The 56,986-nt window shown below is 36.6% G+C and carries 66 protein-coding genes (1 of these 66 cut by a window edge); 56 read left to right on the forward strand and 10 right to left on the reverse strand.

Annotated features, from left to right (window positions below; genetic code table 11):
• The first annotated feature begins 133 nt into the window (after window positions 1–133).
• The 22 genes from AC27IF_RS08720 (at window position 134) to AC27IF_RS08825 (ending at window position 16,084) form a co-directional block, all read left to right on the forward strand.
• On the forward strand, window positions 134–754 hold the full coding sequence (locus AC27IF_RS08720; protein WP_487053708.1) for a hypothetical protein: 621 nt from the start codon (window positions 134–136) through the stop codon (window positions 752–754).
• Between the two features lie 130 nt (window positions 755–884).
• Window positions 885–1,100: a hypothetical protein gene (locus AC27IF_RS08725; RefSeq protein WP_487053710.1), complete on the forward strand. Its 216-nt coding sequence runs from the start codon at window positions 885–887 to the stop codon at window positions 1,098–1,100.
• Between the two features lie 274 nt (window positions 1,101–1,374).
• Window positions 1,375–2,520, forward strand: a complete 1,146-nt coding sequence (locus AC27IF_RS08730; RefSeq protein ID WP_487053711.1) for a tyrosine-type recombinase/integrase — start codon at window positions 1,375–1,377, stop codon at window positions 2,518–2,520.
• A gap of 264 nt (window positions 2,521–2,784) precedes the next feature.
• Window positions 2,785–3,465 carry a hypothetical protein gene (locus tag AC27IF_RS08735; RefSeq protein WP_487053712.1) on the forward strand — a complete coding sequence of 227 codons (681 nt, stop codon included), beginning with the start codon at window positions 2,785–2,787 and terminating at the stop codon, window positions 3,463–3,465.
• A gap of 883 nt (window positions 3,466–4,348) precedes the next feature.
• Entirely contained in the window at window positions 4,349–4,585 is a 237-nt protein-coding gene (locus AC27IF_RS08740; RefSeq protein WP_487053714.1) for a helix-turn-helix transcriptional regulator, read from the forward strand.
• A gap of 1 nt (window position 4,586) precedes the next feature.
• Window positions 4,587–4,865 (forward strand): hypothetical protein, encoded by a 279-nt coding sequence (locus AC27IF_RS08745; protein WP_487053716.1) that lies wholly within the window; start codon window positions 4,587–4,589, stop codon window positions 4,863–4,865.
• Window positions 4,849–6,597 (forward strand): replication endonuclease, encoded by a 1,749-nt coding sequence (locus AC27IF_RS08750; protein WP_487053718.1) that lies wholly within the window; start codon window positions 4,849–4,851, stop codon window positions 6,595–6,597. The genes AC27IF_RS08745 and AC27IF_RS08750 overlap by 17 nt, the downstream gene beginning before the upstream one ends.
• A 136-nt stretch (window positions 6,598–6,733) precedes the next feature.
• Complete coding sequence (locus AC27IF_RS08755; protein ID WP_487053720.1) at window positions 6,734–9,454, forward strand: BspA family leucine-rich repeat surface protein; 2,721 nt, start codon at window positions 6,734–6,736, stop codon at window positions 9,452–9,454.
• 261 nt (window positions 9,455–9,715) lie between these two features.
• Complete coding sequence (locus AC27IF_RS08760) at window positions 9,716–9,973, forward strand: type II toxin-antitoxin system Phd/YefM family antitoxin (RefSeq protein ID WP_487053722.1); 258 nt, start codon at window positions 9,716–9,718, stop codon at window positions 9,971–9,973.
• A complete protein-coding gene (locus AC27IF_RS08765; protein ID WP_487053723.1) occupies window positions 9,961–10,260 on the forward strand; it encodes a type II toxin-antitoxin system RelE/ParE family toxin in 300 nt (99 codons plus the stop codon). The genes AC27IF_RS08760 and AC27IF_RS08765 overlap by 13 nt, the downstream gene beginning before the upstream one ends.
• Before the next feature lie 116 nt (window positions 10,261–10,376).
• Complete coding sequence (locus AC27IF_RS08770) at window positions 10,377–10,778, forward strand: DUF4267 domain-containing protein (protein WP_487053724.1); 402 nt, start codon at window positions 10,377–10,379, stop codon at window positions 10,776–10,778.
• Between the two features lie 136 nt (window positions 10,779–10,914).
• Window positions 10,915–11,133, forward strand: coding sequence for a DUF6500 family protein (locus AC27IF_RS08775; RefSeq protein ID WP_487053725.1), 219 nt, complete (start codon window positions 10,915–10,917; stop codon window positions 11,131–11,133).
• Window positions 11,134–11,274: 141 nt separating this feature from the next.
• The gene (locus AC27IF_RS08780; RefSeq protein WP_487053726.1) at window positions 11,275–11,586 is read left to right on the forward strand and encodes a DUF2834 domain-containing protein; all 312 of its coding nucleotides are present in this window, start codon (window positions 11,275–11,277) and stop codon (window positions 11,584–11,586) included.
• A 93-nt stretch (window positions 11,587–11,679) separates the two neighbouring features.
• Entirely contained in the window at window positions 11,680–12,570 is an 891-nt protein-coding gene (locus AC27IF_RS08785) for a redoxin domain-containing protein (RefSeq protein WP_487053727.1), read from the forward strand.
• Between the two features lie 79 nt (window positions 12,571–12,649).
• Window positions 12,650–13,036 carry a tautomerase family protein gene (locus tag AC27IF_RS08790; RefSeq protein ID WP_487053729.1) on the forward strand — a complete coding sequence of 129 codons (387 nt, stop codon included), beginning with the start codon at window positions 12,650–12,652 and terminating at the stop codon, window positions 13,034–13,036.
• A gap of 107 nt (window positions 13,037–13,143) precedes the next feature.
• Complete coding sequence (locus tag AC27IF_RS08795; protein ID WP_487053731.1) at window positions 13,144–13,485, forward strand: hypothetical protein; 342 nt, start codon at window positions 13,144–13,146, stop codon at window positions 13,483–13,485.
• Window positions 13,486–13,600: 115 nt separating this feature from the next.
• Window positions 13,601–13,771 (forward strand): DUF7010 family protein, encoded by a 171-nt coding sequence (locus AC27IF_RS08800; protein WP_487053733.1) that lies wholly within the window; start codon window positions 13,601–13,603, stop codon window positions 13,769–13,771.
• Between the two features lie 85 nt (window positions 13,772–13,856).
• On the forward strand, window positions 13,857–14,144 hold the full coding sequence (locus tag AC27IF_RS08805; protein WP_487054017.1) for a DUF7010 family protein: 288 nt from the start codon (window positions 13,857–13,859) through the stop codon (window positions 14,142–14,144).
• Window positions 14,145–14,253: 109 nt separating this feature from the next.
• The gene (locus tag AC27IF_RS08810; RefSeq protein WP_487053735.1) at window positions 14,254–14,598 is read left to right on the forward strand and encodes a 5-carboxymethyl-2-hydroxymuconate Delta-isomerase; all 345 of its coding nucleotides are present in this window, start codon (window positions 14,254–14,256) and stop codon (window positions 14,596–14,598) included.
• A gap of 173 nt (window positions 14,599–14,771) precedes the next feature.
• Window positions 14,772–15,191, forward strand: coding sequence for a hypothetical protein (locus AC27IF_RS08815; RefSeq protein WP_487053737.1), 420 nt, complete (start codon window positions 14,772–14,774; stop codon window positions 15,189–15,191).
• 38 nt (window positions 15,192–15,229) lie between these two features.
• A complete protein-coding gene (locus AC27IF_RS08820) occupies window positions 15,230–15,643 on the forward strand; it encodes a hypothetical protein (RefSeq protein ID WP_487053739.1) in 414 nt (137 codons plus the stop codon).
• A gap of 42 nt (window positions 15,644–15,685) precedes the next feature.
• A complete protein-coding gene (locus tag AC27IF_RS08825; protein WP_487053741.1) occupies window positions 15,686–16,084 on the forward strand; it encodes a hypothetical protein in 399 nt (132 codons plus the stop codon).
• Between the two features lie 91 nt (window positions 16,085–16,175).
• Here AC27IF_RS08825 and AC27IF_RS08830 read toward each other — a convergent pair whose 3' ends face one another.
• Complete coding sequence (locus tag AC27IF_RS08830) at window positions 16,176–16,415, reverse strand: RNA recognition motif domain-containing protein (RefSeq protein WP_487053743.1); 240 nt, start codon at window positions 16,413–16,415, stop codon at window positions 16,176–16,178.
• A 417-nt stretch (window positions 16,416–16,832) separates the two neighbouring features.
• Between AC27IF_RS08830 and AC27IF_RS08835 the strand changes: the two genes are divergently transcribed.
• From AC27IF_RS08835 to AC27IF_RS08905, 15 genes are all read left to right on the forward strand, one after another.
• Window positions 16,833–17,261, forward strand: a complete 429-nt coding sequence (locus tag AC27IF_RS08835; RefSeq protein ID WP_487053744.1) for an SH3 domain-containing protein — start codon at window positions 16,833–16,835, stop codon at window positions 17,259–17,261.
• Window positions 17,258–17,761 carry a GNAT family N-acetyltransferase gene (locus tag AC27IF_RS08840; protein ID WP_487053746.1) on the forward strand — a complete coding sequence of 168 codons (504 nt, stop codon included), beginning with the start codon at window positions 17,258–17,260 and terminating at the stop codon, window positions 17,759–17,761. Before AC27IF_RS08835 ends, AC27IF_RS08840 begins: the two co-directional genes overlap by 4 nt.
• A gap of 138 nt (window positions 17,762–17,899) precedes the next feature.
• Entirely contained in the window at window positions 17,900–18,502 is a 603-nt protein-coding gene (locus AC27IF_RS08845; RefSeq protein WP_487053747.1) for a 3'-5' exonuclease, read from the forward strand.
• Window positions 18,503–18,528: 26 nt separating this feature from the next.
• On the forward strand, window positions 18,529–19,059 hold the full coding sequence (locus AC27IF_RS08850) for an SEL1-like repeat protein (RefSeq protein ID WP_487053749.1): 531 nt from the start codon (window positions 18,529–18,531) through the stop codon (window positions 19,057–19,059).
• Window positions 19,060–19,111: 52 nt separating this feature from the next.
• Window positions 19,112–19,393, forward strand: coding sequence for a putative quinol monooxygenase (locus AC27IF_RS08855; protein ID WP_487053750.1), 282 nt, complete (start codon window positions 19,112–19,114; stop codon window positions 19,391–19,393).
• Window positions 19,394–19,418: 25 nt separating this feature from the next.
• Entirely contained in the window at window positions 19,419–20,012 is a 594-nt protein-coding gene (locus AC27IF_RS08860; RefSeq protein WP_487053751.1) for a patatin-like phospholipase family protein, read from the forward strand.
• Window positions 20,013–20,087: 75 nt separating this feature from the next.
• Window positions 20,088–20,558 (forward strand): GNAT family N-acetyltransferase, encoded by a 471-nt coding sequence (locus tag AC27IF_RS08865; protein WP_487053753.1) that lies wholly within the window; start codon window positions 20,088–20,090, stop codon window positions 20,556–20,558.
• A gap of 138 nt (window positions 20,559–20,696) precedes the next feature.
• The gene (locus AC27IF_RS08870; protein WP_487053755.1) at window positions 20,697–21,101 is read left to right on the forward strand and encodes a hypothetical protein; all 405 of its coding nucleotides are present in this window, start codon (window positions 20,697–20,699) and stop codon (window positions 21,099–21,101) included.
• Between the two features lie 130 nt (window positions 21,102–21,231).
• Window positions 21,232–21,426: a DUF1289 domain-containing protein gene (locus tag AC27IF_RS08875; protein WP_487053756.1), complete on the forward strand. Its 195-nt coding sequence runs from the start codon at window positions 21,232–21,234 to the stop codon at window positions 21,424–21,426.
• A 54-nt stretch (window positions 21,427–21,480) separates the two neighbouring features.
• Window positions 21,481–21,930 carry a GyrI-like domain-containing protein gene (locus AC27IF_RS08880; protein ID WP_487053758.1) on the forward strand — a complete coding sequence of 150 codons (450 nt, stop codon included), beginning with the start codon at window positions 21,481–21,483 and terminating at the stop codon, window positions 21,928–21,930.
• Between the two features lie 200 nt (window positions 21,931–22,130).
• Complete coding sequence (locus AC27IF_RS08885; RefSeq protein ID WP_487053760.1) at window positions 22,131–22,340, forward strand: DUF3565 domain-containing protein; 210 nt, start codon at window positions 22,131–22,133, stop codon at window positions 22,338–22,340.
• 57 nt (window positions 22,341–22,397) lie between these two features.
• Complete coding sequence (locus AC27IF_RS08890) at window positions 22,398–22,679, forward strand: hypothetical protein (RefSeq protein WP_487053761.1); 282 nt, start codon at window positions 22,398–22,400, stop codon at window positions 22,677–22,679.
• 38 nt (window positions 22,680–22,717) lie between these two features.
• A complete protein-coding gene (locus tag AC27IF_RS08895) occupies window positions 22,718–22,951 on the forward strand; it encodes a hypothetical protein (RefSeq protein WP_487053763.1) in 234 nt (77 codons plus the stop codon).
• A 43-nt stretch (window positions 22,952–22,994) separates the two neighbouring features.
• Entirely contained in the window at window positions 22,995–23,546 is a 552-nt protein-coding gene (locus AC27IF_RS08900; RefSeq protein ID WP_487053765.1) for a pyridoxamine 5'-phosphate oxidase family protein, read from the forward strand.
• 79 nt (window positions 23,547–23,625) lie between these two features.
• Window positions 23,626–23,769 (forward strand): hypothetical protein, encoded by a 144-nt coding sequence (locus AC27IF_RS08905; RefSeq protein ID WP_487053766.1) that lies wholly within the window; start codon window positions 23,626–23,628, stop codon window positions 23,767–23,769.
• Between the two features lie 114 nt (window positions 23,770–23,883).
• On the opposite strand, the gene lipA is transcribed toward AC27IF_RS08905, so the two are convergent.
• The 4 genes from lipA to AC27IF_RS08925 form a co-directional block, all read right to left on the reverse strand.
• The gene (gene lipA / locus AC27IF_RS08910) at window positions 23,884–24,864 is read right to left on the reverse strand and encodes a lipoyl synthase (RefSeq protein WP_487053768.1); all 981 of its coding nucleotides are present in this window, start codon (window positions 24,862–24,864) and stop codon (window positions 23,884–23,886) included.
• 38 nt (window positions 24,865–24,902) lie between these two features.
• Window positions 24,903–25,580 carry a lipoyl(octanoyl) transferase LipB gene (gene lipB, locus AC27IF_RS08915; protein ID WP_487053770.1) on the reverse strand — a complete coding sequence of 226 codons (678 nt, stop codon included), beginning with the start codon at window positions 25,578–25,580 and terminating at the stop codon, window positions 24,903–24,905.
• 44 nt (window positions 25,581–25,624) lie between these two features.
• Window positions 25,625–25,888 carry a DUF493 family protein YbeD gene (ybeD, locus tag AC27IF_RS08920; protein ID WP_487053771.1) on the reverse strand — a complete coding sequence of 88 codons (264 nt, stop codon included), beginning with the start codon at window positions 25,886–25,888 and terminating at the stop codon, window positions 25,625–25,627.
• 160 nt (window positions 25,889–26,048) lie between these two features.
• Entirely contained in the window at window positions 26,049–26,264 is a 216-nt protein-coding gene (locus AC27IF_RS08925) for a dodecin (RefSeq protein ID WP_487053773.1), read from the reverse strand.
• Window positions 26,265–26,428: 164 nt separating this feature from the next.
• Between AC27IF_RS08925 and AC27IF_RS08930 the strand changes: the two genes are divergently transcribed.
• A complete protein-coding gene (locus AC27IF_RS08930) occupies window positions 26,429–27,733 on the forward strand; it encodes a DNA recombination protein RmuC (protein ID WP_487053775.1) in 1,305 nt (434 codons plus the stop codon).
• On the opposite strand, the gene AC27IF_RS08935 is transcribed toward AC27IF_RS08930, so the two are convergent.
• The 3 genes from AC27IF_RS08935 to AC27IF_RS08945 form a co-directional block, all read right to left on the reverse strand.
• Window positions 27,723–28,802: a GGDEF domain-containing protein gene (locus AC27IF_RS08935; RefSeq protein ID WP_487053777.1), complete on the reverse strand. Its 1,080-nt coding sequence runs from the start codon at window positions 28,800–28,802 to the stop codon at window positions 27,723–27,725. The two genes, AC27IF_RS08930 and AC27IF_RS08935, sit on opposite strands and share 11 nt — an antisense overlap.
• A gap of 21 nt (window positions 28,803–28,823) precedes the next feature.
• Window positions 28,824–30,158 carry a sodium-dependent transporter gene (locus AC27IF_RS08940; RefSeq protein WP_487053779.1) on the reverse strand — a complete coding sequence of 445 codons (1,335 nt, stop codon included), beginning with the start codon at window positions 30,156–30,158 and terminating at the stop codon, window positions 28,824–28,826.
• 102 nt (window positions 30,159–30,260) lie between these two features.
• Entirely contained in the window at window positions 30,261–31,640 is a 1,380-nt protein-coding gene (locus AC27IF_RS08945) for a diguanylate cyclase domain-containing protein (protein ID WP_487053781.1), read from the reverse strand.
• A gap of 231 nt (window positions 31,641–31,871) precedes the next feature.
• Here AC27IF_RS08945 and AC27IF_RS08950 point away from each other — a divergent pair, with 231 nt between their 5' ends.
• From AC27IF_RS08950 to AC27IF_RS08985, 8 genes are read left to right on the forward strand one after another with little or no spacing between them, the layout of a single operon-like run.
• The gene (locus AC27IF_RS08950; RefSeq protein ID WP_487053782.1) at window positions 31,872–32,537 is read left to right on the forward strand and encodes an MBL fold metallo-hydrolase; all 666 of its coding nucleotides are present in this window, start codon (window positions 31,872–31,874) and stop codon (window positions 32,535–32,537) included.
• A gap of 10 nt (window positions 32,538–32,547) precedes the next feature.
• Window positions 32,548–33,279, forward strand: coding sequence for an ion transporter (locus AC27IF_RS08955; protein WP_487053783.1), 732 nt, complete (start codon window positions 32,548–32,550; stop codon window positions 33,277–33,279).
• Window positions 33,209–34,291 carry a tyrosine-type recombinase/integrase gene (locus AC27IF_RS08960; RefSeq protein WP_487053785.1) on the forward strand — a complete coding sequence of 361 codons (1,083 nt, stop codon included), beginning with the start codon at window positions 33,209–33,211 and terminating at the stop codon, window positions 34,289–34,291. The genes AC27IF_RS08955 and AC27IF_RS08960 overlap by 71 nt, the downstream gene beginning before the upstream one ends.
• A gap of 10 nt (window positions 34,292–34,301) precedes the next feature.
• On the forward strand, window positions 34,302–36,521 hold the full coding sequence (locus AC27IF_RS08965) for a hypothetical protein (RefSeq protein ID WP_487053787.1): 2,220 nt from the start codon (window positions 34,302–34,304) through the stop codon (window positions 36,519–36,521).
• The gene (locus AC27IF_RS08970; protein WP_487053788.1) at window positions 36,493–38,361 is read left to right on the forward strand and encodes a hypothetical protein; all 1,869 of its coding nucleotides are present in this window, start codon (window positions 36,493–36,495) and stop codon (window positions 38,359–38,361) included. The genes AC27IF_RS08965 and AC27IF_RS08970 overlap by 29 nt, the downstream gene beginning before the upstream one ends.
• Window positions 38,354–38,971, forward strand: coding sequence for a hypothetical protein (locus AC27IF_RS08975; protein WP_487053790.1), 618 nt, complete (start codon window positions 38,354–38,356; stop codon window positions 38,969–38,971). Before AC27IF_RS08970 ends, AC27IF_RS08975 begins: the two co-directional genes overlap by 8 nt.
• Before the next feature lie 11 nt (window positions 38,972–38,982).
• Entirely contained in the window at window positions 38,983–39,420 is a 438-nt protein-coding gene (locus tag AC27IF_RS08980) for a VPA1267 family protein (protein ID WP_487053791.1), read from the forward strand.
• Complete coding sequence (locus AC27IF_RS08985) at window positions 39,417–41,579, forward strand: AAA family ATPase (protein WP_487053793.1); 2,163 nt, start codon at window positions 39,417–39,419, stop codon at window positions 41,577–41,579. The genes AC27IF_RS08980 and AC27IF_RS08985 overlap by 4 nt, the downstream gene beginning before the upstream one ends.
• 28 nt (window positions 41,580–41,607) lie before the next feature.
• Here the strand turns inward: AC27IF_RS08985 and AC27IF_RS08990 are convergent, their stop codons facing one another.
• Both AC27IF_RS08990 and AC27IF_RS08995 read right to left on the reverse strand, forming a co-directional pair.
• Window positions 41,608–42,312 (reverse strand): hypothetical protein, encoded by a 705-nt coding sequence (locus AC27IF_RS08990; protein WP_487053795.1) that lies wholly within the window; start codon window positions 42,310–42,312, stop codon window positions 41,608–41,610.
• Window positions 42,313–42,325: 13 nt separating this feature from the next.
• Window positions 42,326–42,580, reverse strand: a complete 255-nt coding sequence (locus AC27IF_RS08995) for an antitoxin Xre/MbcA/ParS toxin-binding domain-containing protein (RefSeq protein WP_487053796.1) — start codon at window positions 42,578–42,580, stop codon at window positions 42,326–42,328.
• Window positions 42,581–42,709: 129 nt separating this feature from the next.
• Here AC27IF_RS08995 and AC27IF_RS09000 point away from each other — a divergent pair, with 129 nt between their 5' ends.
• From AC27IF_RS09000 to ptuB, 10 genes are all read left to right on the forward strand, one after another.
• Complete coding sequence (locus AC27IF_RS09000; protein ID WP_487053798.1) at window positions 42,710–43,576, forward strand: WYL domain-containing protein; 867 nt, start codon at window positions 42,710–42,712, stop codon at window positions 43,574–43,576.
• A 16-nt stretch (window positions 43,577–43,592) separates the two neighbouring features.
• Window positions 43,593–45,224 (forward strand): hypothetical protein, encoded by a 1,632-nt coding sequence (locus AC27IF_RS09005; RefSeq protein WP_487053799.1) that lies wholly within the window; start codon window positions 43,593–43,595, stop codon window positions 45,222–45,224.
• Between the two features lie 11 nt (window positions 45,225–45,235).
• Entirely contained in the window at window positions 45,236–46,018 is a 783-nt protein-coding gene (locus AC27IF_RS09010; RefSeq protein WP_487053800.1) for an OmpA/MotB family protein, read from the forward strand.
• A complete protein-coding gene (locus AC27IF_RS09015) occupies window positions 46,018–47,418 on the forward strand; it encodes an EH signature domain-containing protein (protein ID WP_487053802.1) in 1,401 nt (466 codons plus the stop codon). Before AC27IF_RS09010 ends, AC27IF_RS09015 begins: the two co-directional genes overlap by 1 nt.
• Entirely contained in the window at window positions 47,411–50,257 is a 2,847-nt protein-coding gene (locus AC27IF_RS09020; RefSeq protein ID WP_487053803.1) for a DEAD/DEAH box helicase, read from the forward strand. The genes AC27IF_RS09015 and AC27IF_RS09020 overlap by 8 nt, the downstream gene beginning before the upstream one ends.
• Window positions 50,258–50,274: 17 nt before the next feature.
• A complete protein-coding gene (locus tag AC27IF_RS09025) occupies window positions 50,275–52,743 on the forward strand; it encodes an N-6 DNA methylase (RefSeq protein WP_487053804.1) in 2,469 nt (822 codons plus the stop codon).
• Between the two features lie 2 nt (window positions 52,744–52,745).
• Window positions 52,746–54,062, forward strand: a complete 1,317-nt coding sequence (locus AC27IF_RS09030) for a restriction endonuclease subunit S (RefSeq protein ID WP_487053805.1) — start codon at window positions 52,746–52,748, stop codon at window positions 54,060–54,062.
• A gap of 232 nt (window positions 54,063–54,294) precedes the next feature.
• On the forward strand, window positions 54,295–55,227 hold the full coding sequence (locus AC27IF_RS09035) for a retron St85 family RNA-directed DNA polymerase (protein ID WP_487053807.1): 933 nt from the start codon (window positions 54,295–54,297) through the stop codon (window positions 55,225–55,227).
• Entirely contained in the window at window positions 55,220–56,851 is a 1,632-nt protein-coding gene (gene ptuA, locus AC27IF_RS09040; protein ID WP_487053808.1) for a retron Ec78 anti-phage system effector ATPase PtuA, read from the forward strand. The genes AC27IF_RS09035 and ptuA overlap by 8 nt, the downstream gene beginning before the upstream one ends.
• 3 nt (window positions 56,852–56,854) lie before the next feature.
• On the forward strand, window positions 56,855–56,986 hold the start of the coding sequence (gene ptuB, locus AC27IF_RS09045; RefSeq protein ID WP_487053810.1) for a retron Ec78 anti-phage system effector HNH endonuclease PtuB. It continues 537 nt past the right edge of the window; the window shows 132 of its 669 coding nt (coding positions 1–132); it begins with the start codon at window positions 56,855–56,857; its stop codon lies beyond the right edge, outside the window.

Consider the following 56,986-nt stretch of genomic DNA (forward strand, 5'->3'; position numbering starts at 1 on the left):
GCAAAACGCTTGGCTTGTGCTCCTTCGTCGCTTATTTTAGCCAAGCATTTATGCGCCCATTAGTAAGGCGTTATATTTTAAGGTCGTAATGAATTTCTACAAAAATTTTTCAATTATCTTATTGTCGTTTCTCATGTTCATTTTTGGAATGATAATACCTCCTAATTTCTCGCTCAAACTTAGTGTTGATGAACCTACCTTTAATGCTATAAACAGTATGTCTCCATTGGTAAGTTCAATAGCCACAATAATTGCGGCATCATGTGCCTTGAGGGCTCTCTACATATGGAAAAAAGAACATATATGGAAGCGCTCAGAAGTTTATAAGCATGAATTTCTGCTCTCCATATCTCAATATACTAATGCAGTTCTTTTAAATTCACATATGAGCTTGAACTTTTGTATTGAAAAATTAAATGGCAATAAAGAACATAATGCCGAACTCTTTGATGAATCATTGGAAAAGCATAAAAAAAATATGGATGTTCAATTGGATAACTTATATGCAACAAGCGGAAAAATTTATTTCATAGCTAATAATAATGACATCAACAATGACATCTTAAACCTAAATATTAAAGCTATGGGGATGTTGCATGAATTGGGTTTAAAGTTATTTATAAATGCGGAAACTAAAACATATAGCAAGGAAGATATTGTCGAAACTGAAGAAATAGGAAAAGAACTTATCAATGAATTCTTATTATATAGCAAAAATATTCGTGAGAAATTGGATTCTGAAATAAAAATATAACAAGTCAATCAAGTCGGACGCCTAACAGTTGGCTACGTTTCGCTTCGCTACACAATTTTAGCCAACCATTACTTAGCCTGTTATTTAAGCGTTAGCTGTCTTTCTAGTATAAGTAATTCAAGGAGTGAATTTGAACAAATTATGGTTTTTTATTTTGGGTGCTTTTTTCTTTGTACTCGGTATTCTAGATTTGGATTCAGGTTCTACAAATGCCTTTGGAGCAGGTAATATGTCTACGACTCAAATTACGCCTGATACTAGGCCAATCGAATTTTATTTATCTGTTACTTTTAAAATCATAGTCGGTTTATTTCTCATTAGGTATGCTCTTTCAAATAAAAAGTAGGATATCTAGTCAGCTATAAGCCATTTAACAGGGACAAAATTATAGTTGGCTGTTTTCGTTCCTCAACATTTTAGCCAACAATTTTTTGCCCATTATTAGGGTGTTTTTATCATGTTAACCCATAAACCTCAATGTACAGTTATGAACGTATTTGTTATTTAACTTGTTGAAAATGTTTGTTTATATTTTTGTGGTGTTTGTTTTGTATTGTTCTTGGTTGTTCATTGTAGCATAATGGCGAAGCTACAAATGTGCTACACTATTCGGGAATGCAATGACTATAAAAACTAAAATAACGATAAGCAGTATCAAGAATCTTAAGATTGAAGATAAACGGTTAAATGACTCTGAAATTTCAGGTTTCCATGCCCGAATAACAGCGAAAGGATTAATTACTTATTATCTCTTTTATCGGCTCAATGGAAAACAAGCCAATTATCGCTTAGGAATAGATGGTCAATTGTCTCCTGCACAAGCCCGAGATTTAGCTAAAAACAAAATAGCTGAAGTGACTCAAGGTGTAGACATTCAATCACAGCGAAAAAACGAACGCATTAAAACCAAACATTCTAAATACTCTACGCTGCAATCTTTCTTAGAAGAAAAGTACACCCCTTGGTTAAAATCACGCAACCCAAAAACAGTCGATAAAACAATAAAAGCGTTTAAATCTTCTTTTCCTAAGTTCATGGATTTTCAGTTATCAGACATAAACGCATGGGAAATTGAAAAATGGCGCAATAAGCGATTAGCGGAAGGTGTTAAACCTGCAACCACCAATCGGCAAATAAACACCATTAAAGGCTGTTTAAGCCGTGCTGTTGAGTGGGAAGTCATTGATAGTCATGATTTACGTAAAGTTAAAAACCTGCAAGTAGATAACTCCAAAGTAAGATACCTCAGTACAGACGAAGAAATAAGACTTAGAGCCAGCTTAAAAAAGTGCACTATCAACTTTTTAGAGCCTATTGTGTTACTTGCCATAAATACAGGTATGAGAAAAGGAGAGTTATTGTCACTTGAATGGTCACACATCAATATAGAAAATAAAATGCTGACGGTTGATTTTCTCAATGCTAAATCAGGAAACACGCGCCATATCCCCTTAAATACAGAAGCATTCAATACCCTTAAAAAATGGCAAAACATAACAGACGCCACAGGCTTTGTGTTTAAAGATAAAAACAATCAACCATTAAAAGACTTTCCGTCAATTTGGCGCGATATGCTAGATGAAGCCAAGATAACCAATTTTAGGTTTCACGATTTAAGGCACCACTTTGCTAGCAAGCTAGTCATGGCGAGTGTGGATTTAAATACAGTTAGAGAGTTACTAGGTCATAGCGATTTAAAAATGACTTTACGGTATGCTCATTTAGCACCTGAACACAAAGCGGCTGCAGTCAATTTGATTGGTTAAGGATCTCAGCGTGTTTCAAAGTACACTCTGTTACCACCTAAAGTGACGTGATCTATGAATGTTAACTAGTACCACAAACCTGACCCTTTTCATCAACAAAAATCATAATTTCTAAGGTTAGCTTCTAGTAGGGGGGACTAGAATTCACCGCTATAATATCGGCTTAAATTGCACTAGTGCCAAATACCTTAATATCTAAAAGGCTATTAAATTGGAATATTTAGGGGCATACTCTTTTGGAGTGATATATTAAAAGGATATTAAATGAGTGACTTATATAAGTTCTTAAAGCGGGAACATTTAGACCTACTGCTGGAAAAAGATATAATTCGTATTGGTACAGGAACATATTATGCGGCTGATGAGCATGGTTCTAAAGTTAAAGATACAGAGGAAAGGCAGGTTAAATATCACGGGAAAATTAAAAAATTACAATCCGGTAACTTAGCAAATTACCCTGCTCTTAGGGGGCTTATTGCTCCTTTGGGTAATAGTGAGAATTATCATATTGGTAATGTGTTTATCGAAGAGGGAGGGCTGACCATCACAGAGCCCGATTTTTATAATTTCTCTTTGGCAAAAGGTTATAAAATCAGCACCCATGAAGAATGGTATAGGGAAGAAGGCTATAATTCTTGTTATCGGGTTACCAACTTTGCAATGTTTTCGACCGAGATAAATAATGCCTTATCATTAAAGATTGCCCCTTGTAATGGAGGTCATGGATTAGTTCATTATTATAAGGATGACTCAGGATTAAACGTCGCAGATAAGGCTGGAGCTCTTCCTACCTGTTTTTTAAAAGGAGAGAAAAGTTACGGGGGACAAAGTGAATATAGATTAATTTGGTCTCCCGTTATCAGTAATGGAGATTTGGATTGCATCGACATTCAAGTAAAAGGTTTACACAAATATATCGAACCTTTAAAAGATATAGGTGATTAAAAGTCTAAATATCTGCTACCAAACAACCTTGTGAACGCACTTTTTCATATACTTCCTATATCCTAATATACACAACAAAAGCCACCTACATAGCCAGTAAGCCTTATCAAAACTTGGATAGGCTTTAAAATATTTATGTCTGCTGATGTTTCGAGAGTACCCTTAATATTGTGTGATTTCAGGGAATAGATTTAGACCGTTTTGTGGTAGTCGTTAGCCTTTCAAATTCAGGAAAAAATGTCAGCTTTTGGCTATCAGTTGACCTAAAGAAAAACTAGTAGCTTACGTCAGCAAATCGCACAAAGTGTGAATATTGAGTTTTATAACGAAAAGTTGCTTTATATAACTCAAACAAAGCTAGCTATTTTGAAGTTAACCAGTAAGTACGTGGTCTTCAGAGGATTTACAACATCAAATCATTTGAAGTTATAAAGTAGACCAACTTCAAACAAAACCAGTAAACACATAGTGTTGAGCGTGATTAACTGTTTTTACTATGATTTCAAACCTAAAATATCGGCACACTGAATTTTGAAGTTAACCAGTCAGGACTTGGTTTACAGCGAATTTACAACATCAAATCATTTGATGTTGTAAAGTAGGTCAACTTCAAACAAAACCAGTAAAACCGTAGTGTTGAGCGCGATTAACTGTTTTTACTATAATTTCGAACCTAAAATATCGGCACACTGAATTTTGAAGTTAACCAATAAGGACGTGGTTTCCAGCCATTTTCAACATCAAGTGAACTTCAAATAACTTTAAATCAACTTCAAATTTCACTTGAATCCATTTCAAATCTATTGCTATAACGTAAAAAGCGTTGAGATAGCTGTGAAGCTACATCAACAAAACATACGCTTCTTAAAAACAGGAATTACCCATGAACAATTCAATGACCGTTGTGAAACGTGCATTAACCGAAATAGAGACTGCCAAGTATATTGGCATGAGTCGCTCTTTTCTTCGTCAATCAAGAATGGAGGGCAATCGAGATAATAGAACCCCTGCACCTAAGTTCATCAAAATTGGCCGCTCGGTCAGATACCTCATTGAAGATTTAGATAATTGGCTCGACAGTTTTGCTAAGCAATCTCACTTAATGGAAGTGGGGTTTTAATATGAGTGATTTATCTTCAAATTTAGCCTTTAGCCTAAGATGGTTTTCAATGGGGCACTACATTGATGTTTGTAACGATATCTGTAATCAAGAAGGCAGACTTTTTCCTTCTGAAGCCTCAGGTATCATTATTAAAAAAGGTAAGATTCAATCATTACTTGTGAGAGGTTTTTTACAAAAAGAGCTGACAGAGATACACAGAACAAGTTACTGGCGTGTTCGTATTACCGAGCTAGGCAAAAAAGCTTTTGAGGAGTATAAACATGACTGCTCAAAATAAGGCTGTGGAATTAACGCTATACAAGTCACTTCCTGTGTTTAGGGATTATCCTTTTTTAACAGTAAATCGTCATGATTGTGCGGCAGATAGAGCGGATGTGGAGTTTATCTTTGAGCAATTAAGCAAAGTACCTGACCCGATTAAACGCATTATCTTAAACAATGCCTTTAAGTTAAACGTCAGACGTGAGCGTAATCTTTATATTCTCAATACCACCAACAAAGTGGTGAGTTTATTACCTGAAAAATTACGCCATGCCTTAACGGTTGATGATGAAGAAGTCAGAAGCATTGCTAAAGCGCGCGCTAATCGATGTAGACGAATAGCATTACACCATAATGTTAGTGGTAAAATTTCTGCTAAAGCTAAAGCTAAAGCTAAAGCTAAAGCTAAAGCTAAAGCTAAAGCTAAAGCTAGCCTTGAGCCATTAACGGCCATATGCCAATCAAACAGCACACAGATTTATCAATTACTGACTGAGTATGCTGCTACTTATCGTCTTAAGCCCATTAGCATTACTGAGCAAGGGGCTACCGAGTTAGGCGCAATAAAACGTATGCTTGATAAAAATTGGTGGATGCGACGATTACGTAAACTATTCAACCAAGCGTATGAGCAAGCCGCCATTGAATTAAATCTAGTCAATAAATACAAACAGATTTACGCCAGTGATTTAACCGTTAAAAAGCGCAAACAACAAAAGCTTAGAAACGAGCAAATGCTCAGTTCAATGACGGTCATTAATGATGTCGGTCAGCAATTCTCTCTCAAAGAGCTATCAGATTTAAATGTCTCCAACCCTGCGGTTAGAAAAGCCGAGCTTATGGTACGTATGCGCGGTTTTGAAGAGTTATCAAAGGCACATAACCATCAAGGTATTTTTATTACGATTACCTGTCCATCAAAATATCATGCCGTGTTTTCTAAATCTGGGCAACCTAACCCAAAATACCAAGGGTTTACTCCTTATCAAGCTAATCAGTACCTGTGTAGTCTTTGGTCACGCATTCGCGCTGAGTGGAGCAGAAAAGGCATTAAACCTTATGGGTTTAGAGTAGCAGAGCCACAACATGACGGTACACCCCATTGGCATATTTTACTCTTTACAGAAAAGCATCAAATTAATGACGTAAAACACGTAATTAGCCATTACTCACTTGAAGAAGACGGAGATGAAAAAGGTGCAATTGAAAACCGCTGTGACTTTAAACTCATTGACCCGAAAAAAGGCAGTGCAACAGGTTACATTGCTAAATACGTTTCAAAGAACATTGATGGTGAAGGACTCGACAAAGGTGTTTACGGTGAAGACCCTATCACCGCAGCACAACGTGTCGATGCTTGGGCGTCTTGTTGGTGTATTCGTCAGTTTCAACAAATTGGTGGGGCTAGCGTCTCCGTTTGGCGTGAATTAAGGCGGTTAAAACAAAAACTTGGTGTAGATACCATTATCGAGCAAGCACGAAAAGCCGCCGATGAAAGCAAATGGCACGATTTTATTAATGCGATGGGCGGTGTTTTTGCACCCCGTAAAGAGCAACCCATCAAGCTCTCTTATGATGCCACCTTTAACAATGACACAGGTGAATGTAAGGTCGGCTTTTATGACGGGAACATCATTCAAACAGTCAAAGGATTACTCTTTAAAGGGGAAGTTATTGTCACTCGATTTTTCAGTTGGCGCTTAGAAAGAGCAAACGAAGTTTGCTTTAACTTGGAGTTCTGTAAATAACTGTACTGATAAACAAAACTATTATAAAGTTGTTTTTCTGTGATAGTTAAATAGCTCAATAAGGGAATAGTTTTAAACTAAAACACACCAGTTTTATATTTTCACTATCATGCTTATCTTAAAGGAACTAAGAACAATGATATTAACACGACAAAAAAACACGAAACTACTTGCCTTGTTTTTATGGGGGCTGCTTACAGCCTGTGGAGGTAGTAATGACCCTTCTCAACCAGACACCACTCCTCCAGTTATCACCCTTGTTGGCGAGAGTACAATTAGTTTATTTCTTGATGAAGCTTATGATGAGTTTGGTGCAAGTGCAACGGACAATATAGATGGCTCTGTTTCGGCTCTTATTTCAGGTACTGTGGATACTGGAACATTAGGTGATTACACCATTACCTATGTCGCTACCGATAGCGCGGGCAATACTAGCAGTATTACTCGAACCGTTACCGTAATAGAGCCGCCAGACACTACTCCCCCGGTTATCACTTTAAATGGCGAAGCTATCATTGACCATATCTATGGTGATGCATATGCCGACTTAGGCGCTATCGCCACAGATAATATTGATGGCTCAGTAACGGTTATTACTAGCGGTAGTGTGGCGGTTGATGTGATTGGCAGTTTTACCATTACTTATACGGCAACCGATGCCGCGGGTAATAACAGTAGTATTGAACGAACCGTTAATGTAATAGATTTGGTTGCCCCTATTATCACCTTAATTGGTGAGAGTAACGTTACTTTAGGGGAAGGCCGTGTCTATAAAGAGTTAGGTGCTAGCGCTATTGACAATATTGATGGCGAAGTAATAGTTAACGCGCCTTCAGGCACGGTTGATTATGATAATGTAGGGCGTTATGAACTAACTTACAGTGCTACTGATATTGCCGGCAATACCTCTATTCTAATACGAACTGTTGAAGTTGTTACCCCTAAACCTTTTATTACCACATGGAAAACCGACAATATAGGTGTTAGCGCTGATAATGAAATTACCATTACCACCAATCCTGCCTTTGCAGCAGAATATGATTATCATGTTGATTGGGGCGATGGTACAACAGATGAAAATCTAACTGGCGATTATACCCATACTTATAATATGGCAGGGACATATATCGTAACTATCAGTGGTTCATTTCCACAGCTCTACTTTGAGGCGACTTCTGCTTATTATTCTAGGTATCAGCAAAGGGGGGATGTAGATGCTGGTAAATTACTAAGCGTGGAACAATGGGGAGATGGAGTCTTATTATCGTTGCATAAGGCATTCAGCTTTTGCAGGAATCTCATATTCAACACCGATGATGCTCCTAACCTCAGATTAGTAACAGATATGTCATACATGTTTTCTAGCACAGGAGCATTTAATCAAGATGTTAGTGCTTGGGATGTTAGCTCGGTAGCGAATATGTCATATATGTTTTTTGAAACCGGGGCCTGGAGTTCAAGTGCTCGTGATTGGGTGGGATTTAATCAAGATATTGGTACTTGGGATGTTAGCTCAGTAACCAATATGTCAGGGATGTTTGCTGAGACACTTGCTTTTAACCAAGATATTAGTGCTTGGGATGTTAGCTCGGTTACAGATATGTCATACATGTTTTCTAGCACAGAAACATTTAATCAAGATATTAGTGCTTGGGATGTTAGCTCGGTTACAGATATGTCGTATATGTTTTCTAGCACTGAAACCTTTAACCAAGACATTAGCTCTTGGGATGTTAGCTCAGTAACAAATATGTCAGGGATGTTCAGCTTTGAGACTAGTTTCAATGGCGATATTAGTGCTTGGGATGTTAGCTCGGTTACAGATATGTCGTATATGTTTGCTCACACTGAAACCTTTAACCAAGACATTAGCTCTTGGGATGTTAGCTCAGTAACAAATATGTCAGGGATGTTTAGACTTGCCGAAACCTTTAATCAAGACATTAGCACTTGGGATGTTAGCTCAGTAACAAATATGTCCGAAATGTTTAGATTTTCCTTTAGCTTTAATCGGGATATCAGCGCTTGGGATGTGAGCTCGGTAACAGATATGTCATGGATGTTTTCTGATGATTTTCATAGGCAATTTGAGATAGGTGATCATGACACTTTCTCTGGTAATATGATATTCAACCAAGATATCAGTGCTTGGGATGTTAGTTCGGTAACGAATATGAAAGGTATGTTTTCTGGCGTTCGTTTCAACCAAGATATTAGCGCTTGGGATGTTAGTTCGGTAACAAATATGGAAAATATGTTTAACGATGCCCATTTGTTTAATCAAAACCTTAACGATTGGGATGTTAGCTCAGTAACGAATATGAGAGGGATGTTTAGCTATGCCTATAGTTTTAATACAGATATTAATGCATGGGATGTTAGTTCAGTAACGGATATGTCATTTATGTTTGCTGCTTCTAATAGGTTTAATCAAGACCTTAGTGCATGGGATGTTAGTTCAGTCACAAATATGGCAGGGATGTTTAGTAATGGCTTTGATGAGTACGTTGAATACGACTATGTTATTTATCAACCTTTCAATCAAGATATTAGCGCTTGGGATGTTAGTTCGGTAACAGATATGTCAGCTATGTTTAGAGGTGCCGAGAACTTTAATCAAGACCTTAGTGCATGGGATGTTAGCTCGGTCACAGATATGTGGGCAATGTTTTATGAGGTGGAACTTCCTACTGAAAATTATGATGCCTTACTTGGAGGCTGGAGTAACCAGTTACTCCAGAATTCCGTTGAGTTTAATGGTGGTAATAGCCAATATTCACCAAGCGCACAAGCAGCGAGGGATATTTTAACTAACACTTATGACTGGGAAATTACTGATGGTGGAGTTACGCCTTAGTGTTGACTATATTTTAGTGATAATGTTTAAGTGATTAATTTTTAAATTAAGCTGCTACATACCCGCTATAACAAGAGTGAGTTAGTACCTAGGTTTTAGTTTAGTGTGTTGATATTACAGTATTAATTTGAATTACAATAAGTCATTATTAGGGCCTTATGTTGCAGTGTTACCCACAATTAGTGGACAGCTTCTATAGTTGTAACCTCGAGTCCATGTGATACTATAGTGATACATTATTTTATTCTAAATAGGTTTTACATGAGAGTTGAACTCGTAACAACACTTAAACGCCAAGCGACTAAAATATTGGCTGATCTCCATATTTCCAAAGAACCAGTGTTAATTACTGAGCATGGTCAACCATCTGCTTATTTAGTTGATGTTGATGATTATGAGTTCATGCAACAGCGAATGGCTATTCTTGAAGGCGTAGCACGCGGTGAGCAAGCAATTAATAATGGTAATACATTTTCAAATCAAGATGCAAAAGAGAAAATGGGTAAATGGCTGAAGTAATATGGACATCACCAGCCATTGATGATTTAAATGACATAGCTGAATACATTGCTTTAAGTAATATTCCTGCGGCTAAAAAGTTGGTTCAAAAAGTATTCAATAAAATTTCAAGGTTAGAAAGTCATCCTGAATCTGGTAAAAAGCCACAGGAGTTAGCTAACTTAAATTATCGCGAAGTTAATGTTAATCCCTGTCGAATTTTCTATAAAGTTGATAGTGACAAAGTTTATATTTTACATGTAATGCGGCAAGAGCGAGATTTGCGTAGATTTATTCTACAGAGCTAAATACGGCTAACACGCTAATTAATAAGAAAAAAGCAGTTTTCCATTTTCGTTCCCCAATATTTTAACCCGTTATTAGGACGTTAGGCTTTTTTATAATTCAGGTGAAAATAGATATTATGACGAATAGAATTACTAAATTAGAAAAAGTAGGTTTTGTATTAGTTTCACTTATAGTGTTGCTACAGGGATTTTATGGTACATTTTCGTTCGTTGATCCTGCCGGATTTTCTACAGTAAGAGGCACTGAACTTTTTTCTGATATGGATGCTGATTGGGTGAAAATATATGGTTCACGTACTATTTTTATTACCTTAATTTTTGCTTATCTCTTATATACTCGAAATCATGTTGTTTTAATGTGGGGCGCACTATTTGCTGTTGTTATGCCAATTACTGACGGGCTACTTGCATATGAAGCTCAAGCACCTTTTAAAGTCGTTGTTAAGCATGTCGCTACTATTGTGTATTTATTAATAATATTCTTTGTTTTTAAAAAGGTTGTTGCTCAAAAAGCCTAATAATAATTTAAAGTGGGACTGCTAACAGTTTACTTGGTTTCGCTTCGCTACACATTTTAGCAAACAATTATCAGCCCCTTACTTGGGCTTTATATGCCTTTAGGGTTTTGTGAATATTTAGAGTTTAGAGTGAATAATGAGAGAAGAGTTAAGAGCTAAAATCATTGAGGTTTGTGATAAAAAAATCTTAAGTAAAGGTGATAATGTTGGCTTGTCATTCTATGCGTTTTTCGCAAATAAAAATGATAACCCTGTTTTACTTATGGAAGCCGCCACTTGGTGGATTCAAACCCATGAATTAGATCATTTTGTGAAAGCTCATAAAGTTAAAGAAATGGTTCAAGCTGGGTTATAGATGCATATAATAAGCTGTTAAAGCGAGACAAATTACAGTTGGCTGGCTCCGCTATGAAATTGTACAATTTTGGTAGACACTATAGTTAGCTACTATTTACCCCTGAGCGGGGTGTTAGCATTCAAGGAGGAGTATCACGGTATGAAAAATATATATCTACTTTTAGCTATTTTAGGTGGCATAATTCCCTATTTGTTCTTCTTTCAATTTATTCAAATTGAAGGGCTAAACATACCTTTATTTGTTGAGTCATTATTTGTAAATGGTGCCGCTGGTGGTTTTAGCGCGGATTTACTTTTTACATCCTTTGTTTTTTGGTTGTTTATGTTTGTTGAGTCAAAAGACTCAAATAACCCTAAACCCTATTTGTTTATCATTTTAAATTTAACAATAGGGTTAAGTTGTGCTTTACCTGCATATCTATACGCAAAGGTTCATTCAATAAATGCCTAACTAGGTTACGTTTGATTATAACGACGTTAGGCTTTCAATCAAATTAAGAGTCAGTTTATGATAAAGTTCTATAAAATATTTATTATATTATTCATGTTTTCATTTCAGGTGAATGCTACAAATTTACCTGAGAAATTATTAAATATACCAATAAACCTTATATCGGGTGAAAGCACTTCGCTTTTAGAATATGAAGGCAAAAAAGCTGTATATATAAAGTTTTGGGCAACTTGGTGCCAACCTTGTCGAAAGGAGATGCCACACTTTGAACACATTAAAAATGAATATGGTGATTATGTTGAAGTTATTGGCATAAATATTGGGATTAACGATGATATAAAAGCTATTGAGGCTACAGTCAAAGAGTTTGGGCTAACCATGCCGATGGCAATTGATGAAAGTGGGGATTTAGCTCAAGCGTTTAGGTTTATTGGTACACCGTACCATTTACTCTTCGATCGCAATCTTAATTTAATTCATAGAGGCCATAAAGCGAACGAATCTCTTGATAATAAACTTGCTTTAATATCCCAATCTAAGCCAGTAGACCTACTAAATACTGACTCGTTATCTGAAAATGAACCTAATCTCAAAATTGATCTTAATGATGACAAAATTCACGCTTTATTTTTTACTGCGACATGGTGCGATTGGTACCTAAAAGAAAGTCGTCCACAAAGATCTAACAACTGTGTTTCTGCACAACACAATGTAAATACTCTCTCTGCAACATATCCTGATATTATTTGGAACGGTATTGTTTCAAGGCTTTGGACGGGAAATAAAGATTTGAATGACTATAAGAAAAAATATTCAATCAATCATTCTATTGATATAGATATGAGTAATAGTTTATTTCATCAATATTCTGTTAATGATTTACCAACACTGCTATTGATAAAAAATAATAAAGTCATTCTCAAAGTAACAAACTTCTCTGATAGTGAAGAGCTTAATAAATTAATAGGTAAACATAAGGGCTAACAAGTTGCTTGAAAGTCGTTAATTTAGTCAACATATTTTTTGCCTCTTAGTAGGCGTCTAAGTTTAGGGAAGTTTCAACATGATCGTCGTCTATGGAATCAAAGAAAAGCTCAATCCCATTAAGTCCCAACTTTCAGATGTCATTCATAAGTCTATGCAATCTGTACTAGGGATGCCTGATGATAAGCGGGCGCATCGATTTATTCCATTGGATAAATCGGATTTTTATTATCCGGGTGGCCGCTCTGATAATTATACCGTTATTGAAATAAATATGATGGAAGGCCGTCAAATCGAAACTAAGAAAGCATTAATTAAGTCGCTATTTTCTACAATAGAGTTAGAGTTAAATATCTTACTTGTGGATGTTGAAATAACAATCAAAGAGCAACCCAAACATTGCTGGGGTTTTCGCGGTATTACTGGTGATGAAGTTAACGATTTAAAATACAATGTAGACGTATAATAGGTAATTAATAAGGACAAAAAACAGTTGGCTGTTTTGCTCCTCAACACTTTTGCCAACAATTAGTCGCCTCTTTTGCAAGGCGTTATTTACAAAAGGAACTTGTCGTGAAATCTAAAATCGTGTTTTCATTATTCTCATTATGCGTTTTCGTCGCAGGCTTTTTCTCTGGCAGCTATATAGGTTTAGCATTTAGCGCAACCCCTGCTGTTAATCAAATATGGGCCGGCGCTAAGGAAATGCAAGCGGCTATAACTCATATTAATCAAGATGAGGTAGACAAAGCTAAAGCACTTTTGTGTAATTCAATCAAAGCGCGTATTGTTATTATGAACATGGCTAAACCTGTGCAAACGGCAGTTGCTGACCGACAGCTACAAGAGCTTGAAGAGTCTACATATCAACGAATAGATAAAGACAAGTCAGAATTATCTGCAATTTGTATATAGCAAGTTGTTAAATCAAAACAAACTTGAGTTGGCTTTTTGCTTCTTTTTCGCTATTTTTGTCAACAATTTCTGCCCGTTTATATTTGGGGATACAGTTCAGAATTAAGGAGTATCCATGAAGTTTGAAGATGCACAACAAGACATGAATTTATCTTATTTTGGTGGCGGAACAGGAGTTGTAGTTTCTGGCTTAATTTGGTGTGCAGCCGGTTTGGTTGCACTGCAATATTCAAACCTATCGAGTATGCTGACTCTTTTCTTTGGTGGAGTGTTATACACCCATTAGCTATGTTGTTATCAAAATTACTTAAACGCCCGGAAGTCATGATCCTAAAAACCCTTTAAGTAAACTTGCTTTAGAAAATACAATTATCTTATTTGTTGGTTTATTTTTAGCCTTTTCCGTAGCAAAACTGCAAGTAGAATGGTTTTATCCAATAATGCTAATGATTATTGGCGTACGTTACTTAATTTTTAACACTTTATACGGTGCAAAAATTTATTGGTTATTAGGAGTGATATTAATGTTTTCTGGGATGTCGTGCCTTTTACTTGGAGCAAATTTTGTCATCGGCGCGTTTATTGGTGGAGTAACAGAGATTGTATTCTCGATAGCTATTCTAAATCAATCAAAAAGTTTGGTAGTAAAAACCGTATAACAAGTTGCTTTAACGAAAAAATAACAGTTGGCCAATACTTCATTATTATGGCCAAGCTTATTATCACTTAGTAAAATGTTAGCAATACAAATCATCATTAGGAGAATAAATGCCACATTTTGTAATGGACTGCTCTGAGAGCGTCTTTAAAACCCACGATGAAGAATATCTCATTGAACAAATTCACCTTGCAGCTAACTCATCAGGGCTATTTGATGAAGCTGAAATAAAAGTAAGATTGAATCCATTTAAAAAATATTCAGTAGGTAATAAACGTGAAGATTTTATCCATGTTTTCGCTCATATCATGCAAGGAAGGACAACCGAGCAAAAAGCAAATTTATCACAACAGGTAGTAACTAAACTGGTTGCTTTGTTTCCACATATTCCGAATATTGCAATTAATATTAGTGACTTTGAAAAGGCTACTTATTGCAATCGGGGTATGCTGTAGTGCAATGTATCGCTAACAAGTAATTCAAGCAGAGCAGAACGCAGTTGTTTTTTGCTCAACCGTCGCTTATTTTAACCAATATTTTTGCCTGTTAACATGGCGCTACCGATGTTACCCACAATTAGTGAGCACAGGAACAAGACAGTATTTGATTAACGGAAATTTAATACACTATGAATATCTATCTCATAATTTCAGGCGCGTTAAGTGCTATTGCCGCTATTTTACACCTTGGCTGTATATATTTTGGCGCACCTTGGTATCGCTTCTTTGGAGCAGGAGAGCAGATGGCATTAATGGCCGAGCAGGGTAGCTCTCAGCCAACCCTCATCACTTCTGGCATTGTTGTAGTGCTATCCATTTGGTCCTTGTATGCCTTTTCGGCCGCAGGTATTATATTTCGTTTGCCTTTATTACGCTTGGCGCTAATTTTAATCACTTCAATTTACCTTATCCGTGGCCTTGTTGGCCTGGCTTTAATTAATTCAACAATGGAACAAGGCCCTGAATTTTGGTTATGGAGCTCGTTAATTTGTTTAGCGTTCGGCATTTTTCATATGATTGGAGTAAAAAGGCAGTGGGCAAAATTATGATTAACAAAGCTTAATCATGAAAGACACCAGAAAGCGTTATGATGACTATAGATGATAAATATCTAGAAGAAGCTGGATTCCTCTTTGAAAGAGAAAGGGGAGTTTATGACGATTATATAGAGTTCAGGTTACATAATGCTAAAGTAACAGAGTCTTCTGTTGAAGAAGTACTAATGGCGGTTTCTTCTTATATTGCTAATAAGATTAATACCTCAGATGGCTTATTGCCTGCTGCTATCTTCGCGTTAGGTCAGTCACATGATAAACGTTTTTCTAGCTTGTATTTGGATGTTATGAAAACATCACAACAGACTAATATTTCTGCTAGTTTGCAGGCAGTTTTAGCATATGAAAAATTAGGTAGGCAAGTTTTTAAAGATAAAGCGCTAATTTTAGAGGAAGAAGATATCATTGCTGCCATCAATGCTTTCTTGCTAGAAAATGAATTATAACGAATATTATCAACGTATATCAGTGTTATACCAAGGAATATAATGAATAGTAAATGCTTGAGATGTAATGGTGCCCTAAAAGATGTAACCCCTGAGGATGTAAGTGATATTAGGTTTTTATCTTGTGAGAGTTGTCCTTGTCAATACACAGAAAATGAGCACGGAAGAATACACGACCGATGGTTAATGCCAATAACGCTGCCATTATATAGCGTTATTTATGCGCAAGAGCCGTCAAAAAGTGTGGATGGTGTGGTAAAAAAAATGCTGTCGCGACAAAGAGGCTTTATCGATGTACTTATTGAACATATCTCTGCAGAGCTTGAAACTCCGACACAAAAGCTAACTGATATTCACGAATTTATTTATGCCGACGAAGATAAACTTAGGGAGTTTCTCTCTTTAGTAAAAAGCGGTCTTGAAAGAGAGCTATCAAAGTAAATTTGATGTGTGGTGCATAGGAGAAAGGTTGGTTTTCGCTATTTAATCGCTATGTAGCCAACCTTTTTTTTCGGATAAAGTATTTTCGCAACTAGTTTTGTGCGATCTTTACTCTAATTCTGTTTTTGGCAACTCTGGTTTCATGTAGTGCCGATATTGCTTTGTTTGCTTCAGTTTCATTTGGCATTTCAACAAACGCGAAGCCTTTAGATTTACTGGTTTCTTGATCGAGTACTAAGTTACATTCAGTGACTGCGCCATGAGCAGAAAATAAAATACGAATTTCTTGTTCGGTTGTTGAGCGGGATAAGTTACGGACTAAAAGTTTCATAAAAAGCCAAGTGGTAGTTATTACAGACTAAATTGTCTCATATAACGTAGTGAGACCATATGATTATTTAATCTGAATGCGGTTTAAGAGATATTTAACTTATCGAATGTAATTATAGACATTATTAACAAGTCTCTAACTTGATAGTTTTACTTAATTCAAGGCAAATTTCGCGTCAATAGCTAGTCTATTGCAAGATGATTTAACGCAGGAGTTAGTAAAAATAGCTGTTAGAGAAACATATATTAAACCGAGCTCAGGTTATTTATGTAAACTATATGAAAAGGCTGTCAAAACCGCATCAGATGATATTTCCGTGGAATAGCTAAAGGTTTGCTTGGCACCTGTGGCACTTTTTTGCTAGGTTAACTGTTTGTTTTCAGTCCTTATTGGGATATTAGGTGAAATGGAGTTTACATGAAATTATTATTCATATTATCGTTGTTTAGCTCATCAGTCGTAGCGTCAAAATTTGATATCAATGCATACTCTTCTTCGTTGAATTTTGCTCAGGTTATCGATGTTCTAGCGACTCAAGAATCAGATGGCAGTTGGTGTTTTGGTACAACCGTTCGACACGAAGATCAAGGTTGGACACATTTTGCCAATAGTTGGGAAGTGATAGATTTAGAAGGTAATCAACTTGGCTATCGCCAACTTGCACATCCTCATGATAATGAGCAACCATTTACACGCAGCCAATGCGATATCAATATTCCAGCAAGCGTTACTCAGGTTATTGTGCGAGCAAAGTGCAATAAACATGGCTTTGGTGGTAAAGCATTTGTCGTTGATTTAAAACCTATTAACGAAAGTGCAGCACAGTTAAAACAGGAGAGTTTATGAAGCAATCGATAATTATTCGTCCAGAATGCTCTGATGACATTAGTGACATTGAATCTGTGACGATTGAGGCTTTTAAAGATGCTCCTCATAGCTCCCATACGGAGCAAAATATTATTGCTAGATTACGTGAAGATAATGCGTTAACCGTCTCTTTAGTGGCTGAAATAGATGACGAAGTTGTGGGGCATATTGCTTTTTCTAAGGTACAAATAAACAATGAATTTGACCACTGGTATGGTTTAGCGCCTGTTTCAGTGTCACCTGCATATCAACATCAAGGCGTAGGCTCACAGCTTATACATACAGGGCTCGAAGCTATCAAAAAGTTAAATGCTAAAGGTTGTGTACTTTTAGGAGAGCCTGAATATTACCTACGATTCGGCTTTAAGGCCGTTGATAGTTTAGTGTTGGCAGGTGTTCCGCCAATGTACTTTCAATCATTAGCATTTAATGATGATTTACCAAGCGGTGAAGTTAAGTACCATAAAGCGTTTGTGTAAGTAACTTTAGCTCGGGATTATGACACACTTTAAGGGAATATAGTTCCTGCCTTACTGTTCTCTATTTTGTTATGGTGTCAGTATTAGTAGTAAGTAAAAGAGTAAAAAGTAAGGTTAACAGATCAAAAAGGATAAAATATGAAGCGCCTTACCAAGGAGCAGATAAACGAATTACCTTTGTATTTAGGTCTTGAATTAGAAAGTATTTATATTGTTGAAAGTGAATTGGATGCCGAGAACGCCTTACATGCTTTGAAAAAAGAAGCTTGTTTGGGGTTTGATACAGAGAGTAAACCCATCTTTCGTCAAGGAGAGGTTAGCCCTGGTCCTACGTTGATACAGCTAGCTACGGATACTGAGGCGTTTCTTTTTCCTACTCGTTTTTCTGCTGCACTTGCTGCTGTAAAAGTTATTTTAAGCGATCCCGCGATTAAAAAAATGGGCTTTGGTCTTAAAGGTGATAGAAAAGAGCTCCGCGCTAAATTAGCAATAGATTTGGTCAATACTGTAGATTTATCTACTGGGTTAAAGCGATTGGTAGATGATAAAAATACTATCGGTGCTCGAGCCGCTGTGGCAATGGTACTAAAATCACGTTTAAGCAAAGGGGCTCAAAAGTCTAATTGGGGAGCTTACCCACTTAAGAAACAGCAAATATTATATGCAGCTAATGATGCTTATGTTGCTATTGCTATTAAAAACCGATTAGCGGAGCAGGGCGTTTGTATTACAGAGATTTAATCAATAACTCAAACAATGGAGTGTTAATGAAAAATATTATTTTACTGATGTCGTTATTTTTATGTTCATGCAAATCCACCGGTGTACTTACCAAGGATATTGATGTTATTGATAAGCAACAACGATGGGGAATTACGTTATATGAACGTGGGGATTATCAAGGGGCATTTAAAGAATTAAGTGAGCTAGCGGCATGGGGATATAAAGACTCACAATATGCGCTAGCCTTTATGTTTCTTAAAGGTCAGTATGTTGAGCAATCAACGTTAATTGGTATGGGCTGGTTAAGTGTTGCCGCAGAATCTGAAATTGAAGAGTGGGAAACCTTATATGATAAGCTCTACTCAAAAGCCTCTGATGAAGATAAAGTGAGAATTGATGCCCTTAGTCAAGACTACATCGAAAAATTTGGTTTAAAAGCACAACATGTCACTTGTCGAAAAATGGCTAACGCCTGGTCTAAAAAAATCGTCATGAAGTGTACTAAAAGTGATAGGTTGTCTCAGGTTTATAATATCGACTTAACGGAAGCAGAATTATCACTGAACAAATCATAGATAAGTGCAGTTTATATTAACTGTTTTAGTTTATGCCATTTAAGGACCCTTTATGAGTATTACCCGTATTAATCACTTTAAAGCTGCTGCAGGAAAGGAAACTGAACTGTTTGAATTCTTACAGTCTTTATCTTCCTATATTACCGCGTCTCAAGGTTGCCTCTCTTATGAAGTGCTTCAAAATGAAGCCGATGCTGGAGATTTTGCCGTTATTGAAAAATGGGATTCCATCGAAGCACATAAACAGTCTGTAGCAAGCTTCCCTCAAGAAGATATGTTAGCTGCGATGCCATTATTTAGTGGCGCACCTTCAGGTAGTTATTATAAGTCGTAATGTCGATAGCTATGTTGTATAACTTGTGGCGAGCTTATACTCAAGAATAGTAATCACGGGTGAGTGCTATCATGTACTGGCAAATATTGAAAATGAAAAAGAAGTCTGGATGAATTCAGGAAGGCTTTTTGATGCGATTAGGGCATCTATTTCATTGCCTTTGTTTTTTACTCCATTTCGCTACAAGGGTGTTGATTTAATTGATGGAGGGGTACTCAATCCTGTTCCTATTGCACCAACGTTTAGCGATGCTACCGATTTAACTATTGCGGTTAATCTAGGTGGGAAGATTGACGAGGCAGATAACCTTGCTGTTAGTCATAAAATAACGGATGAGACTACTTCGTCATTTTCAGAAAAAGTAAGCGAATTTGTAAAAAACTTTACCGACTCCAAGGCGAGTAAAATAAGTAATGAGTGGGGGGCTTATGATATTGCCAATCAGGCTTTTGATGCCATGCAAAGTACGATTGCCAGACAAAAGCTTGCTGCTTATCCGCCAGATTATTTTATCGAAATATCTCGTCATGCCTGTGGAACGTTAGAGTTTGACTTAGCTGAGCAAATGATAGCGCTTGGCTATAAAAAAGCACATGAAGCGCTTCATACAATGCTGTAATACATTAGCGTACTGAAGATTGATTGTTAGTAATAACAGATGTTGAGGGTTGAGTAGTAAACTCAATTAAGTGTAATGGAAAATCAAGTAAATATTAGAGAAGCGAAGGGAAGCGATCACCCTTTTATTTTTAGTTTATCACCTCGACTTGCCGAAGTGGCACAGTTGAAATGGCATAGTGATGAGGTAATGCAAACAATGCAAGATGATTATATTGCTCATATGCTTACCCAGACAGACTTACCACAAATCACTTTAATTGCTGAAAGCAATAATAAACCATTAGGTTTTATACATGCACGTACCCATCAAGACAGTATCTCTAATGAAACCTGTGTGACGATACCATTGCTTGCGGTATTACCTAAAGCGCAAGGTTTAGGTGTTGGTAAGCAATTAATTGCTAAAGTAGAACATTGGGCGAAAAAGTTTGGTTGTAGACTGCTGCATTTAGAAGTGTTTGCTAATAACACCAAAGCCCAAGGTTTTTATCAAAATGTGGGCTTTGAGCCTGAAACCTTACATATGATAAAACCCATATCCTAAGAGGGGATTATTATTATGCTTTTAATGAAAGGTATCAGGTTATAAATACAGCTTCATATTGTGGAAATTGACCTTTTAATTAACCACGACAGTTTAACAGCCTCTACTTAATTCATGGAACTAATTCAAGGAACAGTTATGTATAAGCCTAGACATATCACCAGCGAAACCGATTGGTTAGATGACAGCGGCATCAAAATTTACACCGTTTCAACAACGGGAGATAAGGTAGAGCAATCTAAATATTTACAGCGTCTTAGTTACGTTAAATCCGCTCGAGATATTGATTGGTTAAAAACGCCTGCATTTGTGATTTTCCATGATGGGGAGAGCTGTGATTATTTAGTGTTAGTGTGGTGGGATAATGATAACGAACTCTTCACTTCTGTTTCGGTAAAAAAAGACGGAGAGTGGCTAGAAGATGCGAGCAAATTTTCATTTTGTTTATATGATTTAGAAATATTCTGGATTGAACGTAATATTTATATCAACACCATAGATTGCTCGCAGCCTTCATTACATAAGTATCAAACTAGTCGATAAGCTTTCAAGCTAGTCGTTAAGGTTTCAAATATAAAACGGTTGGCTTTTTGGGTTTGCTCAGGTATTTTACGCTCTGTAATGCCTATTAAAATAGGTTTAGTAATTTGTATCATCAATAGAGTAGCACTGTATGTTTATCGGAAATAGTAACAAGGTTATAACACCTTGTGTTGGTCAATGTGATTTGGATGAAAATGATAACTGTATGGGCTGCTACCGCACTGCTAATGAAATTAGCGATTGGATAAATAAATCCGAGGACGAAAAAATAGCGATAGTGATCCGCTGTAAGAAGAAAATTGAACAAGCATTGATAGTAGAGTAATCCTAGTAGCAAATGCATTAAAGATAATATGATCGAGATAAAGGTGTACAACAAATGGAATTGAGAATTAGCCAAGAAAAAACCATTCATGGTTTGTGTGTTAGAACAGACAATGAAACTGAAATGAACACTACTCAGGGAAAAATTGCCGATTTGTGGCAAACTTTTGATGCCTCTGTACCTGTGAATTATAAAGATGGCGAAAGAGTTTATGGTATTTATTATGACTATGAGTCAGATCATACTGGTAAGTTCACCGTTCTTGCTGGTTTTGATGGTCAATCTTTTCCCTCGAACCCCTCTCTTGAAAAAATCATCATACCTAAAGCTAAATACCTAGTATTTCATCATAAAGGTGAAATGCCTCAAATTGCGATTGATGCTTGGACTGAGGTTTGGCAATATTTTACCAATGAGGCAGCTGAGTACCAAAGACTTTACTCTGTAGATTTTGAATATTACCCCAATGGTAATGAAATTGAAGTACACATTGCGGTTCAATAGTATAAGTAACCCCAGCTTGGGTAATGGCTGGCTTTCCAGCAACTACTTCTTCTTATGATGGCGTTAAATTAGTTTGCAATAGGCCAGCTGACCTCTAATACCTAGGTTTGGTATATTGTTTATAGCTTATACGGATTGGTATTAATGAATATATTAAAATCAACGGCTATACTATGTTAAATTAGTGTTAATGAGGTGCGATGAAGCAAGCAATTACTGGCTATCATAAAGACGAAGAAGATGATTGGGTTGCCGAGCTACAATGCGGGCATTTTCAACATGTACGACATAAGCCACCTTTTATCATGAGGCCTTGGGTGGTTGATGAGCCGGGGCGTAAGTCAATGCTAGGCCATAGGTTAGCATGTAAAAAGTGCGATTTGGGCGAGCCAAAAGATGTCATGGCTTAAATGGTATCCTGTTAGTCAAAAACTTGGGGATACTCTTCTGAAATAAATGGTGAGAAAATGAAAAATGTTATCTTGATAACTTTTATTTTATGTTTATCAAGTAAGGTATTCGCCGATGAAAGTCAGCCTACGCTAAACTTAACATGTCAAGATTATGAATGGTCAGATGTAGAAGAATTAGTTGCCCCCTATTTAGATGATTCACTTTATGCTGCGCTAGTGATGCAAGGACTGAGCTCTAACTATAAAACGTCTGAAGCAGCTGGCCAAGCAATGGATAAGTCGTTACCTAAAAGCCTACAAACTCTGCTACAAGCACTTATCGATGCCGACTGCTAGACTGTAAAAAGACAAACTAAATAAGGAAGGACTATAGTATGGTAAAACGGAGGCTAATTTTTTTATTGTGTTGTTATTTTACGACGGGATGCGCTTCTAATTCTCAATTAAATAGAGATGCAGAACATCATGATAAAACAGGTGATTATTATGAGTCTATCGGTCAATTAGGCGTTGCAGAGCATGAGAGGAATCTAGCACAAAAAAAGCGTGAACAATCATTAGAGCCACAAGCCGTTATTTTCGAGCTATTAGAAAGGGATGATAAGTAAACTATCATTCATATGGAGCATTAAAAACAAGGAGTACACCAGCATGGGACAGCAATTCAGTGAAATTTCAGACCGAAATATTCAATTTATCAATGAGCAAAAAATCTTTTTTGTTGGCACTGCGACTAAAGACAGCAGGGTCAATATTTCACCTAAGGGCATGGACTCTTTTAAAGTGTTAGGGCCTAACCGCGTTATATGGCTTAATGTGACGGGGAGTGGCAATGAAACCTCTGCACATATTCAAGAGAATAACCGTATGACTGTGATGTTTCTAGCCTTTGATGGTAGCCCGAATATATTAAGGCTATACGGTAAGGCAAAAGTTATTCATAAGAATGATAAACAATGGTCATCGTTATTATCTCACTTTAACTCATTACCGGGTGCAAGGCAGATCTTTGACTTGTCAGTAGATCTTGTACAAAATTCTTGTGGAATGTCTGTGCCGTTATATGAATACCAAGCAGATAGATGCCAATTAAAAGACTGGGCGACTAAACAAGGTAATGATGGTTTAGAGAAATATTGGGAAAAGAAAAATCAATTTAGTATCGATGAAATTGAAACGAATATTCTTGAGAAAAACCTTTAATATTCAATTTTTTATTACAGTGTTGAACTTAATGACTTTTTCTCATCTTATGGAGAGAGAATGAATATTAGGAAAACCTATGAGTAAATATATATTTATCCCATTACTTTTGTTATTGACTACTGCATGTACCAATAAACAGCTCTATCAAGCAGGGCAAGGTTATAAAAAAGTGACTGCATTAATAAAGTGGCCTCAGAATCACAGCATTATAAGTGCTTAAATGAAGACGAAGTACCGTTTGAAGAATACCAAAAAGAGCGTAGAGGAGTATTAGAGAGTAAATACTAAAAAGCCTGATGAAACATCAGGCTTTTTTGACTGAGCATCGGTTTAATTATTTGACTTCTTCACCTGCTGCTTGCTTATCGGCATGATATGAAGAGCGTACTAATGGACCACAGGCGGCATGTTCGAAGCCCATTTTAGTGGCTTCTTCTTGGAACATAGCAAAATCATCAGGGTGAACATAACGCTCAACAGGTAAATGATCTTTACTTGGCTGTAAATATTGACCTATGGTTAGCATGCTTACGCCATGAGCTCGTAAGTCTCTCATTACCTGCAATATTTCTTCGTTAGTTTCTCCTAACCCCACCATTAAACCAGATTTTGTGGCTATGTTAGGGTTGGCTTCACCAAACTTTTTCAATAAGTCTAATGACCATTGATAATTAGCACCTGGCCTTGCTTTGGTATATAAACGTGGCGCTGTTTCCATGTTGTGATTTAAAACATGTGGCGGATGTTGGTTCAGTATTTCTAATGCTCTGTCCATGCGGCCACGAAAATCAGGTACGAGTAATTCTATTTTTGTTTGCGGTGAACGCTCTTTAATTTCTTTAACGCAATCTGCAAACTGTTGTGCACCACCATCACGTAAATCATCTCTATCAACGGATGTGATAACCACATATTTCAATGCCATATCTTGTAAGCTGAGTGCTAACTTTTTAGGCTCATCTTTATCTACCGCTAATGGGCGACCATGGCCAACATCACAGAAAGGGCAGCGGCGAGTACATATATCGCCTAAAATCATAAAAGTTGCCGTGCCATGATTGAAACACTCAGACAGGTTCGGACATGATGCTTCTTCACAAACCGAATGCAAGTTATGCTTACGTAAGTTTGCTTTAATGCTGTCAATACGCTCACTTGAGCGGGGCAACTTGATCCGTAACCAGTTAGGCTTTCTTAACATGCTCTCGCGTGTTGAAGGCACTACTTTAATCGGAATGTGCGCCATTTTATCAGCATCACGTAATTTGGTGCCTGGGGCTATTCTTGCTGATTTTACTACAGTTTTGTCAGTCATAACTTGATGTGCTCTTTTGCTGCTTAAGTTATATCTACTTAAGCTATTTTATTTAACGTCGGTAGTCCACTTTGAAAAGTCACTTCACTGGCCGCTAATAAAGCCGTTAAGTGCTTAACTAATGCTTGGCTGGCATCTTGAGTAGTTTGTGGGCCATTTATATCACAAGTTTGTACCATTTCTAAGCCGGCATAACCACAAGGGTTAATACGCAAAAATGGCGATAAATCCATATTTACATTCAGTGCTAAACCATGAAAAGAGCAGCCTTTTCGGACTCTTAACCCTAATGAAGCTACTTTTTTCTCATCCACATAAACACCTGGTGCATCAGCTTTAGGGTACGCCTTGATAGCGAAATCATCTAATGCGGCAACGATGGCTTTTTCAATTAAGGTGACTAGTTGCCTAACACCCATCTTTCTACGCTTTAAGTTGATCATAAAGTAGATCACTTGCTGACCGGGGCCATGATAAGTTACTTGACCGCCACGGTCGACTTTAACCACTTCAATATCGCCAGGCATAAGTAGGTGTTCTTCTTTACCTGCTTGCCCTTGAGTAAACACGGGTGGGTGTTCAACTAGCCATAGCTCATCGAGAGTTTCATCATCTCTAAAGTCAGTAAAATCTTGCATGGAATGCCATACTTGGCTGTAATCCATAGAGTTTAGCTGACGGACGATCAATGGAATATTTGTTAACGGCTCAGACACACAATTCTCTATTTATATTGAAGTTATAAAAGCGGGTATAAAAATTATAAAACGTAACGTACTTGCTCAATGGCGTTTAAGGTTTTATAGACTTTTTCAATATGTTCTTTACTGGTGACTCGCACGGGAATAGAAACAGAGTGGTAGTTGCCTTTAGAGCTAGGTGTTATCTTGGTGGTATAGTCACCAGGAGTATGTTTTTGAAGCTCAGCAATAATTAAATCGGGTAACTCATCACAAGCAATGCCCATGACTTTAAAGTTTAATACTGTTGGAAATTCTAATAATTCATCGAAATGGGTTTTCATGCTTTTCTCAAATTAGGTCACAGACCTTTAGCCAAATGCGAGCTATATCTTGAGGTTCAAGAAATTTATAGCTGACTAGTTATTTATTGCGCTATTTTATCACTAATCTGTCATAAAGTGCTAATAGTGAGTGCTGAGATAATGGTAATAAGTTATAAAATTAACTGTTCTCAATTCTAAAGCCTATTTTTACTGTCACTTGAAAGTGAGCAACTTTATTATCGACAATGTGACCGCGAGTTTCTACCACTTCAAACCAATCAAGATTAGTGACACTAAACGCAGTTTCAGATATTGCGTTTTGAATAGCTTCTTCAATACTATTGGGAGAAGTACCCACGATTTCAAGTTTTTTATAGGTGCGATGGTTAGACATGATTTATCCATTAAAGTTAAGGGGCTTAATGTAAAGGTAGCTGATCAGAAGATTTTAGCCAGAAATCTACTCGTGTATTAGCCCTAAACTTACCTTAAATGACTAGTCGAATAATAAAAGGTATGTTTTAATACCTGTTATTATTTACAGTGTTTGGTTTGTATATGATTATTAATCTTAGTCAACTTGATCCTATCCTTATTGTTATTGCCTGTGCTCTTGTGCTTTTAGCCATCATGTTGTGGCAAAGCTTTCGCATAAAACAACTGTCTGGGCTTTTGCAGACAACCGCTAATCGATTAGACACTTCGGCAACTGAAACCCAGCACTTTGTTTCTCAATCGATGGAAAGTCAGCAATTACGGTTACAAAACAGTTTTGAACAACAAATGGCTGATTTACGCATCAAGCTGCTTAGAGAGTTAAGCAGTCAAAAGGAGCAACTTAGTCAAAGCCAAAATCAAGCGCTAGAACAATTAATTACCCATTTAAATAAAGCCACGCAAGCGAGTAGGGAAGAGCTTAGTCGCTCCCTTAATCAAAGTAGCGAGCAAATGGCGAAACGTATCGATGGTTTAACACAAAATACTGATTTACGTTTAAAAGAAATAAGCCAAGGTGTTGAAAAGCGCCTAAGTGAAGGCTTTGAAAAAACAACGAAAACCTTTAGCGATATATTACAGCGTTTAGCCTTGATTGATGATGCCCAGAAAAAAATTACCGATTTGTCGAATAATGTAGTGAGTTTACAAGAGGTACTAAATGATAAGCGCTCACGTGGCGCTTTTGGTGAGGTACAGCTCAATGGCTTAATTCGTAATGTGTTACCTGAGCAAAGTTTCAAATTACAGCATACTTTATCAAACGGTAAAATTGCTGACTGTGTGCTGTTCTTACCTGAGCCCACGGGCAATGTGGTTATCGACTCAAAATTTCCGTTAGAAAGTTACCGAACTATGATGGATGTAGAGCAAGATGAACTGGTACGTAAAACAGCGCAAAGGCAGTTTAAAGTTGATATCAAAAAGCATATTAATGATATTAGTGATAAATATTTAATCGATAAAGAAACGGCTGATGGCGCGATTATGTTTATTCCTGCGGAGGCTATTTTTGCTGAGATTCATGGCCATCAAAATGACCTAGTTGATTATGCTAATAAAAAACGTGTGTGGTTAGCATCTCCAACGACATTAATGGCTATTTTAACTACCGCTCGCTCAGTCCTTAAAGATGAAGCAACACGCAGTCAAATTCATATTATTCAGGCTCATTTATCACATTTGTCTCAAGACTTTGACCGTTTTAAGGGGCGATTCGCTAATTTGGCAAAACATATCGATCAAGCAGCCAGTGACGTAAAACAAATTAATACCTCAGCCACTAAAATATCTTCTCGATTCGAAAAAATAGAGCAGGTAGATTTACGTATAAACGATGAAGAAGAAGCTTTAATAACTAATAGCTAGATAAAGAGATCCTGTTACCGCCATGTTGTTTGGCACTGTAGAGTGCCTTATCTGCATGGATCATTAGCGATTTTAATTCATCATTTTCATTTGATTTACTACTGATGCCTATACTCACTTTACATTGAAATGGATGATATTCAGGTGTGTGTATTGTGTGTTGATTAATAGATTTTTGAATACGTTCAGCAATTTTATTTGCTTCTTGTATTGTGGTATCAGCTAAAGCAATGACAAATTCATCTCCACCAACGCGAGCAAAGCAGTCTTGGCTGCGACAATGATTTTGGATCTGTTTACTGGTCTCAATTAAGGATAAGTCACCAATGTGATGGCCGTAATTATCATTAATTTTTTTAAAGTCATCGAAGTCTAATAACAAAATACTGAACGGGCGTTTTAGCTTATTAGACATTGCTAAAGTAAAGTTGGCTTGCTCAAAAAAGTAGTGGCGATTAAAGATATTAGTTAAAGAATCTGTGGTCGCTTGCTTAGTGAGTTTTACTTCATTAGTTTCAATTTCATTGGCAAATAAAGTCAGTACAAAAATCACTTCTAGCATGATAAAGAAAAATACCGATTGGTAAAGTATGTGGTTCATCTCATCACTTAATGCAATCAGTGGCGTTGGATTAATAATATTTTCACAATAAAAAAACAACAAAATTGCTATGAAGCTTAAGGCTATTTTTTCAAATTTATCTTTTAATTCAAATAATAAAAAGGCACCAGTAGGTACCAAGAAAAAATATATGTGAAAGCCGGCTTTATTAGTTACATAAATATTTGAGCACACCATTAAGTGCACCATTAACACAGAGAAAAACCATACTTTACTTGCTTTGTGGGCATGGTATTTATTAAAAAGTAGACCGATAGCGTAGGCTAAAACAAAGATAGAATTGATAAAAGCAACGATAGGCTCGTCTAAAATAAAAATATAATTGAGAGTATATAACGCAGAAATAACAACAGTAATTAAAGCAACGACATTCGTTGCTTTTACTTTGTTCGCTATGCTAAAAGGCTGAAAATCAGTCCCTAAATTTATTAGTTGTTTTAGTATCATGGTGTTTTCTATTTATTAGCGCTAGAAGGCAATATTAATGAAAACGATTACCAAAAGCGTAGGACATATATATCGCAAATAAAACCCAAATAGCTTTAATTTTTTATTTTTCTCCATCAGTGCGATATCTGTCAATTGGTTACCTCGTCGCCAAATCCAACCAACCACGATAAAGTAAAAAAGCGACATTAGCGGTTGTAAGATAGTAGTGAGTAATTGAATTACTAAACCAAATAGCGCCTCAAAGTTCATTATAATCAGCATACTAGCAGCAAACACAATAAGGGATACTGTGTTAGTTGCGAATTTACGTGTCATCGTTTTTGCTTCAACTAAGTAGGAAACTACCACTTCAGTGGAAGAAATTGTTGATGTGAGTGCTGCAATGGAAAGTAGTGCAAATAAGGTAAATGTTAAGATCAAACCGACAAAACCAAATTTACTAAACAGTGAAGGTAAAATTTGAAAGATCAGCTGCCCTTGTCCAATTAATTTACCATCTTCAAAAACTTGTTGTCCGTGATGGAGTGCGACAAAAAGTGCTGGGATAATTAATAAGCCCGCGATAAACGCGATGAAAGTATCTAACGCTGCGATAGAGAGTACTAATTTACCAATTTGCTGATTATTCTTCATGTATGAGCCGTAAACCATCATGGAGCCTACTCCGATAGCCAGAGAGAAAAAGGCTTGTCCCATTGCTGCAATGATCAATTTAGCATCGGTGATTTGGCTGAAGTCAGGTACTAGGTATGTTCGAACACCCGCCATTGCTCCTTCTTGCTGTAAAATATATACAGTTAATGCTAATAACATTGTTAATAACAATGGCATTAATCGTGAAGACCAACGTTCAATTCCGCCATGAACACCTTGATGAATAATTGCCGCGGTTAATATGATAAATACGGGGGTGAAAACAACATTTCGAAGTGTACTTGAATTTGCAAGCCACTCTGCGCTTTCGCTTGAGCCAAACATCTGCGCTAACGGACTTAAACTGTGAGCTAACATCCAACCGGCGACAATGGTATAAAAGCTTAGCATCATCAAGGCACCTATTAGGCCGATGATACCTGCGTTTTCACCCACTTTAGCAAATCGTTCGCCACAAGCTTTCTTTAAAGCGGCAACCGGGTTGGTTTGCATTTGGTTGCCAATATATACTTCTGCGTAAAGCGCTGGTAGTGCGAGTAGCACAGTGACAATTAAGTATACTAGTAAAAATGCGCCACCACCGTTGTTAGCTACTTGGGTAGGAAAACCCCAAATATTACCTAAGCCAATAGCTGCACCAGCTGAAGCAAGCACAAAGCCAAGACGGGAGTGAAAAGAGTCGCGATTAGTAGAAGACATAGACAAATATTATTATTACTTAGATGGGGTAAGCTTAACGAGTAATGGAGAGTTAGGGAAGTGTAAAAGCAGTATCACTGTTATTTATAACTTATACAGCCGTTAGGTTTGCGCACAACAAATTTGATTTCTTCCTTGTTTCTTTGCTTGATATAGGGCTTGGTCAGCACGCTCAAAACAATCGAGTATATTTTCCTTACTCTGATGCTCTGCTATACCAAAACTACAAGAGAGTTTTTTACAATAAGGGAAAGTATAATCGTTAATGGCTTTTTTTATCCGAGAGCATAAATGCTGGGCACTATCGAGGTTTGACTGCTTGGAAACAATTACAAATTCTTCTCCTCCCCAGCGTGCTAATAAATCTGATTCTCGTAATTGTTTAGTTAAAATTTTCGATAACACCATTAAAATTTGATCACCGGCGATGTGCCCGTATTTATCATTAATCGCTTTGAAATAATCAATATCTATAATAATTAAAGTCACCCCTTCTTTATGCTGACGATGCTCTTGGGAGAGTTTTTCGTTAAAATACTGGCGATTGTAAAGCTGAGTTAAGGGGTCATGATTTGCGGAAAACTTGAGCTTTTTATTAGCAAGTTCTAACTCGACTTTTAGTTGGTTTAAACTAGCATTTTTCTCTTTTAATTCTTGGCTGTAACGGTAAATCGCACGATTCCAAATCATCACGGCAAAAAATAGCACTGTTGCCACGGCTATACTTTTCCACCAAAGATCGTAATCAACTGTTTCGACCAATTCAATATTATGCCATTTTCGGTAAATCTCTAAACGTCTGCTTTCGGCAATGCTGGCAATGGCTTTATTTATGTCAGGAATTAGTGCTTGCTTTGATTTAATCACCGCGAGTTTTAATCTGTCTTCAGGGCCAGCCCAGCCGGCTATTTTAAGTTGGCTCAACCCTTCTTGAATGATATTACTGTGCACCGAAAGCATAGAGCCAATAAAGAGATCGACTTGGTGAGAAGCTACAAGGTTCAAGCCTTCTTGCTCATTTTCAACGAAGGTTAACTCAATATTGGGAAAGTATTCTTGAATGTAATCGATTAGCCTATAACCTTTAACGATGGCAACGCTACGATTTTCTACATGAGCTAAATCTTGAAGAAAAGGTTGATCCCTTAATGAAACTAAAACATTGGGCGCGGTAAAGTAGGTTTCACTGAAACTTAAATAATGTTTGCGTTTTTCACTCTCATTAAGCATAGGCGTTAAATGGCAAGTACCATTTTTTAACAGCTCAAGTGTTTCTAGCCAACTGCTGGTTTGAATCAGTTTCAGCTTCATGCCTGTATAGTTGGCAAAGTAATCTAGATAGTCACTTGATAAGCCCACATGCTTATTATTTTCTAACCCTTCGTATGGCTGCCAGCTTGGGTCTACACAATAATTAATGACGTCAAGTTGGTTTTTTACTGCGTTTTTTTTATCTTCATGCGCCCAGGTAAATGGCGTCATTAAACAAGCACACAGTGTAAAAAACACAATGACTCTACTGAGTAACTTTGAGTTTACTGGCGTATATATCATTTAATTTATCACGTCCATTTCTTGTGAAGCTAGCATCCGTTAAGAACTTATTAATAGTCAAAATATGATCTTTTCGCAAGTTGTACTTCTATCCGTTGAGTTATTTTTGCTACAATTTAGCCTTTCCTGAGAACTAACTATGTATGAGCGTCTAGCCTAATGAGTAAGCTGCATTATAAAATTATTCCTGTAACCCCCTTTGAGCAAAATTGCACTTTGTTCTGGTGTGATGAAACAAAACAAGCCGCGGTAGTAGACCCAGGGGGCGATTTAGACAAAATAATTGCTGCAATTGAAGAGAACAAACTTACTTTAGAAAAAATACTCATTACCCATGCTCATATCGATCATGCTGGTGCAACACATACATTAGCGACTCATTATAATGTACCTATCGAAGGGCCTCACAAAGAAGATCAATTCTGGATTGATCTGATTGAAGAGCAAAAGCAACGATTTGGCGGTGCTTTTGGTTATGCTAAAAAATTCACTCCAACACGGTTTTTACAACAAGGAGACAGTGTTTCTTTTGGTAATGTGGATTTAGAAGTCTATTTTTGCCCGGGTCATACGCCAGGTCATATTATTTTCTTTCATCGCGATTCAAAACTTGCGCAAGTGGGAGACGTGCTTTTTTGCGGCTCTATTGGTAGAACGGACTTCCCACGCGGCGATCATGCAACGTTAATTAACTCTATACGTAATAATTTATTTTCTTTGGGAGATGATGTTCGTTTTATCCCTGGTCATGGCCCCATGGGCACATTAGGCCAAGAGCGAGAAACAAACCCTTATGTTAGCGATGCTGCGCTAAATCGAGCTTAAGGAGTTAACTATGGCCAGTTTTGTATTTCGTGCGCAAAGACGCTTAAAAAAGATTGATTCAAGTAAAATTTTTCAGGGCATTATTATTGCTGTTATTTTACTTTCGGCTTTATTAATTGGTGCTAAAACACATAATTTATCACCTAAAATCGTTGCAATATTAGCAATGTTGGATTTTGCGATTACCATATTTTTTGTGATTGAAATCATCATCAGATATTTAGCTTATCCGAATAAGAAAAAATTCTTTCACAGTGGTTGGAATATATTTGATACCGTCATTGTGATCGGTAGTTTGATCCCCGCAGGCGGCTCAGGAGTATTGTTAGCTCGTTTGTTACGGGTCTTTAGGGTACTGCGTTTGGTTTCTATGGTACCTGAATTACGTTTATTGATTAATGCATTATTGAAAGCTATTCCCCGTATGGGCTATATAGCTTTGCTAATGTTTGTCATTTTTTATATTTACGCTGCTATCGGCAGTATGTTCTTCCATCAAATTAATGACGTGCTTTGGGGGGATGTATCCATTTCAATGCTAACGCTGTTCAGAGTAGCCACCTTTGAAGATTGGACAGATTATGGGATGTTTACTTTTTTGAGTGTTTTGTTGACGTTCTTTATTACATCTACTATGTTGTCAACAAAAGCAATGTTTTATAAGTTTTTATATGTCGGTTATAGAAGTTTCAAAAATTCAATACAGCGAGGTAGACTTCAAGTCGTTTGCTCTGCTGGATAATAAAGGCGATCTTAGAATCGCACCTACCTTATTTTTAGCCGATCTTTCTGTTAATGGTTACTCTCAAGAGACAATCTCTAATTACGCTTACCGATTAGATACTTTTTTAAAAGTAATTGATGATGCCGGTTTGTCTTTTGTTGATGTCGATCAGCAACATATAGACCTTTATCTGAATAAATTTCTAAATAACCACTTAGACCTAGAAATAACTTCTATTAATGGTCATATAGCTTGCTTATCTAAATTCTTTGAACACATACATAACAACGGCTTTGTTATAGAACCCAAGAAATTTATCTATCGTATTACAGATAATGATACCGGCTACAAAATTAAATCTAATGTAAGAAAAAAAATAAAACTTATAGAGCATTATCTAACCAGAGAACAGTTTGATGATTTACTTAGCTATGTAAGTTCAGATAATGACTACATTAATGAAAGAGATGAGCTTATTTTGAATATAGGATATCACATGGGGTTGAGAGCAAGAGAAGTTGTTGATAATAGAAACTTAACTCTTACAAAGCTCATCGACAAAAAAACAGGTGATGTAGTCGATAAAATTAAGGTTATTGGTAAAGGTGAAAAGCTCCGTACAGTTCTTATCCCACCTGAGCTTAAAAACAAAATAAAGTCATTTATAGATGGTAGAAGAAAAAATACACCTGGCAATATATTGATTTGTGCTGAAAATGGGAGCCAGTTAAATAAAAAGTTTGCCTCCGGTGTGTTCTCAAAAGCCGCATTAACCTCTCTACAATCAATATTTATATCTAGAGGGTTTCATTCTCTTAGACATACCTACGCAACTAATTGTGTTATCGAATGCCATAAAAATGGCTATGACCCATGGACAATTTTGCCTGACAGGATGGGACACGAAGACAAGGCAACCACCTTTTTATATATTTTCTTTGAAGCTGTGTTGAACAGTAGACATTCGTTAATAAAAAAATTGTCAGTCAAAAAAAAGAGCATATTCAAAAATAAAAAAACAACTACTTAAGGGGTAGATATTGGAATTTTCACTTGAAGACGAAATTAGTAAAGCAGACAAAGTTGCGTTAATACAAAGGACTGAAGAGTTTGTCTATATTACTGAGTCTTTAGTTAATGACTCAAGCGAAACTAAAAGAATAGCAATACCTTCTACCTTAGTGGGAAATGTGGTGCTTCAGGCATATTGTTTATTTTCTGGTTCATCTGACTTTATTCATTTGTCTTCTTCAAGTCAAAAGCAATACGCAGCAACCTTGACGCGCTTAATTAGCTTCTTTGAACAACATGAAGGGGCGAATACTGATGATGATAAAGTCATTTCCGTTCATTATTTATATTACTCTAGCAAAACACTAGACCGTTCAAGGGCCGCAACAATAAGAGATATTTCACATATTAAATGTGCTCTAAGATACGCTTATGATAATAAATCTGCTTTGCAAAAAAGCGGAGAAAACCTTGAAAGTATCTATCAGGATATTCCAGAATTTAGTAAGTCTGAATCCCAACCAAAACCAACGTTAAAGTTAGTGTTTCAATCTAACTTTACAGATACTGAAATCATTGAATCTCTTAGGCATGTATTGGCATGGTTTTGCCTGTATATGAAAGAGGTAAGAACTAAATTTTTTGAACAAAACAAAGGTTTGGCAGAGATAATTTTTCATGAATGCGATGATGATAAAAGCGTATGGCATAATAATGTAATGAAAATGACTCACTCAGGAGGGCTTGGAAATTCTATTGCCAATAGGGTCAATGGATATTATTTAAGGGCAATGTTGAATTTAAAAGATCCAATATTGAATGAAATGCTTCTGATGTCTCAAAGAGAATTTGCAAGAAGATATACAGAAGGTGAACGCTATACTCCAGCACAAGTAAAGAGTGAGTTGGAGGCTATGTTTACTAGCAATAATAGCCTTAAACATGCCACAAATGATATTGATAGAACAAACTTTGTTCGCCCTAGATACAATTCAGTTATTTTTCCTGAAAAGAAGTTTAATGGCATGAGGCAATCCGTTTTTCCTGTGGGCTTTATGTTTACAAGCTCTTTATCAGAACGAAGAGCAATAAGCTGGCTAGCTGCCTCAGATCGAGTCCAGTCATCGGGGTTTGATAGATTAACGTTTAAAGAAGGGTTTTTATTTGATGGTAGTGATAAGTCAGGTTGTCCAACAAGATTACAAATCAAATTTCCTAAAGCAAGAAGCAAAGATACAGAATTTTTCACTCCTATTTACGTTAAGGATGAGGATTTACTCTTTGATGTTTATGAACATCTACACTACCTACGAACACAATCTGAAGCGATATTCAAAGTTCGAGAAAGGCCTGGTTTTGTAATGCCCACCAAAAGTAATGTGCTATACAATCGTCCATTAAGTACATTGTCTCAAACCACAGCATTACCGCTTTGCGCTCTCGGGCTAAAAGGAACCCAACTGAATAAGTATTGTAAAGAAAACGTTGCTAACTCTGAGCCATTCTTGTCGATCTTGGAGGAATCAACCGAATCAGGAACCGCTTATTTTAAGTTGAAAAATGAAAAAACAGGTAAGGCCAGCTTTGGTGATTATAAGTCAATTAATATGGATTTGATTGCTCAAACAAGAGCTATTTTGGAAGATGAGGAAACGGATGACGAACATGTGTCGGCGGAATCATCGGCACATACTCACCAAACTCATAAGAAAGTGTACCTAGATCGATCTGACATATCACAAAAAACAGATGCTGATATCCATAATTTCGGTAGTAGAGTTGGGAACGAGTTATACCAATTAGCAAAAAAAATGGGCCAGCTAAAACAAGATGAACCTAATTATCACCGCTCTAGGGTCATGGAAAAGTTAGGCCTGTCTAAACCCACGACAAAAAATCTAAGTGGATCTTCTGAGTTAGCTGAAATGATAAATGTTGCTAAGAATAATCGATTGGGTGTAAGTCTATTTGATGAGCTTCGAAACTTTAACGATAAAATAATAATAGATCACCCCTTATGTGCTGCGCTTATCATAAAGACAAAAATGCATATTGAAAGTATTCGCAATCGGTTAGAAGAAAACTCTTCAAAATTAAAAGTTGCTAATACCCATTTAATTTACCTGAATTCTCTTTTGGAGGGGTTTCATAGTAAGACGGTTAAAGAAGGTGAAAAAATAGCCAAGTCATTAAAGCTACCGGTTAATAAGGAGTTATTACATGAACGTAATTCTGGTCAACAATATTAAAGACGAAGATTTACTGCCAGAAGACAGTTTTGCTGATATTAACACCATGGAATGCAGGATTTGGAAGTTTATTGACTCCTACAATTTACAAGAAACTATTTTAAATTGGGATAGCTTGAACTACCCAAAACACGTAGAGATAACATTTAAAGAGGTATTAAGGGCACTTCACAATGCAAGTATGAAAGTTAGTGGTCCTCTATATGGTCGAACAAAAACTATTAAAAATAGGGTCACAGCTCTTAAGAAAATACTTAATAGTAAAGCTAAGATATTTGGCCATGATACTTTATTTGAAAGTTTATCGCTAAACGACTTTGGACTAATCGTTCAAGATATTGCAACTAAAGACAATGGCGAACTTTGGACTGGAGGCACTGTAGAGCAAGTAATTTCTTTACTGAAGCAAATTAAGGGGTTTTCCCGCCAAGGTCAAATCACTGATGCAATCACGTGTAATTTTCCTAAAAACAAAATTACTGATTGCTTTCTAAAAGTATACGTCGAAAGCAAGGGAGTATGTTTTAACGAATGGCTTACAAGAGGGACATGGCATAATTTGTTCATAGATGTAGCATTGCTTTTTCTAAATGATATGCTGGAAATTATGGAATCGCCCACAGCTAACTTTTTGGTTGAATATTTTGAGTTTCAACGTTCTAAATATGGTGTTCCTGTTCATGAATTTACTCGACCAGGTAAATTCACGAGTTCATTCCTAGATGCTATAAAAAAAGTAGCAAGCAACTCTAAAACTCGTAAAGACTCTAATATTAATCGATTAGCTAATTTGTTCATTAAACATGGGTTTATGGATAATGAAAATAGTGTGATTAACTTTCGCCCGGGCATGTTTACAGATGAAGGTGAAAAAATTAAAAGCGCATGTCTTGTGGTTTTTACAATTTTATCAGGGGTTCGAATTTCTGAAGTAAACTCAGTAAGGTTTATGGGGATAGAAATAAAACATGATGAAGCCTACTTCTATAGTAGGTTAAAGAAGAATGATTTTGGAATGGGTAGAAAACGCTCATGTAGCAAAACAGCCTATCAGGCCATTACAGTTGCAGCAAATATAAGCTATTTATCGCCAACCAAAGATGTATCACCTTTTAGTTCAACGCATTTTCCATCAATTCAAAAAACGCCCAAGATAAAAAAACGCCATTCACCAACCACTGAAACTACAGCTAAAAGAGTAGCAAGAGTTTATGAAAGCTGGGCAGTAGTTAATGTAGATATTGATGGAATAGCCGAAACTAGCTCCCCCCATGCTTTGCGTCACATTTTTGCCGCTATAGCACTCTATCGATTTAAAGGAAATGTTAAAGAGTCAATTCGTAGACACTTTGGTCACTCTTACGCGTCAAATTTCATTAAGTCATATGTTAAAAATAAGTTAGATGATGAAATTATATGTGCAGCTGAATCCGATTATTTTATAGAGTTAGCAAATCAAGTTAGTTCAGATGATCCAGAGTTTTATGCAGCAGTTGTCAAGCGAATAAAAGAGAGAGTTAATGAAGATCATGTTTTTAAATCTATTGATGAAGTTGGTGAGTATATTGCTGATCAAGCAATAGAGTCGATGATATTGGAAGGTCACGAGTTTGGGTATTCGGTCTCATGGCTCAAAGAAGAAGTAGATATAACAGACATACATCATTTATCTTCGGACTCTAGCGCTGATGAGATTGTCAGGATTGGTGTTCATCATCAAAATCTATTAGAAAATATAAGCAACCCTATAGTTAAAGAAGCCTCAACCAATATAGTTTCAATTTGCGAATATATGTTGGAAGAGTTAGAAATTGATCTTGAAGAGTTAGATTATGAGTAAATTTAAGTTAGATAATTTCATTTCTAAAAGTGAAGACAACGAAGAAGCGGATATTTTTCCAGACTTCATTGAAGACGAACTTAGAGCTAGCTTAATTGACTGGCAATCTAGAGCAACTGAAAAGCAGTCTTTGAGTTTAAAGGTTTTGCTTGAAAATTATCAAGAAATAGCAAATAAAATAGAACTAAAAATTGATCTAAAAATTAATGAACGAAAAATTATTCTTTCAAGAGTTGCAAGCATTGCTCAAGTTGACAAAAGTTACTTAACAAAGAGAAGAACCCCAGAGCTCTATAAGCTAACAATTGGTCTAAATACTGAGCTCGAAAGGTTATGGAAGTTAAAACCAAGAAGATCAAAAGTAACCCAGTTAACAAAAAAGGAATTAAATTCAGAGCTAACTAAAGTGAAGAAGGAATTGAAAAACGAAAGAGATAAAAATTTAGGACTCATTATAACAGAGCTTTTAAATAACAAAATTTACAGTGATAAAAAAGCGCTCGCTGAAAAAAATGCAGAATTGGAGAATACAGTTGTAGATCTTCAAAAGAAAAATGCTCAGTTACGGGTTCTTTTAAAAAGTCATAACCTAAAGATTATTAAGGATTAAAACGAAAAATCATGGCAAATGGGCGACAAAGGGCACTACATAATCTAAAAGCTTTTCAAGTATGGCAAGCAACGCAATCTGACGATGATTTCAAGCAAATAATTTTTGAAGATAAGTTAAACCGAGGTAAAGTTGCTAATGCTGTGGGGTGTGGAAAATCTGCGCTTACTCAGAACCCCGCTCTAAAAAAAGCCCTTGCTCTTTTGGAAGAAAGCCTAAGAGAAAAAGGTGTTTTACCACCGCTGAAACAACCTGTCAAAAACAGTCCTGAAAAACCAAAGCAATATGACAATACCGCAAACCTAAAGCAATTAAATTCAAAACGTTTATCCACTTTAGAGTCAGAAAATATAGAGTTAAAAGCCAAAGTAAATGAGCTTGAAAACCAACTAAAACGGTATGGTGAACTTTCAGAAACACTTTATGAAATGGGACTAATGCCTCGGTGAATACTTTTATACATAAAGAACGATTTCGTATTACCAGTATCCACTTTAAAACATCAAAATGGATCATATTCAGTGGCGTGCCACTGGCAAAAAACTCATATAAAGTTAACAGCGGAAAATATTATGTTTCCATAAAGATAAATCCTGTAGATTTACCAATAGAGCCATCAATAGGTCAACACTGGCTTGTTTCGGGTACTAGAGACATAGATGAGATTGAAACTGGTGATTACCTCATGGAACAGCACACCTATGAATCACCAGACTTTATTGAGTGCCAGCTACCCGAAACTGGAGAGCAGTTTATTCAATTTATTGCCAAAGAAAAACAATTTAAGGGCATTGGAGAAAGCAAAGCTAGAGCCTTGTGGGATAACTTTGGTAGTAAACTCTTTAGCATCCTTCGTGATGATTGTGAGACCAACAGAGAGAGCTTATTATCAATTCTCAGTGCTGATTCAATAAATGCTATATACGAGGGGTATCAAACGTACAAAAACCTTAAACATTGCAATTGGATGAGCAAGCAAAAAATTCCAGCTAATATTCAGCAACGCTTATTAAAACACCACGGTGAAAAGAGTATAAAGTCCATCAAATTAAATCCGTACTTGTTGGTTGGTTTTGGGATGCCATTTACTGACATAGATAAATTGGCGAGAAGCGATCTATTTAACATATCAAATAATGATCACCGTAGGCTTAGCGCTGCACTAGAAGCTGCGATTAGAAAAGAAATTGAAAAAGGACATACTTATACTGAACAGGCAATATTAAAGCCCTATCTAACTAAACTATTGAAAGACAAAACTTTGGTTGCCGAAGCTTTTAAAGCTGGCCACGATAAGGCCCAATACATTCTTAGCCCTAAAACTGGTTCATATCACCCTACTGCACAATTGATAATGGAAAATGTAGTTGTAAAAAGGTTAATAAAACTGGCAAGTAAAAATAATCTTTATGACAGATTAGTAGATACTGCCTACCAAGTAGCTGTGCAAGAGTTACCTTATGAACTTACGAAAAAGCAAACAGTAGCTGTTACTACGTGCCTAGGCAATGCAGTAAGTTGTATTACAGGTGGTGCAGGTACTGGTAAAACAACGGTACTCAGAACTGTTCTCAAAGCTTATCATCACAGAGGCTACGTAATTCATGCAGTAGCTCTTAGCGGTAGAGCTGCGAAACGTTTACATGAATCAATTGGCTTTTTTACCTCAACCATTGCCAAGCTACTTCGTAATGCCACTATAGAGCCATCATCGGATAAACCAAAACACCTTTTAGTGATTGATGAAGCTAGCATGATTGATTTGCCAACAATGTATCGATTAGTTAATCATATTGCGCCTTCAGTTCACATCATCTTTACTGGCGATCCAGATCAACTACCTCCAATTGGGTGCGGTAAAGTATTGGCTGATATTATTCAGTCTGAAAAAATTGCCAATACAAAACTTGATATTGTGAAACGACAAGAAGGAAGCTCAGGAATTCCAGAGTATTCCAACTTGGTTAATCAAGGTAAGACACCTAAAAATCTTTCAACTGGCGCTATTTTTTTTCATGAAGTGAATAAGAACGATATCGCCCAAGAATGCTGTAATCTATATCAGAAATCACCAGGAAATAGTCGTATCATAGCTCCAACAAAGCAGCTAGTTTCAGAGATTAATAAACTAACTCAAGCAACGCTAAATCATACGGGTAGCCTGCTCAAGTTTGAAATGCATGGAGAATTTTTTTATCAAAATTTACGAGTAAATGATGCAATACTTTTTACTCAAAACAATTACAACAAGGAGGTTCAAAACGGCTCTCTTGGCATTCTAACTAGTGTTGAGTCAACATCCGATAAATATGGGGAAGTAACACTTGATACAGGAGAAGTAATAGAAATTGATCAGCCTATATTAGACAGTATGGAACTAGGCTACGCAATTACCCTTCATAAGGCGCAAGGTTCACAGTTCCCTCGAATAATTATAGCTTTAAAGAAAGGGCGCATTGTTGATCGAGCATGGCTATATACAGCAATCACGAGAGCTGAGAATGAAGTTCACATTGTTGGAAGTGCTGATGATTTTAAGCGTATAGTCGAGCAACAAAGCAATTCGCACAAACGAAACAGCTACCTGCTAGAACTGTTAAAAACATAAGAGGTATTTCTCGATAGATTCTCTTTCGTTATCTAAATGCCATGCTACCAATACGCTTAAATACATCAGAAAAATCGTCAACTTTACCCGTAGCTATGATCGATAGCGGAGTTCTGCCATTAAAATATGAATTATTGTTTTTCATGTTCATAAAGCCATACAGGTTATCTGAATTAGAAAAAACTTCTTTAAGGCTCTGGTGAATATTAGTTAAATAACTGATACGTTGGAGTTGCTCAGTATTTAAATATACAACGCTTGAGCCCTTTTGATAGCGAGTAAAGTCAGCTTTAGCTATTCCTAAAATTGCTAATTTCTGGGCAGTAGTACAACCCCACTTTTCAAGAAGGTTGGCCCCTAAATCGAAAGCTATAGTATGGTTTATGCTTGGAGTCTGCTCATAATTTGATAACTTAACTCGTTCTAGTAAAAGCAAAACAAGTTCACGCTGAAAATACTGATAATTATCTGGAATGTTTAAGTTGCTTATTTTAGGTAAATAAACATCACCAGTGTGCTTTTGAATGCGTTCAATATGTTGCTGTTCAAACACATAAATTCGATCCGCCCATTGCAGCAACTCTTCGGTACAAAATGTCGAGTTAGCTTTCTGCACGTATTTATAACTTAAACCAGCTGATTTGTATTGGTGATTTTTATTGGCAGCGCGAAATACTTCTTCAGCAGTTTTGCTGCGTTGTATGTTTGCGGTGCATAAAAATAGAATATTCACTATCGCTTACCCCTTATGAAAAGTCACCCGTTCTCATGCGAACGAGCATATCCATCACTTCATCAGCATTAATTTTAAGCTGCTCAAACGGTGACTTACCTTTTAGAAAAGGTTTAGGTTTAGTTAGCCATTCATAGCACACCCGATCTTCAAATTTAAACTGCTTCATCAGCTCCTGATAAATATCAAAATGCTCAGTTTTTAAATGCTCTAGTTCAGTTAAAGTAGTATGTTTTTCTAGGGAGGGTTTGGTGTTTTGATGAGACATAAATTTAAGCTTTTAAATAGTGATGATCTGTATCAACACTAAAGCATAAAATCTATTTGCTGTCTAACTCATAATGAGACATACTATTTCAACTCAATTAGAAAATGTCAATAGAATCAGATTTATCGAATGGACGAATTCAGTTTTGCACAGAAGCAGCGCTTAGCTTATATCGACTTTAAGCTCTATTTTACTGGGATGGTTACTCGCAGTGAAATAGTCAGTCATTTCGAATTAGGCCTTGCAGCAGCAACCAGAGATTTGAAGTTCTATAAAGACAATGCGCCTGAGAATATGGCGTATGACAACGTAGAAAAAAAATACTTCATCACAACGCAATTCCAGCCCATATTTAAACATGATGCTCGCCGCACGCTTATTAAGTTAGCGAATAACATAAGTGATGGTTTTGATTCAATTGGAGATACTTCATTCCCTATTGAATCACCAAGCCCGTTAAACGTACCTGATATTGATATTATCGCTAAGCTATCTCAAGCGATTATCAACCATAAGCCTATTAGCGTTATATACACGTCTTTAAGCAGCGGTTCGGGTGCAAGAGAGTTAGTGCCTCATTCAATAGTTGATAATGGCTTACGTTGGCATTTAAGAGCGTATGATCGTAAATCAAAGTCATTCAGAGACTTCGTTTTAACTCGCATTACCAAAGTTACAATTCAAGCACAGACACCATCACCTGAAGAAGATAAGTTAGAAGATCATCAGTGGATGCGTATGGTGCCATTACAAATTATTCCACACCCAAATAACGTTAAGCACCCAACAGCGATTAAGTTAGATTTTGGTATGGAAAAAGGAATATTAGAAGTTAACGTGCGTGCAGCTATGGCAGGTTATTTACTAAGACGTTGGAACGTGGATTGTTCTGAAAGTGCTTCACTTTCAGGCCCTGAATATCAGCTTTATTTACAAAACAATCAAACATTATACGGTGCGGAAAACCTCGCTATTGCACCTGGTTATAGTATTTAAAAAAAAGGTAGAAAAAATGGAATTTTTAGCATCGTTATTTATTGAAACAGAGACTGTTATTACAGCTTTATTAGGAATAATATTTTTCGCTTTCTTTCAATACCGAAAGTTTTCAAAAAAAGTAAATCCGATTATTGATGAGTTTAAAAATATCAACGAAACTCTCAAAAAATCTGGGCACTCGAAATCAGAATTTTGTGCTTTTTATGATTCAACATTTAATGAATCAATGTCTAAAACAAAATATTTAAGTGATAGTTGGAGAGAATTTAACGAAACTCTTTTAATACCTTATGTTGATTTTGAACCAGATAATGAAGATGAAAAGATCCTTAATACACATCACACTTCAACGTACTTTAATCAGCGATATATCCTTTGGTCCAAAGTTAATATGCGTTGGTTCAACGCATTACCGAATATCCTTACAGGCATTGGTATTGTCGGAACCTTTATCGGATTAGTAGCCGGTATTTATATCGCCTCTCCTGGCCTTAGTGCAGATAATATAGATGAGGCTAAAAAAGCATTGAATGTCTTATTATCTGGTGCTTCACTTGCATTCCTAACCTCAATAGCAGGCTTATCATCATCAATGCTTTTTTCAAAAGCAGAGAAAAATAAAATTCATGAGTTTGATAGGTTATGCCAGGATTTTGTTGCTGAAATAGATGAACGTGTAGAGTATTTTTCTGCTGAGCGTCTTTCAAACAAAGTTCTCCAAGAATCTAAAAAACAGTCATTTGCGTTAGAAACATTTGCTAATGACTTAGCTGTAACAATGGGGCAAGTAATGCAAGAGCAAGTTGCAGAGCCTTTAGTTGAAGCAATTAACGAATTAACAGAAAACCAAAAATCAGCTAACGATGAAACCATTGAAAAAGTAATGGAAGAATTTGCTGCTTCTATATCAGGAGCTGCCGGTGTAGAAATGCAATCACTTGCTGAAACGATAAAGACTATTAGTGCGAAATTAGAAGAACAACTCATTGCGTTATCTGATGGTCATAAGGCAATGAATGAAACAGCAACCTTTATTATGACTGAAATGACGAATGTTGCAGAAAACGCTTCAAATAAAATCAATGACTTATCAGGTGAATTAGGGAATGCCGTAACAGCTCAAAAAGGGCTGAACGAAAGCAATGGTGAACTTCACGAAAGAATTAAAGAGACTGTATTTACAGCAGGCAATGTAATAGAGAAAAGCAATGACGTTTTGGAAAATGCTAACACAACAGTTGATAAACAAAGTGAATTGATTTCACAAACTAACAACATCGCAGAGCAGTTCTCAAATACAGCAAAGAATATTGAACAAACACACGTATTAATTTCTGATACTCAAGACCAGATCAAACAAAACTGGAAAGATTACCAAGATAGATTTACTACTGTAGATGAATCTTTAGGGAATATGTTTAACAACCTCAATGATGGTATGTCCCAGTACGCTCGCTCAACCAATGAGTATTTAATTGAATTAGATAAGCATGCTGCAAAGGTTGTTAAAGAGCTCGCATTTGCTTCTAAAGAAATTAGTGACTCAATTGAATCATTAGGTGATAGTTTAGAGCAGCATAGTAGTGATTTTATGAAACAAATATCATCAGCGACAAGCAGTGGCAAAAAAGCCACTGTTCAATAAGGGAATAACTGATGAGCCAACATGATCTGTTAGAAGACGAAGGTGCCGGATACCTCATTTCTGTAAGTGATATGATGTCTGGTTTGCTATTTATATTCATCATAACCTTGGTCGCTTTTATTATTAACTTTCAAGATGCTATTCAAAAGCAAAAGGAAGTTACACGCACACAAACGGAAATCGTTAAAAGGTTTACAAACCTTGATGAAACAAGAAGTGAATTGCTTTTATTATTGAAGCAAAAATTAGAAGCTGAAAATATCATTGTTGAAGTAGATGCTGAACACGGCGTTTTAAGGCTAACTGAAAATGCTGTCCAATTTGAAACAGCCAGTGCTTCTTTAGATGAACAAAATGAATTGAATTTAAAAATAATAGGCAAAGTTTTAGATGCAGTGATACCTTGTTACGCCGCAAATCCTCCTACACATCATGACTGTGAAGGTTTTGAAGAGTTCCAAGGTAAAATAGACTCAATCTTTGTTGAGGGACATACAGATAATGTTCCGATGAAATCATACAAATATAAAGATAACTGGGACTTATCTGCAAGCCGAGCAATTACGGCGTATCGTGTACTTATTCCTAATACGGTGTTAAACCAAATTGTTAACGTTAATATGCAGCCCATTTTCTCCGTAAGTGGTTATGGAGAAGGTAGACCTGTAGCTGGTCACAGTTATTCATATCCAAAATCTGATCCTACTAATAGACGTATTGATTTACGGTTTATCATGACACCACCTTCATTGACTGATGTTCAGAAAAACATTAATGCGGAAGGTGTGAATTAATGTTTGCTAAATCTGCACTTCAATCACTTGAAATAGAAAGTTGGAACAAGCCTCCAGCACTTAGAGAGTCATTACTAGTTAAAGCAAGTAACGACATTACAAAAGTAACTATCGATAGTGATATTCAAGTACCATCCAAAAGTTCACTTCAACAAATCTATACCCGCTTGAAGTTGGCGTTTGAAACCAAAAATGTTTCATCATTATCTCGTTACGATATAAATCATTCACCTTGGGTTTTGTTTGATCACTTTGATGAGGATAAACCACTTATAAAGCGGTGGCGTTTTATGAACTTTTATAAAAACCTCACAAACGAAGTTGATAATTACCGATTTATCATGGCTTTTTATAACGCTTACTTAGTGTCTTACCCTTATAAAGAAAAGTATATAAATGACATTCAAAACCATATTAAGTCATTATTTAACAATAGCAAAAACAAAAAAATAGCAAGACTATCTGTTGAAATACTTCGTAGGAATACACTCGATACAAATGCCCATTCAGCGTTGATACAGAGTGTGATTCGCACTGGTAAAATTGGCTTAGAACTTAAAAACAGAGGACTATTAGAAGGGCTCAGTAGCAGTAAGTTCACGTTAACTTTCTTAAGTAATTACCTAAGCAACTTTAAAGAAAATATAACTTCGAGTTCATTCAATCAAAAGATGAGCTTAATATCGAATTTGATCGAGTTTTCTGAGCTAGATGACAAACTTCGTTACCCTGAATATAGAATAGAAACAGCGGATTCTATTCTTACCTCTTTACATCAGATCCAAATACAGCCTGTTGTTAAGGATGCTTTAAAAACATTTTTCCTGACGCATTATGGCGACCCGAGGGTTGAACTATCAGGCTGGCATGGCGTTAGTGATGAGGCAAGAAGAGTTTTCCAAAGCTGGTTAGTTGAAAAAACCATGGAAGATTTCTTTAACTTACTAAGTCATGTAGCTGATACGCAGTCGGATTCCGATAGGCACTGGCGTTATCGTAAACGCTTTTGGAATGCATATTTGAAAAAAGGATACATCGAAGAAGCATGGTTCGCACTTGGTCATAGAGCGTATGAACAAGCACCTAACTTTATTAAAGGAAAACACAACTACTCTTCTCTATCAGGAGGAGATTCAAGACACAGTGTTTTAATAATGAAAATTGGTGATTTAATTTTAACAGAGTGGAGTCATTCAGGTCGTTATCGCGTTTGGAACTCAACTCAATATGCACCCGCATTTTATGAAAAACATTATAACCGAGATGATGTTATCGCTAATTGTGACCATACCGGAGCACACCATGGTAATGAAACAGGCGGCTGGCAAGAAAGACTATCAACGCATATACGCGATTTAACTGGACTTAGAGTTTTGGCAAAGGATTATATGAATGACTAATAAAGCTAATCTACATTGGTCTAGAACTTCAGAGGGATTTGAGTTTTCTGTCGAGTTTAATGAAAAAAAATTAGAGCCGAGTAGCTGGGGTCGATACCAATTAACTAACGGTGATAGTGTTGTCATTGCTGACGCTTTATTTCGAGAGTGTGACTCTGATCACCGCCCCAAATTTTTAGATGATAAGGTGGTATGTTCAGATAGATTTATTGCAACATTAACAGAAATTGAAACTAAACAACTCAGCCTACCATCTGTTAGCCATACAAAGTTAAAGATAAGTGCAGAAGGCCTTATAAGTCGCCCTGGATTTAAATTAAACTATCGATTACTTCGCCCTGAAGGAAGACCTTATCTTGGCGCAAAGATAGATGGTGCCGTTCTTAAACTTGGTGCGGAACAACAACTCATTCTTGATCCCATTTACAGCATAATAAAGCAAATAGATTATTTTAACTTAGTTCCTGCTAACGATTTGGATGAGCGATTTGTTCGGTGGGGTGAGGTTCAAGAATTATTGCCTGAAGATTCAATAGTAGATGGACAGCTAAGTACAATTACTATTTGTCGAGCCGATAGGTTAACACTGGATATAAGAGAACACGGTGCTTTCAACCCTTTATTGATAAAGCCATCTTCTGAGAAGTCATGGGATGTTCAAAGTCAGTCTGATGTTGAATATGCAGTACCAAAAGTAAAACAAAAGGAATTTGAACAACAATTTAAAAAATGGAACAGCGCTAAAAGCAATTATGCAATTGGTAATGGCACATACGTAGTTTTACCAGAACGCGTTAGTAAAGTGCTAAGTGTCGTTAAAGAGTTTCAACAAAAGCCTTCTGAAGAGCGATTAGCCTTTGTGGCGAACCCGCATCAATACATTAACGAGTCACTATCTCTTGATGAAACTCCCGAAGAATTAGAAGCCATCTTTGTAGAAACACCTGAGTTTGTGAGCCAAAGAATTGAGCAAATAGGGGTTTGGGAACCCAAACTATGCGCTTATGTTGTCAAGCGTGATGGAGATTGGGTGCCGGATGACGAAATGCGCTTATTCTTCCCTATAGAAGATATGATGGTTAACTTCACAGTAGAAGAAATGAAACAGCTTCTAGAGTTAATTAAAGTAGCATTGGACGATGAATTAGAAAACATCACCTTTAAAAACCAAACTGTTCCAGTCACGTTAGAAGTAAAAAACCTTCTGATAAAAATGCTAAAACCTTTTGAAGATAAAGGTGACAAACCAGATTTTGCATTAGCAGTTGAAGCGCCTATTTTAAAAGACAATATAGAAGATGTTGAATTTGAAGTAATAAAGAAAACACCAAGACCACTTTTGCCACTAATACCACAGCGCCTTAAAACAACAAGTTTGTACGAGCATCAAAAATTTGGTTTGGCTTGGTTAGCTAACCATTGGCAATCAGGCTCAATAGGTGCGTTATTGGCCGATGATATGGGTTTAGGTAAAACCATACAATCTTTAACGTTCATGGCTGGTGTTAAGCAGTTAATGGACACCAATGATTATCCTAATAAGCCTTTTTTAATTGTTGCTCCTTCTGGCCTTTTAAAAAACTGGCGTGATGAAGCATCAATACATTTACATAATCCAGGCGTTGGAGAGTTATTCGAAGCGTACGGGCCAAGTATCCGAAAATTAAAAGACTTAAATGTTGTAGAAAGAAATGAACAATTAACCAGTGCTGATTGGGTGTTAACCACTTATGAAACATTAAGAGATAAGATCAAATATTTTCTCTCGATAGATTGGGGTATTACCATATTCGATGAAGCGCAGAAAATTAAGAACCCTGTTTCGCGTGTAACTGAAATGGCAAAATCACTATCGTCAGACTTCACGTTGATGCTAACCGGTACGCCAGTTGAAAACGAGTTGGCAGACCTTTGGTGTATTGTTGATACTGCACAGCCAGGGCTTTTTGGCTCTTTAAGCCGCTTTCATAGTGAATATGCTAAACCAGCTGAAGCAGATCCTTTGGAAGCGCAGCGTTTAAAAGAATTACTTGTCGAGCGAAGCGTGCCACCTTTAATGCTTCGCAGGATGAAAGTAGACCATATTGACGGGCTTCCTGAAAAAATTATTAAAGAAGTACCAATGATCATGCCTGAACTTCAAGCACAGGAATATGAGAATATTGTAAAGGAAGTGCAACTAGAAAAAGGCAATGCTGGTGCAGTTCTTAAATTTATCCAAAAAATTAGAAAAGCGTCATTAGTAGCCGAAGAGTTTGATGGCTCGGGTATTAATGATGGTGTCATTAAGCGTTCAGCAAGATTAACCTCGCTTATAAAAATACTCGATGAGATAAAAAACAAGGGTGAAAAGGCACTTGTTTTTTGCGAAACGATTGACGTTCAAGAATACCTGTCAGGTTATTTACAACAACGATACCAACTCGATAAGAGGCCATTCCGGATCAATGGACAAGTAGATGGTAATACGCGTAAAAAGTATGTAGACGAATTTCAAAAAGGTGAAATAGGCCAATTTGACGTTATGTTACTTTCACCTAAAGCAGGTGGTGTCGGTTTAACTATAACAGCAGCAAACCATGTTATTCATCTTACAAGATGGTGGAACCCAGCCGTAGAAGACCAGAGCACTGACCGTGCATTTCGTATAGGCCAAGAAAAACCTGTATACGTCTATATTCCGATGGCTATACACCCTAAGTACGGTGAACATTCATTCGACGCTAACCTAAACAGATTATTAAATAAAAAACGTAACCTCAGTTTGAATGCCTTACTCCCAGGCACGGTTACAGACTCAGATTTTAACGAATTATATACGCAAACCTTAAATGGTTAATGCAACTAGGAATACAAATGGATCACAGCGCACATAACAAACTTATCTCTTTTATCTGGTCAATTGCTGACGACTGCCTGCGTGACGTATACGTGCGTGGTAAATACCGTGACGTAATTTTACCTATGGTGGTATTACGCCGTTTAGATACCTTACTTGAGCCCAATAAAAAAGCGGTGCTTGATGAAGTTAAGTTTCAAGTTGAGGAAATGGAAGCCACAGAGCTTGATGATGCGCCGTTAATTGATGCCGCAGGTTATGTGTTTTACAACACCTCGAAATGGACATTAACCAGCATTAAAGAAACCGCAACCAATAACCGCCAAATTATATTGGCAAATATTGAAGAATACCTAAACGGTTTTAGTGCCAACGTTAAAGAAATTATCGAATGCTTTAACTTAAAATCTCAATTTCAACATATGGCAGGTAAAGATGTATTGCTTGATGTATTAGAGAAGTTTGTTTCTCCTTATATCAACTTAACGCCTGATGAGGTTGAAGATCCTGAAGGTAATAAACTACCAGCCTTAAGTAATTTAGGCATGGGTTATGTGTTTGAAGAGCTTATTCGTAAATTTAACGAAGACAACAACGAAGAGGCTGGTGAGCACTTTACGCCACGTGAAGTAATTGAGTTAATGACTCACCTTGTATTTGACCCAATTAAATCAGATTTACCATTAACATTAACCTGTTATGACCCTGCTTGTGGTAGTGGCGGTATGCTTACCGAAACACAAAACTTTATTAATGAAAAATACCCGGTAGAAAACACTACCCGCGATATTAATTTATACGGTAAAGAGATCAACGACGAAACCTACGCCATTTGTAAGTCAGACATGATGATCAAAGGTAATGACCCTAAAAATATTAAAGTAGGTTCAACACTTTCTACGGACGAATTTGCAGGCCAACGCTTTGATTTTTGTTTATCTAATCCGCCATACGGTAAAAGCTGGGCAAGTGAACAAAAGCACATTAAAGATGGCTCAGACGTTATCGACTCACGCTTTCAAGTTGTATTAAAAGATTACTGGGGTAACTTACCGAAAGAAGGCTTTGTTGACGCAACACCACGCTCATCTGACGGCCAATTGCTGTTTCTAATGGAAATGGTCAGCAAGATGAAGTCTACCGCTACCAGCCCATTAGGCTCTCGTATAGCATCAGTTCATAACGGCTCTAGTTTATTTACCGGTGATGCAGGCTCGGGCGAAAGTAATATTCGTCGTTACATTATTGAAAACGATATGCTTGATGCCATAGTGCAGCTACCCAATAACTTGTTCTATAACACAGGGATCACTACCTATATTTGGCTACTGAATAATAGCAAACCTCAAAATCGCCAAGGCAAAGTACAACTGATTGACGCAAGCTTGTTGTTTAAAAAGCTCCGTAAAAATTTAGGTAATAAAAACTGTGAGTTCTCGCCAAAGCATATTACTGAAATTACCCAAACGTATCTTGATGCTGCAAGTGTTGAGCGCCAACTAACGCAAGATAAAGATCCAACAGGCATTGCGGCCAAAGTACTTAATAATGACGACTTTGGTTATTACAAAGTAAACATTGAACGTCCAGACAGACGCAGTGCTCAGTTTAAAGACGAACTTATTGCACCGTTACGCTTTGATAAAACACTACGTGAGCCAATGGAGCATCTTTATGCGGAATATGGTGACAAGGTTTACCAAGCTGACTTTTTTACTGCTAATAGCAAAGAAAAAGAGAAAGAAATAATCGCTTGGTGTGAAGACAACGACATTACCTTAAACGCTAAAGCGAAAGCCAAGCTACTTTTAACCGATACATGGCAGCAAGGTAAGTTTCTGGTTGCGCTTGCCAATAAGCTCGCTGAAACAATCACCAAAGAATATAACGATTACAACTTATTTAAAGCGGATGTTGAAGCCCAGTTTAAAGCAGTTTCAGCTGATGTATTAGCCGACATTAAAGCAAATAAACGAAAAGCGTTTTACACCACGGTCATTAATGCCATGAGTTGGTACGAGGAAAATGCTGAAAAAGTGATAAAGAAAATGGTTAAGTTTAAGCAAGAAAAACTTGATGAATTATTACATCACTTAGGCTGTGAAGCATCTGATTTAGCTGACTTTGGTTATTACGCTATTGAAGGTAAAAAATTAGAATTCACCACTTATGAAGCCAACTCAGATTTGCGTGATGCTGAATCAGTACCACTGACTTACCTTGAAGATAAAGACTCGACTAACGACAACAGTGAAATTCACCAATATTACCTTGATGAAGTTAAACCGCATGTAAACGAAGCCTGGATCAATTTAGATAGCACTAAAATTGGTTATGAAATTAGCTTTAACAAGTACTTCTATCAACACAAACCACTAAGAGCGATGGATGAAGTTGCAAGCGACATAATCAACCTTGAGCAAAAAGCAGAAGGGTTAATAGCGGACATTCTTGGTGTTGATTTGGCTAAGGTGCAAGGAGAGTAACCATGGCAGAGTTAGCTGGAATGCCTAAATACAAGGCATATAAAGATTCTGGAGTAGATTGGTTAGGTGATATTCCTAATGAGTGGAATATAATTCCCGGTTTTAGTGCTTATAGTGAAAATAAGCGAAATAATAAAGGAATGAAAGAGGATCGTGTTCTTTCGCTAAGCTATGGAAAGATTATTGTTAAACCTAAAGAAAAGCTTGTTGGCTTGGTGCCTGAGTCATTTGAAACATACCAAATTGTTGAACCTGGCGATCTCATCATACGTTGTATGGATTTACAAAACGATAAGACGAGCCTAAGAACTGGGCTATCTGAAGATCACGGTATTATCACTAGTGCATATTTAAACCTTAAGATTAATGAAAAGTTTGATTCAAAATTTCTCTATTATTATTTGCATTCGTTAGATACAACAAAAGTTTTGTATAAGTTTGGAACAGGGTTGCGTCAAAACCTTAGCTTTCAGGATTTTTATCGACTCCCAGTATTTGATATCCCTAAAAACTTACAAACTACCATTGCCAACTTTCTTGATAAAAAAACAGCACAAATTGATGAAGCGATTGCCATCAAAGAAAAGCAAATTGAGCTGTTAAAAGAACGCAAGAAAATCATCATTCAACAAGCCGTGACTAAAGGTTTAAATCCAGACGCACCAATGAAAGATTCAGGTGTAGATTGGATTGGTGAAATTCCTGAGCATTGGGCTTACGAACCTATTAAACATTCATTGAAAGGCATTATTGATTGTGAGCATAAAACGGCTCCATTTGTAGATGATACTGATTACTTTGTTGTTAGAACAACAAATGTAAAGGGAGGTAAATTACTAATGGCAGGAGCAAAATTTACACATGAAAAAGGTTTTAAAGAATGGACTCGTCGAGGTGTTCCAAAAGTTGGTGACGTACTTCTAACAAGGGAAGCACCCGCAGGTGAAGCCTGCCTTGTACCTGACAATGTAAAATTGTGTCTCGGTCAAAGGATGGTTTGGCTTAAAATTGATAGAAAAAGACTCATTCCAGAGTTTGCTATCTCATTAATTTATTCAAGTATAGGTAGAACATACATTGACTTCCTTTCGTCGGGGTCTACTGTACTTCACTTTAATATGGCTGACATTAATAATATTCCTGTAGTTTTACCACCGCTTAAAGAGCAACAAGAGTTAGTTGAGTATATTAGAAATGAGTCAGGAAAAGTTGATGATGGTATTGAAATCCAAATTCAACAAATCGAAAAACTAAAAGAGTATAAAACTACACTGATTAACAGTGCAGTAACAGGAAAGATAAAGGTGAATAATCACTAATTAATTGAAGTAGTTATTGGGCTGTTGTACACTTAAAGTGCTCTTTAGCTTAGGACGAAATTCGTCTAGTCGGGTGTTTAGCCAGACTCTAATTTATTGAACGACTTTACGGTTGCGATATGTACGCAACCGTCATTCGTTCCTCATGAAGGTTGCGTACATATCGCGGCCTCTAGTAAAGAGCTAAGCCCAAGAGCTATGCTTTTGGGCTTTTTTATTTGTAGGTCAAAGAATGGAATTTATAAAAAAACTAGCGGAGAATTTAAATAAAGGCGAATCAGAAATGATAAGCTTTCTAGCTAGTGCTCCACTTAAATATAAAGTTTATACCATTCCTAAGCGAACCTCAGGACACCGGGTGATAGCACAGCCTTCGAGAGAACTTAAAGAATACCAGCGAGCATTTTTATCGCTATTCAAATTACATATTCATGATGCCGCTATGGCATACCGTGAAGGGTTAAGTATTAAAGATAATGCTAATAAGCATAGACGTAATCGTTATTTACTTAAATTAGATTTAGAAAACTTCTTTAATTCAATTACTAGCGAACTTTTTTGGTCTGTTTGGAAAATACACTACGCAGTACCATCAGATAAAGAAAAAGTTCTCATGGAAAGGTTATTATTTTGGTCACCTAGTAAGTCTTCTTCGGGAAAACTAATTTTGAGCATAGGGGCACCTACTTCACCAATGCTTTCAAACTTCTTCATGTTTCAATTTGATGTCTCAATGTCTGATCTATGTTTGAACCAGGATATAGTCTACACACGTTATGCAGATGATTTAACTTTCTCTACTAATCATAAAGATACTTTATTCAGCATTCCGAAATTAGTCACAGAAAAATTAAAAGAACATTTTAACGACGCGTTAAATGTAAACAGAAAAAAAACAGCTTTTTCTTCGAAAGGCCATAACCGGCATGTGACCGGAATCACTATAGATAACAATGGTAATTTATCTCTTGGAAGAGAAAGAAAACGCTACATAAAGCACTTAGTTCATCAATACCTATTTAATAAATTGGATAAAGAAGATATTCATCATTTAAAAGGTTTACTTGCTTTCGCAAAACACATCGAACCATTTTTAATAACCCGATTGGAAGTTAAGTATTCAACTAGATTGATCGCTCAAATATTTGAGGAAAGTTATGAATAAGCCAGATCGCAAAGAGCATAGTAAAACTATAAAAAATCTTAAGCAAAACGCTGTTAAAGGCAATTTGTTATCTATGTTTCAATTATATGAAAACTATTCAACGGGTAAGAATGTTGAGGCTGTAAATGAAGAGCTTGCTCAAACATATATGGAGATGATTGTTGACAAGCTTCCATCACTAAAGTTTAAGGTTAGTTCTATTAACCTTCACGAGTTTAGACGATTTAGAGATCTAGATATTCACTTTAATAATCAGATAACAGTCATCATTGGTGATAATGGAGCAGGTAAAACAAGTATTGCAGAATCACTCGCTAAAGCTCTAACTTGGTTTAATCGAAATTTGGTAAAAAGTAATGTTAGTGGCAAAAAAATTGTTGAATCTGATATTAATTCAAAGGCAATAGATTATTCAGAGTTGATTGGAAAGTTTCAACTTGATAAAGATAATAAATTTGAAATTTCATTAGCGTCTCCTATTTCAGGGTATTCAGGAAATGTTTCAGGAGTTGTCGCTACAGCTAAACAATTTGGTGATATGTATCGCATGGTTGCGGAGCATAGTTTGTTACCTTTACCTCTATTTGCTTTTTATTCTGTTGAAAGGTCAAGTGTTAAGTTACCTAAAGCTTCATTAGAAAAAGCACTATTAAATAGCCCTGACTCTCGGTTTGATGCATTAAAAGATAGCTTAGAAGCTAGCACACAGTTAGATGATTTTACTCGCTTATATATAGAATTGTATAACTTAGCTGAAGGGGAAGAGACTCAAGAGATTAAAGAATCAAAACAAACCATTCAGGCTTTAGAAAAACTTATTAATAAGTTTCATAGCGGAAAAAAAGTACCTGATGATAATGAGTTGGCTCAGGAACTAAAACTTGAGAAAAAAAACTTAGCAAGTTTATTGGGCTCAAAATCAATAAAGCACCAAAAATTATTAAAATGGGTAAATGATGCCATTGAAACTTTAGTTCCAGATGTAAAAGATTTAACTGTAGATCGAAGCAGTGGTAGCCCTAGGATTTTAGTTAATAATTTTGGTAATAGAGTAAATGTTTCTCAATTATCTCAAGGCCAAAAGTCTTTATTGGCTCTAACTGGTGATTTAGCACTCCGCCTTTCTACCTTAAACCCAGATATTGAATTCCCGCTGTCTGGCCATGGAATAGTTATTATTGATGAAGTAGAGCTCCATCTTCACCCTAGGTGGCAGCAAGAAGTATTATTAGGATTACAAAAGACATTTCCAAATATTCAATTCATTGTAACTACTCACAGTCCTCAAATTCTTTCTACTGTTGATAATAAGTGTATTAGGCAAATTTGCTTTGGTGATGACAGCGAGCTTTTAGTATCTACACCGCAATTTCAAACTAAGGGTGTTACTAGTGCTGATATTTTAGCGAGAATAATGGGAACTAACTCAGTACCAGAACATATTGAAGAGGCAAAATGGTTAAATGACTTTTCAAGATTACTGAAAGCTAATGATAAAAAATCTCGTGATGAAGTATTCCTAAAGATAAAGGCTCACTTTGGTGATAATCATCCTGTAGTGGCCGACTGCGAAAGTCAAATTCGAATAATGGAAATGAACGCTCGATTAAAAAAAGAATCATAAACAATGCGAAAGTTAAATAGGCCTCAGCCGGCACCCGCTGCATTATCAAATTACGATTACAGAATTCAATCATGGAGTAGCAATAGACCATCTAGTTCTTGCCGCACTCAGATCTGGCAAAATTTTAAAGCAATG

This window comes from Colwellia sp. KS18-150 (assembly GCF_057551365.1).

Excerpts from the sequence above, each read along its gene's own strand:
- AC27IF_RS08720 (WP_487053708.1), top strand. The coding sequence starts at position 134 with ATGTTCATTTTTGGAATGATAATACCTCCTAATTTCTCGCTCAAACTT.
- AC27IF_RS08730 (WP_487053711.1), top strand. The coding sequence starts at position 1,375 with ATGACTATAAAAACTAAAATAACGATAAGCAGTATCAAGAATCTTAAG.
- AC27IF_RS08735 (WP_487053712.1), top strand. The coding sequence starts at position 2,785 with ATGAGTGACTTATATAAGTTCTTAAAGCGGGAACATTTAGACCTACTG.
- AC27IF_RS08740 (WP_487053714.1), top strand. The coding sequence starts at position 4,349 with ATGAACAATTCAATGACCGTTGTGAAACGTGCATTAACCGAAATAGAG.
- AC27IF_RS08745 (WP_487053716.1), top strand. The coding sequence starts at position 4,587 with ATGAGTGATTTATCTTCAAATTTAGCCTTTAGCCTAAGATGGTTTTCA.
- AC27IF_RS08750 (WP_487053718.1), top strand. The coding sequence starts at position 4,849 with ATGACTGCTCAAAATAAGGCTGTGGAATTAACGCTATACAAGTCACTT.
- AC27IF_RS08755 (WP_487053720.1), top strand. The coding sequence starts at position 6,734 with ATGATATTAACACGACAAAAAAACACGAAACTACTTGCCTTGTTTTTA.
- AC27IF_RS08760 (WP_487053722.1), top strand. The coding sequence starts at position 9,716 with ATGAGAGTTGAACTCGTAACAACACTTAAACGCCAAGCGACTAAAATA.
- AC27IF_RS08765 (WP_487053723.1), top strand. The coding sequence starts at position 9,961 with ATGGCTGAAGTAATATGGACATCACCAGCCATTGATGATTTAAATGAC.
- AC27IF_RS08770 (WP_487053724.1), top strand. The coding sequence starts at position 10,377 with ATGACGAATAGAATTACTAAATTAGAAAAAGTAGGTTTTGTATTAGTT.
- AC27IF_RS08775 (WP_487053725.1), top strand. The coding sequence starts at position 10,915 with ATGAGAGAAGAGTTAAGAGCTAAAATCATTGAGGTTTGTGATAAAAAA.
- AC27IF_RS08780 (WP_487053726.1), top strand. The coding sequence starts at position 11,275 with ATGAAAAATATATATCTACTTTTAGCTATTTTAGGTGGCATAATTCCC.
- AC27IF_RS08785 (WP_487053727.1), top strand. The coding sequence starts at position 11,680 with ATGTTTTCATTTCAGGTGAATGCTACAAATTTACCTGAGAAATTATTA.
- AC27IF_RS08790 (WP_487053729.1), top strand. The coding sequence starts at position 12,650 with ATGATCGTCGTCTATGGAATCAAAGAAAAGCTCAATCCCATTAAGTCC.
- AC27IF_RS08800 (WP_487053733.1), top strand. The coding sequence starts at position 13,601 with ATGAAGTTTGAAGATGCACAACAAGACATGAATTTATCTTATTTTGGT.
- AC27IF_RS08810 (WP_487053735.1), top strand. The coding sequence starts at position 14,254 with ATGCCACATTTTGTAATGGACTGCTCTGAGAGCGTCTTTAAAACCCAC.
- AC27IF_RS08815 (WP_487053737.1), top strand. The coding sequence starts at position 14,772 with ATGAATATCTATCTCATAATTTCAGGCGCGTTAAGTGCTATTGCCGCT.
- AC27IF_RS08820 (WP_487053739.1), top strand. The coding sequence starts at position 15,230 with ATGATGACTATAGATGATAAATATCTAGAAGAAGCTGGATTCCTCTTT.
- AC27IF_RS08825 (WP_487053741.1), top strand. The coding sequence starts at position 15,686 with ATGAATAGTAAATGCTTGAGATGTAATGGTGCCCTAAAAGATGTAACC.
- AC27IF_RS08830 (WP_487053743.1), bottom strand. The coding sequence starts at position 16,415 with ATGAAACTTTTAGTCCGTAACTTATCCCGCTCAACAACCGAACAAGAA.
- AC27IF_RS08835 (WP_487053744.1), top strand. The coding sequence starts at position 16,833 with ATGAAATTATTATTCATATTATCGTTGTTTAGCTCATCAGTCGTAGCG.
- AC27IF_RS08840 (WP_487053746.1), top strand. The coding sequence starts at position 17,258 with ATGAAGCAATCGATAATTATTCGTCCAGAATGCTCTGATGACATTAGT.
- AC27IF_RS08845 (WP_487053747.1), top strand. The coding sequence starts at position 17,900 with ATGAAGCGCCTTACCAAGGAGCAGATAAACGAATTACCTTTGTATTTA.
- AC27IF_RS08850 (WP_487053749.1), top strand. The coding sequence starts at position 18,529 with ATGAAAAATATTATTTTACTGATGTCGTTATTTTTATGTTCATGCAAA.
- AC27IF_RS08855 (WP_487053750.1), top strand. The coding sequence starts at position 19,112 with ATGAGTATTACCCGTATTAATCACTTTAAAGCTGCTGCAGGAAAGGAA.
- AC27IF_RS08865 (WP_487053753.1), top strand. The coding sequence starts at position 20,088 with ATGGAAAATCAAGTAAATATTAGAGAAGCGAAGGGAAGCGATCACCCT.
- AC27IF_RS08870 (WP_487053755.1), top strand. The coding sequence starts at position 20,697 with ATGTATAAGCCTAGACATATCACCAGCGAAACCGATTGGTTAGATGAC.
- AC27IF_RS08875 (WP_487053756.1), top strand. The coding sequence starts at position 21,232 with ATGTTTATCGGAAATAGTAACAAGGTTATAACACCTTGTGTTGGTCAA.
- AC27IF_RS08880 (WP_487053758.1), top strand. The coding sequence starts at position 21,481 with ATGGAATTGAGAATTAGCCAAGAAAAAACCATTCATGGTTTGTGTGTT.
- AC27IF_RS08885 (WP_487053760.1), top strand. The coding sequence starts at position 22,131 with ATGAAGCAAGCAATTACTGGCTATCATAAAGACGAAGAAGATGATTGG.
- AC27IF_RS08890 (WP_487053761.1), top strand. The coding sequence starts at position 22,398 with ATGAAAAATGTTATCTTGATAACTTTTATTTTATGTTTATCAAGTAAG.
- AC27IF_RS08895 (WP_487053763.1), top strand. The coding sequence starts at position 22,718 with ATGGTAAAACGGAGGCTAATTTTTTTATTGTGTTGTTATTTTACGACG.
- AC27IF_RS08900 (WP_487053765.1), top strand. The coding sequence starts at position 22,995 with ATGGGACAGCAATTCAGTGAAATTTCAGACCGAAATATTCAATTTATC.
- AC27IF_RS08905 (WP_487053766.1), top strand. The coding sequence starts at position 23,626 with ATGAGTAAATATATATTTATCCCATTACTTTTGTTATTGACTACTGCA.
- lipA (WP_487053768.1), bottom strand. The coding sequence starts at position 24,864 with ATGACTGACAAAACTGTAGTAAAATCAGCAAGAATAGCCCCAGGCACC.
- ybeD (WP_487053771.1), bottom strand. The coding sequence starts at position 25,888 with ATGAAAACCCATTTCGATGAATTATTAGAATTTCCAACAGTATTAAAC.
- AC27IF_RS08925 (WP_487053773.1), bottom strand. The coding sequence starts at position 26,264 with ATGTCTAACCATCGCACCTATAAAAAACTTGAAATCGTGGGTACTTCT.
- AC27IF_RS08930 (WP_487053775.1), top strand. The coding sequence starts at position 26,429 with ATGATTATTAATCTTAGTCAACTTGATCCTATCCTTATTGTTATTGCC.
- AC27IF_RS08935 (WP_487053777.1), bottom strand. The coding sequence starts at position 28,802 with ATGATACTAAAACAACTAATAAATTTAGGGACTGATTTTCAGCCTTTT.
- AC27IF_RS08940 (WP_487053779.1), bottom strand. The coding sequence starts at position 30,158 with ATGTCTTCTACTAATCGCGACTCTTTTCACTCCCGTCTTGGCTTTGTG.
- AC27IF_RS08945 (WP_487053781.1), bottom strand. The coding sequence starts at position 31,640 with ATGACGCCATTTACCTGGGCGCATGAAGATAAAAAAAACGCAGTAAAA.
- AC27IF_RS08950 (WP_487053782.1), top strand. The coding sequence starts at position 31,872 with ATGAGTAAGCTGCATTATAAAATTATTCCTGTAACCCCCTTTGAGCAA.
- AC27IF_RS08955 (WP_487053783.1), top strand. The coding sequence starts at position 32,548 with ATGGCCAGTTTTGTATTTCGTGCGCAAAGACGCTTAAAAAAGATTGAT.
- AC27IF_RS08960 (WP_487053785.1), top strand. The coding sequence starts at position 33,209 with ATGTCGGTTATAGAAGTTTCAAAAATTCAATACAGCGAGGTAGACTTC.
- AC27IF_RS08970 (WP_487053788.1), top strand. The coding sequence starts at position 36,493 with ATGAACGTAATTCTGGTCAACAATATTAAAGACGAAGATTTACTGCCA.
- AC27IF_RS08975 (WP_487053790.1), top strand. The coding sequence starts at position 38,354 with ATGAGTAAATTTAAGTTAGATAATTTCATTTCTAAAAGTGAAGACAAC.
- AC27IF_RS08980 (WP_487053791.1), top strand. The coding sequence starts at position 38,983 with ATGGCAAATGGGCGACAAAGGGCACTACATAATCTAAAAGCTTTTCAA.
- AC27IF_RS08995 (WP_487053796.1), bottom strand. The coding sequence starts at position 42,580 with ATGTCTCATCAAAACACCAAACCCTCCCTAGAAAAACATACTACTTTA.
- AC27IF_RS09000 (WP_487053798.1), top strand. The coding sequence starts at position 42,710 with ATGGACGAATTCAGTTTTGCACAGAAGCAGCGCTTAGCTTATATCGAC.
- AC27IF_RS09005 (WP_487053799.1), top strand. The coding sequence starts at position 43,593 with ATGGAATTTTTAGCATCGTTATTTATTGAAACAGAGACTGTTATTACA.
- AC27IF_RS09010 (WP_487053800.1), top strand. The coding sequence starts at position 45,236 with ATGAGCCAACATGATCTGTTAGAAGACGAAGGTGCCGGATACCTCATT.
- AC27IF_RS09015 (WP_487053802.1), top strand. The coding sequence starts at position 46,018 with ATGTTTGCTAAATCTGCACTTCAATCACTTGAAATAGAAAGTTGGAAC.
- AC27IF_RS09020 (WP_487053803.1), top strand. The coding sequence starts at position 47,411 with ATGACTAATAAAGCTAATCTACATTGGTCTAGAACTTCAGAGGGATTT.
- AC27IF_RS09025 (WP_487053804.1), top strand. The coding sequence starts at position 50,275 with ATGGATCACAGCGCACATAACAAACTTATCTCTTTTATCTGGTCAATT.
- AC27IF_RS09030 (WP_487053805.1), top strand. The coding sequence starts at position 52,746 with ATGGCAGAGTTAGCTGGAATGCCTAAATACAAGGCATATAAAGATTCT.
- AC27IF_RS09035 (WP_487053807.1), top strand. The coding sequence starts at position 54,295 with ATGGAATTTATAAAAAAACTAGCGGAGAATTTAAATAAAGGCGAATCA.
- ptuA (WP_487053808.1), top strand. The coding sequence starts at position 55,220 with ATGAATAAGCCAGATCGCAAAGAGCATAGTAAAACTATAAAAAATCTT.